This window comes from Paenibacillus sp. 7516, from assembly GCF_002272715.1.
Taxonomy (GTDB): domain Bacteria; phylum Bacillota; class Bacilli; order Paenibacillales; family Paenibacillaceae; genus Paenibacillus; species Paenibacillus illinoisensis_A.
Genome location: NZ_NPBI01000040.1, coordinates 1 through 57,671 on the forward strand (window position 1 = coordinate 1; position 57,671 = coordinate 57,671).

General features: G+C 47.7%; 50 protein-coding genes, 1 tRNA gene and 1 other RNA gene (1 of these 52 running past the window's edge). 45 read left to right on the top strand and 7 right to left on the bottom strand.

The genetic code is table 11. The features are described from left to right. The first annotated feature begins 156 nt into the window (after nt 1-156). From CHI14_RS26645 to CHI14_RS26765, 25 genes are all read left to right on the top strand, one after another. The gene (locus CHI14_RS26645) at nt 157-1,350 is read left to right on the top strand and encodes a PucR family transcriptional regulator (protein ID WP_249281255.1); all 1,194 of its coding nucleotides are present in this window, start codon (nt 157-159) and stop codon (nt 1,348-1,350) included. Nucleotides 1,351-1,453: 103 nt separating this feature from the next. Continuing rightward, nucleotides 1,454-2,578, top strand: coding sequence for an ABC transporter ATP-binding protein (locus CHI14_RS26650; RefSeq protein ID WP_095292957.1), 1,125 nt, complete (start codon nt 1,454-1,456; stop codon nt 2,576-2,578). 287 nt (nt 2,579-2,865) lie between these two features. Continuing rightward, the gene (gene hprK / locus CHI14_RS26655) at nt 2,866-3,804 is read left to right on the top strand and encodes an HPr(Ser) kinase/phosphatase (RefSeq protein ID WP_095292959.1); all 939 of its coding nucleotides are present in this window, start codon (nt 2,866-2,868) and stop codon (nt 3,802-3,804) included. Between the two features lie 152 nt (nt 3,805-3,956). Then, on the top strand, nt 3,957-4,994 hold the full coding sequence (gene lgt, locus CHI14_RS26660; protein ID WP_095292962.1) for a prolipoprotein diacylglyceryl transferase: 1,038 nt from the start codon (nt 3,957-3,959) through the stop codon (nt 4,992-4,994). A 6-nt stretch (nt 4,995-5,000) separates the two neighbouring features. Beyond that, nucleotides 5,001-5,657, top strand: a complete 657-nt coding sequence (gene ppaX, locus CHI14_RS26665; RefSeq protein WP_095292964.1) for a pyrophosphatase PpaX — start codon at nt 5,001-5,003, stop codon at nt 5,655-5,657. Continuing rightward, nucleotides 5,654-6,187, top strand: a complete 534-nt coding sequence (locus CHI14_RS26670; protein ID WP_095292966.1) for an acyltransferase — start codon at nt 5,654-5,656, stop codon at nt 6,185-6,187. Before ppaX ends, CHI14_RS26670 begins: the two co-directional genes overlap by 4 nt. Before the next feature lie 482 nt (nt 6,188-6,669). Further along, nucleotides 6,670-7,896, top strand: coding sequence for an ATP phosphoribosyltransferase regulatory subunit (locus CHI14_RS26675; RefSeq protein WP_095292968.1), 1,227 nt, complete (start codon nt 6,670-6,672; stop codon nt 7,894-7,896). Nucleotide 7,897: 1 nt separating this feature from the next. Further along, nucleotides 7,898-8,557, top strand: a complete 660-nt coding sequence (gene hisG, locus CHI14_RS26680) for an ATP phosphoribosyltransferase (RefSeq protein ID WP_095292970.1) — start codon at nt 7,898-7,900, stop codon at nt 8,555-8,557. Nucleotides 8,558-8,636: 79 nt separating this feature from the next. After that, nucleotides 8,637-9,941, top strand: a complete 1,305-nt coding sequence (hisD, locus tag CHI14_RS26685; protein ID WP_095292972.1) for a histidinol dehydrogenase — start codon at nt 8,637-8,639, stop codon at nt 9,939-9,941. Further along, nucleotides 9,934-10,563, top strand: a complete 630-nt coding sequence (gene hisB, locus CHI14_RS26690) for an imidazoleglycerol-phosphate dehydratase HisB (protein ID WP_095292974.1) — start codon at nt 9,934-9,936, stop codon at nt 10,561-10,563. The genes hisD and hisB overlap by 8 nt, the downstream gene beginning before the upstream one ends. 3 nt (nt 10,564-10,566) lie before the next feature. Then, nucleotides 10,567-11,193 carry an imidazole glycerol phosphate synthase subunit HisH gene (gene hisH / locus CHI14_RS26695; protein WP_095292976.1) on the top strand — a complete coding sequence of 209 codons (627 nt, stop codon included), beginning with the start codon at nt 10,567-10,569 and terminating at the stop codon, nt 11,191-11,193. Between the two features lie 130 nt (nt 11,194-11,323). Further along, nucleotides 11,324-12,058, top strand: a complete 735-nt coding sequence (hisA, locus tag CHI14_RS26700) for a 1-(5-phosphoribosyl)-5-[(5-phosphoribosylamino)methylideneamino]imidazole-4-carboxamide isomerase (RefSeq protein WP_095292978.1) — start codon at nt 11,324-11,326, stop codon at nt 12,056-12,058. A gap of 27 nt (nt 12,059-12,085) precedes the next feature. Further along, nucleotides 12,086-12,847 (top strand): imidazole glycerol phosphate synthase subunit HisF, encoded by a 762-nt coding sequence (gene hisF / locus CHI14_RS26705; RefSeq protein WP_095292980.1) that lies wholly within the window; start codon nt 12,086-12,088, stop codon nt 12,845-12,847. After that, on the top strand, nt 12,840-13,568 hold the full coding sequence (gene hisIE, locus CHI14_RS26710) for a bifunctional phosphoribosyl-AMP cyclohydrolase/phosphoribosyl-ATP diphosphatase HisIE (RefSeq protein ID WP_095292982.1): 729 nt from the start codon (nt 12,840-12,842) through the stop codon (nt 13,566-13,568). Before hisF ends, hisIE begins: the two co-directional genes overlap by 8 nt. An 11-nt stretch (nt 13,569-13,579) precedes the next feature. Next, nucleotides 13,580-14,404, top strand: coding sequence for a histidinol-phosphatase HisJ (hisJ, locus tag CHI14_RS26715; protein ID WP_095292984.1), 825 nt, complete (start codon nt 13,580-13,582; stop codon nt 14,402-14,404). An 82-nt stretch (nt 14,405-14,486) separates the two neighbouring features. Then, nucleotides 14,487-15,434 carry a ribose-phosphate diphosphokinase gene (locus CHI14_RS26720; RefSeq protein ID WP_095292986.1) on the top strand — a complete coding sequence of 316 codons (948 nt, stop codon included), beginning with the start codon at nt 14,487-14,489 and terminating at the stop codon, nt 15,432-15,434. 277 nt (nt 15,435-15,711) lie between these two features. Continuing rightward, the gene (locus CHI14_RS26725) at nt 15,712-17,985 is read left to right on the top strand and encodes a helix-turn-helix domain-containing protein (protein ID WP_095292987.1); all 2,274 of its coding nucleotides are present in this window, start codon (nt 15,712-15,714) and stop codon (nt 17,983-17,985) included. A 421-nt stretch (nt 17,986-18,406) separates the two neighbouring features. Next, nucleotides 18,407-20,011, top strand: coding sequence for an extracellular solute-binding protein (locus CHI14_RS26730; protein ID WP_095292989.1), 1,605 nt, complete (start codon nt 18,407-18,409; stop codon nt 20,009-20,011). A 119-nt stretch (nt 20,012-20,130) separates the two neighbouring features. After that, nucleotides 20,131-21,027, top strand: a complete 897-nt coding sequence (locus CHI14_RS26735) for an ABC transporter permease (RefSeq protein ID WP_095292991.1) — start codon at nt 20,131-20,133, stop codon at nt 21,025-21,027. A 61-nt stretch (nt 21,028-21,088) separates the two neighbouring features. Continuing rightward, on the top strand, nt 21,089-21,961 hold the full coding sequence (locus CHI14_RS26740) for a carbohydrate ABC transporter permease (protein WP_095292993.1): 873 nt from the start codon (nt 21,089-21,091) through the stop codon (nt 21,959-21,961). A 62-nt stretch (nt 21,962-22,023) separates the two neighbouring features. Further along, nucleotides 22,024-22,983: a sugar phosphate isomerase/epimerase family protein gene (locus tag CHI14_RS26745; RefSeq protein ID WP_095292995.1), complete on the top strand. Its 960-nt coding sequence runs from the start codon at nt 22,024-22,026 to the stop codon at nt 22,981-22,983. A 99-nt stretch (nt 22,984-23,082) separates the two neighbouring features. Then, nucleotides 23,083-24,834: a hypothetical protein gene (locus CHI14_RS26750; RefSeq protein WP_095292997.1), complete on the top strand. Its 1,752-nt coding sequence runs from the start codon at nt 23,083-23,085 to the stop codon at nt 24,832-24,834. A gap of 197 nt (nt 24,835-25,031) precedes the next feature. Beyond that, a complete protein-coding gene (locus tag CHI14_RS26755) occupies nt 25,032-26,765 on the top strand; it encodes a tetratricopeptide repeat protein (protein ID WP_095292998.1) in 1,734 nt (577 codons plus the stop codon). A 206-nt stretch (nt 26,766-26,971) separates the two neighbouring features. After that, nucleotides 26,972-27,931, top strand: coding sequence for a thioredoxin-disulfide reductase (gene trxB / locus CHI14_RS26760; RefSeq protein ID WP_095293000.1), 960 nt, complete (start codon nt 26,972-26,974; stop codon nt 27,929-27,931). 161 nt (nt 27,932-28,092) lie between these two features. Further along, a complete protein-coding gene (locus CHI14_RS26765; RefSeq protein WP_095293142.1) occupies nt 28,093-29,124 on the top strand; it encodes an AI-2E family transporter in 1,032 nt (343 codons plus the stop codon). Nucleotides 29,125-29,285: 161 nt separating this feature from the next. Here CHI14_RS26765 and CHI14_RS26770 read toward each other — a convergent pair whose 3' ends face one another. Genes CHI14_RS26770 through CHI14_RS26785 form a run of 4 tightly spaced genes read right to left on the bottom strand, consistent with a single transcriptional unit; the run spans nt 29,286 to nt 32,719 of the window. After that, nucleotides 29,286-29,888, bottom strand: a complete 603-nt coding sequence (locus CHI14_RS26770) for a response regulator transcription factor (protein ID WP_095293003.1) — start codon at nt 29,886-29,888, stop codon at nt 29,286-29,288. 2 nt (nt 29,889-29,890) lie between these two features. Further along, on the bottom strand, nt 29,891-31,018 hold the full coding sequence (locus tag CHI14_RS26775) for a sensor histidine kinase (protein ID WP_170948284.1): 1,128 nt from the start codon (nt 31,016-31,018) through the stop codon (nt 29,891-29,893). A gap of 8 nt (nt 31,019-31,026) precedes the next feature. Then, complete coding sequence (locus CHI14_RS26780) at nt 31,027-31,764, bottom strand: ABC transporter permease (protein ID WP_095293005.1); 738 nt, start codon at nt 31,762-31,764, stop codon at nt 31,027-31,029. Nucleotide 31,765: 1 nt separating this feature from the next. Further along, a complete protein-coding gene (locus tag CHI14_RS26785; RefSeq protein WP_095293007.1) occupies nt 31,766-32,719 on the bottom strand; it encodes an ABC transporter ATP-binding protein in 954 nt (317 codons plus the stop codon). A gap of 362 nt (nt 32,720-33,081) precedes the next feature. On the opposite strand from CHI14_RS26785, the gene CHI14_RS26790 reads away from it, so the two are divergent. The 7 genes from CHI14_RS26790 (at nt 33,082) to CHI14_RS26820 (ending at nt 39,643) form a co-directional block, all read left to right on the top strand. After that, the gene (locus CHI14_RS26790; RefSeq protein ID WP_095293009.1) at nt 33,082-34,032 is read left to right on the top strand and encodes an ROK family glucokinase; all 951 of its coding nucleotides are present in this window, start codon (nt 33,082-33,084) and stop codon (nt 34,030-34,032) included. A 51-nt stretch (nt 34,033-34,083) separates the two neighbouring features. Beyond that, on the top strand, nt 34,084-34,983 hold the full coding sequence (gene rapZ, locus CHI14_RS26795) for an RNase adapter RapZ (protein WP_095293011.1): 900 nt from the start codon (nt 34,084-34,086) through the stop codon (nt 34,981-34,983). A 13-nt stretch (nt 34,984-34,996) separates the two neighbouring features. Beyond that, nucleotides 34,997-35,983 (top strand): gluconeogenesis factor YvcK family protein, encoded by a 987-nt coding sequence (locus tag CHI14_RS26800; RefSeq protein WP_095293013.1) that lies wholly within the window; start codon nt 34,997-34,999, stop codon nt 35,981-35,983. A 6-nt stretch (nt 35,984-35,989) separates the two neighbouring features. Next, nucleotides 35,990-36,928: a DNA-binding protein WhiA gene (gene whiA, locus CHI14_RS26805; RefSeq protein WP_095293015.1), complete on the top strand. Its 939-nt coding sequence runs from the start codon at nt 35,990-35,992 to the stop codon at nt 36,926-36,928. A 135-nt stretch (nt 36,929-37,063) separates the two neighbouring features. Beyond that, nucleotides 37,064-37,333, top strand: coding sequence for an HPr family phosphocarrier protein (locus tag CHI14_RS26810; protein WP_017691248.1), 270 nt, complete (start codon nt 37,064-37,066; stop codon nt 37,331-37,333). A 150-nt stretch (nt 37,334-37,483) separates the two neighbouring features. Continuing rightward, on the top strand, nt 37,484-38,239 hold the full coding sequence (locus CHI14_RS26815) for an SIMPL domain-containing protein (RefSeq protein ID WP_095293017.1): 756 nt from the start codon (nt 37,484-37,486) through the stop codon (nt 38,237-38,239). Nucleotides 38,240-38,548: 309 nt separating this feature from the next. Continuing rightward, entirely contained in the window at nt 38,549-39,643 is a 1,095-nt protein-coding gene (locus CHI14_RS26820) for a PdaC/SigV domain-containing protein (protein WP_095293019.1), read from the top strand. Between the two features lie 123 nt (nt 39,644-39,766). Here the strand turns inward: CHI14_RS26820 and clpP are convergent, their stop codons facing one another. Next, entirely contained in the window at nt 39,767-40,363 is a 597-nt protein-coding gene (gene clpP, locus CHI14_RS26825) for an ATP-dependent Clp endopeptidase proteolytic subunit ClpP (protein WP_095293022.1), read from the bottom strand. A 176-nt stretch (nt 40,364-40,539) separates the two neighbouring features. Next, a tRNA-Arg gene (locus CHI14_RS26830) sits at nt 40,540-40,614 on the bottom strand. A gap of 441 nt (nt 40,615-41,055) precedes the next feature. Here CHI14_RS26830 and CHI14_RS26835 point away from each other — a divergent pair. The 12 genes from CHI14_RS26835 (at nt 41,056) to CHI14_RS26890 (ending at nt 55,884) form a co-directional block, all read left to right on the top strand. Then, entirely contained in the window at nt 41,056-42,081 is a 1,026-nt protein-coding gene (locus tag CHI14_RS26835; protein WP_095293024.1) for a sugar-binding transcriptional regulator, read from the top strand. A 106-nt stretch (nt 42,082-42,187) separates the two neighbouring features. Then, nucleotides 42,188-43,195, top strand: a complete 1,008-nt coding sequence (gene gap / locus CHI14_RS26840; protein WP_095293026.1) for a type I glyceraldehyde-3-phosphate dehydrogenase — start codon at nt 42,188-42,190, stop codon at nt 43,193-43,195. 149 nt (nt 43,196-43,344) lie between these two features. Next, nucleotides 43,345-44,526, top strand: a complete 1,182-nt coding sequence (locus CHI14_RS26845; RefSeq protein ID WP_095293143.1) for a phosphoglycerate kinase — start codon at nt 43,345-43,347, stop codon at nt 44,524-44,526. Between the two features lie 33 nt (nt 44,527-44,559). Further along, nucleotides 44,560-45,312 (top strand): triose-phosphate isomerase, encoded by a 753-nt coding sequence (gene tpiA, locus CHI14_RS26850; RefSeq protein ID WP_095293028.1) that lies wholly within the window; start codon nt 44,560-44,562, stop codon nt 45,310-45,312. Further along, nucleotides 45,312-46,856, top strand: a complete 1,545-nt coding sequence (gene gpmI / locus CHI14_RS26855) for a 2,3-bisphosphoglycerate-independent phosphoglycerate mutase (protein ID WP_095293030.1) — start codon at nt 45,312-45,314, stop codon at nt 46,854-46,856. The genes tpiA and gpmI overlap by 1 nt, the downstream gene beginning before the upstream one ends. Before the next feature lie 238 nt (nt 46,857-47,094). Continuing rightward, nucleotides 47,095-48,381, top strand: coding sequence for a phosphopyruvate hydratase (gene eno, locus CHI14_RS26860; protein ID WP_095293032.1), 1,287 nt, complete (start codon nt 47,095-47,097; stop codon nt 48,379-48,381). 171 nt (nt 48,382-48,552) lie between these two features. Further along, the gene (gene secG / locus CHI14_RS26865) at nt 48,553-48,786 is read left to right on the top strand and encodes a preprotein translocase subunit SecG (RefSeq protein WP_095293034.1); all 234 of its coding nucleotides are present in this window, start codon (nt 48,553-48,555) and stop codon (nt 48,784-48,786) included. Nucleotides 48,787-49,296: 510 nt separating this feature from the next. Then, entirely contained in the window at nt 49,297-52,029 is a 2,733-nt protein-coding gene (gene rnr, locus CHI14_RS26870; protein ID WP_095293036.1) for a ribonuclease R, read from the top strand. A gap of 178 nt (nt 52,030-52,207) precedes the next feature. Further along, the gene (smpB, locus tag CHI14_RS26875) at nt 52,208-52,690 is read left to right on the top strand and encodes an SsrA-binding protein SmpB (RefSeq protein WP_095293038.1); all 483 of its coding nucleotides are present in this window, start codon (nt 52,208-52,210) and stop codon (nt 52,688-52,690) included. Between the two features lie 576 nt (nt 52,691-53,266). Next, nucleotides 53,267-53,630, top strand: a transfer-messenger RNA (tmRNA) gene (gene ssrA, locus CHI14_RS26880). 204 nt (nt 53,631-53,834) lie between these two features. Then, nucleotides 53,835-54,983 carry a DNA cytosine methyltransferase gene (locus tag CHI14_RS26885; RefSeq protein WP_095293041.1) on the top strand — a complete coding sequence of 383 codons (1,149 nt, stop codon included), beginning with the start codon at nt 53,835-53,837 and terminating at the stop codon, nt 54,981-54,983. Further along, entirely contained in the window at nt 54,952-55,884 is a 933-nt protein-coding gene (locus CHI14_RS26890) for a DUF4928 family protein (protein ID WP_095293043.1), read from the top strand. Before CHI14_RS26885 ends, CHI14_RS26890 begins: the two co-directional genes overlap by 32 nt. A gap of 249 nt (nt 55,885-56,133) precedes the next feature. Here CHI14_RS26890 and CHI14_RS26895 read toward each other — a convergent pair whose 3' ends face one another. Next, nucleotides 56,134-56,562 carry a stress protein gene (locus tag CHI14_RS26895; protein WP_095293045.1) on the bottom strand — a complete coding sequence of 143 codons (429 nt, stop codon included), beginning with the start codon at nt 56,560-56,562 and terminating at the stop codon, nt 56,134-56,136. A 219-nt stretch (nt 56,563-56,781) separates the two neighbouring features. Here CHI14_RS26895 and CHI14_RS26900 point away from each other — a divergent pair, with 219 nt between their 5' ends. Continuing rightward, nucleotides 56,782-57,671: the 5' portion of a mechanosensitive ion channel family protein gene (locus CHI14_RS26900; RefSeq protein ID WP_095293048.1), read on the top strand. Its footprint extends 364 nt past the window's final position; 890 of the gene's 1,254 nt are visible here — the first part of the coding sequence; it begins with the start codon at nt 56,782-56,784; the stop codon falls past the right edge of the window.

Genomic DNA, 57,671 nt, shown 5'->3' on the forward strand with positions numbered 1-57,671 from the left:
TCTTGTTAGAAAGAGCGATTAATCATTAATTTGATTAATCGCTCTTTTTGTATATTTGAAAATTAAGCAGCTGATTGCAGATCCAATGCATCGAAGGCGATGTATTGTAAGATATGATAAAATAATAGAAAAAAGCAAAGTGGTGGCGTTCATTATATGAAGCTCATACTTGGTCTTAAACAACAAATTGAATCCATTATCGGTACTAGCTTGGACGAATACGAGATTACCGTAGAAGAATGGAATCAATCTGCAATGCAATTAATCGATTGGGAACAGAATCAAAGCGGTCTACTTGAGATGGAAGCTCCCGAGGAAGGACAACCTGATCAGGAGTTAGCTTCTGGCGCGATAGCGAGTGTGAAAAGTTTAAATACAGAGGAACGTATCTACTTTAAAGTTAAGTTAAAAGAGAATGAAGGTACTTTAGTATGTTGGGGTTGCTCTGCTGGTTCCATAACAATGGAAACAAGGCGCTTAATTGAATTGCTGATTACTAACAGTGCAGACAGATTAACTGAAGAACTGCCAGTGATATATGAGAATAATCGAGAACAGGAATTTGCTGAATTGGGGAAGTGGCTACGGCAGAAGATAGAGCATCCCGCGGAGCAGGAATCCATTCCGGAGCAATTTTCATTTCGGGATGAGATGTATTCTGAAAAGATCCCGTTTCTGCTGCAATGTGAGACACCAGACGCCCATCGTATTCGTTCAAAGGAATTGAACAAGTTGCTGGGGAGTTATTTTGGTGAGGACATTATGCTGATTCCTCTGGGAGAGCAGGACTGGCTTTTTCTGAGCGATGAGCAGATTGTAACAGGTGAGGCGGAAGAGGATACTCTCGAAGCAAAAAAGGATTTACTAAATGCTTTTTGTTTGGGGTTATATGAGTTGGTGGCAAGTGAATGGGCAGGTGTGTTTCATCTATCTGCGTCTATGCCGTGTATTCCGGTGCATGAGTTATCGACAATTACAGGTCTGCTTGAAGAGAGTATTCATTTGGGAAGAGCATTTCACGTGGCTCAGCATATTCACTTACCATGGGAACTGCATCTTGAGCGATTGGTGGCGAGTATTCCTGAACAGCAGCGTCTTCGTTTTATCAAGGAGACGGGTAAGGATACGGTGATCTTTGAGGATAGTGAGACACTTGCAACACTGGAGACCTATTTTAGTCTGGACTGTAATGTCAGTGAGACAGCAAAGCGCCTTTTCATCCATCGCAATACGCTTATATACCGTCTGGACAAGATCAAACAGGAGATTGGTTACGATGTAAGAAGCTTTGAAAGTGCTGTTCTGGTGCGGCTTTTGCTCCTTATGTACAAAGTGACGAAAAAGCTCTGATATTTTTGTGCAGTTTGCGAATAGTCAAACATCACATGGATGGGTTAATATAAAACTACAAAATGTATTCGATTACAAAATGATCTCTGAGGAGGCAACAATCATGGCTGGTGTACGTTTAGAGCATATTTTCAAAAAATACCCGGGTTCTGATAAAGCAACAGTAGTTGATATTAACCTGGACATCAAAGATAAAGAATTCTTGGTACTGGTTGGACCGTCCGGTTGTGGTAAATCAACAACACTGCGTATGATCGCAGGCCTTGAGGAAATTTCTGAAGGTAAACTCTATATCGGTGACCGTGTCGTTAATGATGTTGCTCCTAAAGACCGCGATATCGCGATGGTATTCCAATCCTATGCCTTGTATCCGCATATGAGCGTATATCAAAACATGGCGTTTGGTTTGAAACTGCGTAAAGTGAAAAAAGACGAGATCGACAAACGTGTTCGTGAAGCAGCTAAAATCCTGGATATCGAGCATTTGCTTGAGCGTAAACCTAAGGCATTGTCCGGTGGTCAACGTCAGCGTGTCGCTCTGGGACGTGCGATTGTCCGTGATCCACAAGTCTTCTTGATGGATGAGCCTCTTTCCAACTTGGATGCGAAACTTCGTGGTCAGATGCGTGCGGAAATCACAAAGCTTGCTAAACGTTTGGAAACAACAGTTATCTACGTAACGCATGACCAGATCGAAGCCATGACAATGGGTGATCGGATCGTCGTTATGAAAGATGGTATCATTCAACAAGCAGCTTCTCCTGAAGAGCTGTACAACCACCCGGCTAACCTGTTCGTAGCAGGTTTCATCGGTTCCCCGACAATGAACTTTATCTCGGGTAAACTGGCTGAGCAAGGTGCTAACCTGCACTTCGTAGCTCCAGGCGTGGACGTTGAAATCCCGCAAGGTAAAGCACAAGTGCTGAAATCAAGAGGATACATTGGCAAGGAAGTTATTCTGGGTGTTCGTCCAGAAGACATCCACGAAGAGCCAGTATTCTTGGAAGCATCCCCGAACTCTGTCTTCTCTACACATGTAGACGTTACAGAGAACCTGGGTCACGAAATGCTCCTCTACTTGAGCGGTGTGGGTAACGATACGACAATCGCACGTGTAGATGGACGTTCCAATACTCGTGATGGTTCCACAGTTAAAATGGCAATTGACATGAACAAGGTTCATATCTTTGACAAAGAGACTGAAGTGAACGTTCTCCTTCAAGACTAATCATACTGGGATTCCTCGGATCCGATGGAACATCAGTTAACGCAATCATACATTGTATTCAGAGCCCCTTCCGTAGTTGCTGGAAGGGGCTTTTTTGATTCATGGGTGGCCGCGGCCCGCGATTGCATTCAACACTGAATTCATTTAAGATTATTTGAAGGCTGGTTTTGTTTTGTAGAAGTCTGTAACCTGAAACAAACGAAATGAATGCGCTAATAATGGAATGGAATTGACGCAAAAATGCTGATGTACATAGAGAGGCAGCGAATGCTGAAAGGAAGAGACAAATGGCGAAAAAAGTGAAAGTATCTGAATTGGTACAGCAGTTCCAGCTTGAGGTCGTTTCCGGATCTCAAGGTTTGAAGAGAGTAATTACTGTAGATGACTTGAACCGTCCTGGCCTCGAAATGGCCGGTTATTTTGAATACCATCCACAAGAACGGGTACAGCTGCTTGGGAGAACAGAGCTGGCCTTTTTTGCAATGTTACCTGAAGCAGAACGTCGTGACCGGATGCAGCGCTTATGCACGGAGGAAACACCGTGTATCTTGGTGACTCGCGGACTGGAAGTACCACAGGAACTTATCGAGATCAGTGAGGAGCAGAATCTGGCCGTGCTTCGCAGCAACATGGCAACAACGATTCTGTCCAGCCGTATTACCGGATTCCTGGAGCGTAAGCTTGCGCCAACAGCAACAATTCATGGCGTACTGTGTGATGTGAACGGAGTTGGTATGCTGATTACTGGCAGCAGTGGTATTGGTAAGAGTGAAACGGCACTTGAATTGGTGAAGCGTGGACACCGCCTGATTGCCGATGATGCCGTTGAAATCCGTCAAACATCAGACTTCCAGCTGCACGGAACCGCACCAGAGCTTATCCGTCACCTGCTTGAGATTCGTGGAGTCGGGATCATCAACGTAATGACATTGTTTGGTGCAGGAGCTGTTCGTAACAATAAACGAATTACCCTGGTAGTGCGTCTTGAGGCTTGGCAGCAGGACAAACAATATGATCGCCTCGGTCTGGATGAGGAAACAACACGAATCATCGATACGGATGTACCGCTGGTAACCATTCCTGTTCGTCCGGGACGAAACTTGGCTGTCATTATTGAAGTAGCTGCGATGAACTATCGTCTCAAGCAAATGGGACTTAACGCTGCGCTGCAATTTACGAACAAGCTGACAGCAACGATCTCGGAAGACATGGAAGACATGGACTAGGATAGTAGAAATATTTATTAGAAATGTAGGAACATGAGCTATACGTATTTAAAATAAAGACCAAGACTGGCCTGCTCTACTTCTTACGGAATTTGGAGCAGGTCCCATTTGGTCATGCATACAGATGAGTGAATTTATAGGAGTGTGAATGAATGGATACATTATTACTGTTGAACCCCATTGCGTTCTCCATTGGAGCGTTAAAGGTTCACTGGTATGGGCTTATTCTCGGTACAGCAGCACTCGTAGGTCTGCTGCTGGTTATCCGGGAGGGCAAGCGGTACAACATACCGCAGGAAGTATTTATGGATATGGTCCTGCTGGGTGTACCTTCTGCCATTATCGGAGCACGTATATACTACGTAGCTTTTCGATGGGATGATTATAAGGATAATTTCTGGGATGTCTTCAAGATATGGAATGGTGGTATCGCCATATATGGTGCGCTGATTGGCGCAATCATTTGTGCTGTCATTTTCTTCCGGCGTAAAGGGTACAATTTTTGGCGCATGGCTGACATTTGTGCACCTGGACTCATTGTTGGTCAGATGATTGGACGCTGGGGGAACTTTGTAAACCAGGAAGCCTACGGTGGACCTGTGGAAGAGTCCTTTTTACGGGACAAGCTGCATTTGCCAGACTTTATCGTCAATCAGATGAATGTGGAAGGCATATTCCACCACCCTGCATTTTTGTATGAGTCGTTATGGAGCCTTGTTGGCTTGGTTCTGTTGTTAGTTCTTCGTCGGCAGAAGTTTCTGCGTGCTGGTGAGTTGTTCATGTCCTACTTTATCTGGTACTCCATCGGTCGTTTCTTCATTGAAGCTCTGCGTACAGACAGTCTGGGCTTCCAGGCGCCACAATGGCTTGCTTCGCTCGTCAACGGTCTATGGTCTCCAATGACTGCACTGGGCTTCGAACAGGGTTATCTGGATCCAGCCTACGGGAACGTAAGAATTTCGCAATTGCTCGCCATTGGCATCATTATTGCAGCTATCATATTTATCGTATTGAGAAGAGTAACAGGAAGAGCCGATGCACGTTATAGTGATCCAATTGTATCTTCCAAGGTCTCATCTGAACCAACGGATGATATGCCGCAAGCAGGCCCGGTTGCCAGCAAAGAGAGTAAGGCAAGCCCAAGCCCCGCTAAAGAGGAGACGAAGCAAGCTGAGGATAAAAAGGAGTAATGCAGCATGATTGAAACGGTACTATTTGATCTCGACGGAACGATTATTGATACAAATGAGCTGATTATCAGCTCATTCCTGCATGTCATGGAAGGATGGGAGCATTCTGCTCCGTGGACACGTGAACAGATTATCCCGCACATGGGAGGCACACTGGAGCAGCAGATGCGTACCTTCTCCGGACAGGAGGAGGTGGCCGAGTATGTCAAAGGATACCGTGCATATAACGATATCCATCATGAAGCGATGGTAAAACCTTTTCCGCATGTGAATGAGGTTGTTGAGGCTCTGCACCAAGCGGGTATTGTAATGGGAGTAGTGACGACCAAGATTCGCCCATCTACGCTTAAAGTGCTGGAACGTTTCGACCTAATGAAATATATGAAATCCATTGTAACGGTAACCGATGTAACTCATCCGAAACCTCATGCTGAACCTGTACTTAAAGCGATGGAGGAGCTGGGTGCAGATCCGGCCAAAACGCTGATGGTTGGGGATAGCCCCGTCGATATCCAATCCGCTCAAAATGCAGGTGCACTTGCGGCAGGCGTTGCATGGTCTCTTAAGGGAGAGGCAGTGCTGAGTGAATATGGCCCGGATTATATACTGCATGACATGAAGGACTTGCTTACGCTGACCCGTATTGAAACGGGACGTTCATGAGAAAAGTTACCCGCTATCCGGTAGAGGGCCACAATGCACTCTGGCATATCTACAAGACGGTAAGTCCGTGGAAGGGTGTTCGCAACTTTATATGGATTCAGTTGTCACGGTACTGCCCGATTCTTCCGGTGAAGAACTGGATCTATCGCCATATGCTCGGTATGAAGGTGGGTAAACATACAGCGTTTGGACTGATGGTTATGGTGGATGTGTTCTTCCCCGAGAAGATCACCGTCGGCGAAAATTCAGTCATCGGTTATAACACCACGATTCTCGCGCATGAGTATCTCATTAAAGAGTACAGATTGGGAGAAGTCATTATCGGTGAAAATGTGCTAATCGGTGCCAACACGACAATTCTCCCGGGGGTAACCATCGGGGATGGAGCAGTGGTCGCTGCAGGAGCGGTCGTTCATAAGGATGTAGCCCCAGGAGCTTTTGTCGGGGGCAATCCTCTTCGTGAACTATCGCGCAAGGTGGATTCCAGTGAAGTGGAGCTTCACGTGAAAATGGATGAGCGCATCCATTAGGATAGGGTATCAAAAGGTATAGCAGAGGAAACTCCATCTAAGTTATGAGGAGTCATCCAAAATTACATGATATACAGAGGCACACGGCAATTGTGCTTCTGATGAGATAAGCTGCTGATGGCAGCTTTTTTCGTATACAGATGTTGCTGAGAGGACTTGTTTGAACAGAAATAAATGATAAGGCAGAGCCGGTAAGCTAGAGGACTGTATTGTTGACGATGAGGAGTCATTCATGTTATCATATCCCATATCCTTTAGTTTGTTAGCACTTTACCATATGAAAGCATTATGGAGTAGTAAAAACGTATCATCAATCAAGAACAGATCAAGAGTGCATCAAGAAGGCTGCCCGGCAGCATCTGAACACAGTCCCTTATTTAAGGGTAATAGAAGATGGAATCGGGATTTACGATACATAAATCCTACTTAAGATAAAGCTAAAGCCCATAAACCAAACTACTGACTCGGGGTGAATGATACCAATGTCCAAACCAAAAGGCTTCGAAAAACCGACAGGTTTTCGTGACTATACACCGCTTGTGGTTAACAAGCTGAGAACCATTGAACGGAACGTACTGGAATGTATGGAACGCTGGGGTTACCGCCAGATTATAACGCCAACGATTGAATATTACGATACGGTGGGAGTGGCGAGTTCGACCTCGGATCGAAAACTGTTCAAACTGCTGAATAATCGGGGAACTACACTTGTACTGAGATCAGATCTGACGGCACCCATTGCGCGAGTAGTATCTTCTCTATTAAAAGATGAACCGCTCCCGCTGCGTCTGTCCTATCATGCGAATGTGTTTCGTTCCATTGAAGAAGAAGCCGGACGTGAGGCGGAATTCTTCCAGACAGGTGTAGAACTGGTTGGCGATGATTCACCAGAGGCAGATGCTGAAGTGGTTGCACTTGCGATTGCCTCGCTGCAGGCAGCAGGGGTGTCTTCTTTTAAAATAGCGATGGGACATATGGGTTTTCTAAACGGCCTACTGGAGGAAGTCATTCCAGGGCAGACGGCACAACAGGCCGCACTCAAAGAAGGATTGCTCGGACGCGACTATGTTGGATATCGCCAGTCGATCGAGGAGCTCAATCTGGAACCCAAACCGAAAGAACAATTGGAAGCCATTCTGCGGTTGCGTGGAGGCAAAGAAGTATGTGCACATGCAGCAGAACTTAGCTCCAGTGCTGAAGCAGCGCAATCGATCGCTCATCTGTGTGCTGTCTTTGAAGTGCTGGAAGCCTACGGTGTATCGGAACATGTACTGATTGACCTGACAATGATCGGAGACTTCTCCTATTATACAGGCATGACCTTCGAAGGGTATGCGGCAGAACTCGGATCACCGGTGTGCAGCGGGGGACGATATGACAATCTGCTGCAGCAGTTTGGTCGCTCGCTTCCGGCGACGGGATTTGCGCTGAAAACGAACCGGATCATCGATGGAGTGCACGGCATTACGATGGAAGAGAACAAGCCAGTGCTTATCCAGTATGACAAGGCACGCCGAGCTGAAGCACTAGCGGAAGCGGCCCGTTTACGGAGCGACGGACAAAACGTGGTGACTAGCCTTTTATCGGATCATGAAGTAACAGAACCAGCAGCGGAAGTGGTTGCATCATCCGGTGGTAGCTCAGTGCGTTCGGCAAGGGACGTCTACGATCAGGTTATCACCTATCAAGCTGAACAAGGAGGACGCTGAGATGTCGGATATTTTGAAGGTAGCCATGCCCAAGGGCCGGATCTATAAAAAAGCTTCGAAGCTCTTCCGTGAAGCGGGCCTCGATATTCCTGTTGATGTAGATGACACACGAAAATTGGTCATTGAAGTACCCGAAGCAGGAATGGAGTTCATCATGGCGAAGCCTGTAGATGTGCCAACGTATGTGGAATACGGTGTAGCGGATATCGGAATTGTCGGTAAGGACGTACTGCTTGAGGAAAATCGGGATGTCTACGAACTGCTGAATCTGGGGATTGCACAGTGCCGCATGTCGGTCATCGGTCTGCCGGATTGGACACCGGGTATCCAGCAGCGTGTGGCAACGAAATACCCAAGAATTGCCTCTCAATATTTTCGCGAACAGGGGCAGCAGGTGGAAGTTATCAAGTTGAACGGCTCCATCGAACTTGCACCTCTGATCGGGCTGGCTGACCGGATTGTGGATCTGGTGGAGACAGGACAGACACTGCGTGAGAACGGATTGGTTGAGATGACAGGTATTCTGGATATCACGAGCCGCCTTATCGCCAACCGGGTGAGTTATCGGATGAAAAATGGACGGATTCAGGCATTATGTGATGCATTGCAGCAGGTCATTCCAGCGCCTAATGAATTTTCGGCAGGAAGCCTTCAAGGATAAAAGATCGGGCAAGAAGGGTTAGAGGAATGGATGAACACTTATGGCTGACAGGAAATATAGGGCCAGGGAGGTAGAAGGCATGAAAATTGTACCTGCACGGGAATTTGATCTGAAGCGTGAAGTGGATTATGGTACACCTGAGCAAAATGAAACGGTCCGGCGCATTGTCAATGACATCCGCCGGGAAGGGGATGCGGCCCTGCTGCGCTATACGGAGGAGCTGGACCGCACGAAACTGACTGCTGCGGCCCTGCGCGTTCCACAGGAAGAGCTTCAGGCGGCCTACGCTGCTGTAGAGCCTTCCTTCGTGACGGCGATTCGGCAAGCCGCCGCCAATATTAGAGCGTTTCACGTGAAACAGAAACGTAACTCGTGGATGGATTGGCAGCCGGACGGCAGTCTGCTGGGCCAGGTCATCCGGCCGCTGAAGCGGGTCGGGGTGTATGTGCCTGGCGGCAAAGCAGCGTATCCTTCGTCGGTGCTGATGAATGTCATTCCGGCACAGGTTGCAGGTGTGCCGGAGATTGTTATGGTGACGCCGCCGGCAACCAACGGCGGAGAGGGTATTGACCCGTACATTCTCGTAGCTGCCGCGGAAGCAGGCGTGAACGAGATGTACCGGGTTGGCGGCGCGCAGGCCATCGCCGCCCTGGCTTACGGCACGGAGAGCATTGCACCGGTCGACAAGATCTGTGGACCGGGAAATATCTACGTGGCGCTCGCGAAGCGAGAGGTTTACGGCGCGGTCGATATCGACAGCATTGCCGGGCCGAGTGAGATTGTGGTGCTCGCCGATGAAACGGCGAACCCGGTGTATGTCGCCGCGGATTTATTGTCGCAGGCGGAACATGACGAGATGGCATCGGCCATTCTCGTCACGACCTCGGCCGTGCTGGCGGAAGCCGTGCAGGCCGAAGTGCAGCGCCAGCTTGAGGCGCTGCCGCGGAAGGCGATCGCCGCTGCTTCGGTGGAGCAGTATGGCGCGATTATTGTGGTCGATTCCATGAATGAAGGCATCGATGTGGTGAACCGGCTTGCACCAGAGCATCTGGAAATTCTGGTGCAGGAGCCGATGGCTTATGCCGGCCGGATCGAAAATGCCGGCGCGATCTTCCTCGGCCCGTACAGCTCGGAGCCGGTAGGAGATTATTTTGCGGGACCGAATCATATCATTCCGACCAATGGAACTGCACGATTCAGTTCTCCGGTAGATGTGGATGACTTTATTAAGAAATCAAGTTTGATCTACTATAGCAAGGAAGCGCTGCTTCAAAACGGAGCGGCTATCATAGAACTGGCCCGCCATGAAGGGCTTGAAGGGCATGCCCGTGCAATCGCTGTACGGTTAGAACAGGAAGGGAAGGCGGAATCGGACAATGGATAAGCAAAATAACGGAGTAGAGCTTGAAACTACAGGTGCTGTGCGCCAGGCAGAGGTTGACCGCAAGACGAATGAAACCAATATTCAATTGGCATTTGCCGTAGATGGTACAGGGCAATCAACGATTGAGACAGACGTTCCTTTCCTGAACCATATGCTCGATCTGTTCACGAAGCACGGACAATTCGATCTGAATGTGCAGGCGCGTGGCGACATTGATATTGATGACCATCACACGGTTGAGGATATCGGAATCTGTCTGGGGCAGACCCTTCGCGAGGCACTCGGAGACAAACGGGGCATCAAGCGTTATGCGAGTGTATTTGTACCGATGGATGAGGCGCTTGCTCAGGTTGTCATTGATGTCAGCAACAGACCTCACTTCGAGTATCGTGCGGAGTATCCATCCCAGCAAGTGGGCAGCTTCTCGACAGAACTGGTGCATGAATTTCTGTGGAAACTGGCGCTGGAGGCGCGGATTACGCTGCACGTCATTGTTCACTACGGCCAGAACACACATCACATGATTGAGGCAATATTTAAGGCATTGGGACGCGCACTGGATGAAGCTACGATGATCGATCCACGTGTAACGGGCGTGCCTTCCACGAAGGGAGTGCTGTAGACGATGGCGATTGCAATTGTCGATTACGGTATGGGGAACCTGCACAGCGTCGGCAAAGCGGTCGAACGTCTTGGCTATGAAGCGCTGGTGACAGGTGACAGGGAAACGATTTTACAGGCAGACGGGGTCATCCTGCCCGGCGTAGGTGCATTTGGTGATGCCATGGAGCACCTGCGGGAGAGTGGATTGGACGCTGTTGTGAAAGAAGCGGCAGCTGGAACAAAACCGCTGCTTGGGATCTGTCTGGGCATGCAGCTGCTATTCAGCTCCAGTGAGGAACATGGGGAGCACACCGGATTGGATATCCTGCCAGGGAAAGTGGTGCGTTTTGCAGCAGGAGAACTGAAGGTACCTCATATGGGCTGGAATCGTCTGGAGTTCCTTCATCCGGAAAATCCTCTCTTTGATGGGCTTGAAGCCGGACATGTTTATTTCGTTCATTCCTATCACGCACGTACCGAAGTGGAAAGTGATCTGCTGGCAGTAACGGATTACGGACACCCGGTGACAGCCATTGTGGGAAGAGGAAGCAACTTCGGCATGCAGTTCCACCCGGAGAAGAGCGGTGAACTGGGCATGAAGCTGCTCGGAAACTTCCTGGCGTTGACAGGCAAGTCTAATCAGGGGTAAATCGGATTTCCCGGCAGGAGAACCGTTAGGTTGAAGCTATGCAGGATAGGCAGCCCCTATCCTACTTTTAATAAGCAGTCATACTCATATAGATGGATAAACCAATAAAGAACAAATCAGGAGGCCTTGTATGTCATCTTTTATCATATATCCGGCAATTGATATCCGGGACGGCAAATGTGTAAGACTGGTGCAGGGGGATTACAATCAGGAGACGGTATATAATGATGACCCTGTACAGGTTGCCCTTTCCTGGGAGAAGCAAGGTGGTACATACGTTCATCTAGTCGATCTGGATGGTGCAAAGGCGGGTCACCCCGTAAATGACGAACTCATTGGTCGCATTGCATCCGCAGTGAACGTGCCTGTTCAGGTAGGCGGGGGACTCCGCACCGTAGCTGATGTAGAACGCTTGCTGGGTCTTGGTGTAAGCCGGCTCATTATCGGAACAGCAGCAATTGAAGATCGGGCATTTACCGAAGAAGTGTTGGGACGTTATGGAGATAAAGTGGCAATAGGTATCGATGCCCGAAACGGTTATGTGGCTACTCGTGGCTGGCTGGAAACATCTGAGGTGCAAGCTGAAGTACTGGCGAAAGAACTCGCGGCATTCGGTGCCGAGACGTTTATCTTCACCGACATTTCTCGTGATGGAATGATGCAGGGGCCAAATGTAGAAGCCATTGTATCTCTCGCCAAAGCGAGCGGACGTAATGTTATCGCTTCCGGAGGTGTCAGTGTGATGGATGATCTGCTTCGCCTGAGCCGTCATGCGGATGATGGAATCGGAGGAGCAATTGTTGGTAAGGCGCTGTATACCGGCAGTATCGATCTGTCCGAAGCAGTGCGCGCAGTCAACAAGTAAAGGAACTGGGTAGAGAGGAAGAGGAGTATGCTGGCAAAAAGAATTATCCCCTGTCTGGACGTTAAGGATGGCCGGGTTGTCAAAGGCGTTAACTTCGTGAATCTCCGCGATGCGGGTGATCCGGTCGAGCTGGCGGCATTGTATGACCGTGAAGGTGCAGACGAACTGGTATTTCTCGATATTTCAGCTTCTGTAGAAGGTCGCGAAACGATGGAAGAAGTGGTACGGCAGACCGCTGGAGAAATCGCCATCCCCTTTACTGTTGGTGGTGGCATCTCCAAAGTTGAAGACATGAAGCGAATACTGCGTGCGGGTGCAGACAAAATCGCAGTCAACACGGCTGCTGTGCTGAATCCCCAGCTGATTGCCGACGGTGCTCGCCGCTTCGGTTCCCAGTGTATTGTAGTGGCCGTAGACGCCAAGTACAATGAAGCTTGGGGAGAGTGGGAGGTCTACACTCATGGAGGACGGAAACCTTCAGGAATCAAGGCGCTGGAATGGGTGAAACAGGCTGAGGAACTGGGAGCCGGCGAAATTCTGCTAACCAGCATGGATGCGGATGGAACCAAAGATGGATTCGACCTGAAGCTGACTGCTGCTGTATCCGAATCCGTACGAGTTCCTGTCATTGCTTCAGGCGGTGCGGGTAAGGAATCTCATTTCTATGACGTGTTTACTGCTGGCAAAGCAGATGCAGGACTTGCTGCAACGATATTTCATTATAAAGAGATCGCTGTACCGGCGTTAAAACAACATTTGAGAGAACAAGGGGTGGAGATCCGTGAGTAATGTAAGTAATGAAATCAGGGAGCGCTTATCCCTGGAGCAGGTTGTAGAGCATATCCGCTGGAGTGATGGTCTGGTACCTGCGATCGTGCAGGATGCCGAGACACGCCAAGTGTTAATGATGGCATATATGAACCGGGAATCATTGAAGTTGTCGCTGGAATCGGGAGAAACCTGGTTCTGGTCGCGTTCACGCCAAGAGCTGTGGCACAAAGGTGCTACGTCCGGGAACGTACAGACGATTACCTCACTGAAGTACGATTGTGATGGGGATACGCTGCTGGTAGAGGTTAAACCAAACGGTCCTGCTTGCCATACCGGTGAAGTGACCTGTTTCCATAATGAAATCGTGGGGCTGCCTCGGAAATCTACAGAACAATCCGGAAATAAGACAAACGCAGACTCTTCGGGATCAAGAGCAGAAGGCCGCTTTGACGTACTTGCTGAACTTGAATCCGTCATTGCTGAACGTGAAGTGGAACGTCCGGAAGGTGCATATACCACGTATCTATTCGATAAGGGCGTTGATAAAATATTGAAAAAAATCGGTGAAGAAGCGTCCGAAACGATCATCGCCGCCAAAAATAAAGATAATGATGAGCTTCGACTTGAGGTCAGTGATCTGATGTATCATCTGCTCGTTCTATTGCAAGAGCGCAAACTGCCGCTGGACGACATTATGGCTGAGCTGAGCCGCCGTCATGAACGGCCACGCCGCGATTAGGGGGTGCTCTAATGCGTATTGATTATCACACTCACCATGAGCGCTGCGGTCATGCTGTCGGCAAGCTTGAGGCTTATGTACAGCGAGGCGTGGAGATTGGACTGTCCCAGATTGGACTATCTGATCACATGCCTTTGCTGCATGTAGATCCAGCGAATTATTATCCCGAAATGGCCATGCCCATGGATGAGCTGCCTCGCTATGTGGAAGAATGCTTCTCGCTGAAAGAGCGGTACCGCGGTCAGATCGAGGTGCGTGTTGGCCTTGAAGGGGATTACATCGAAGGATGGGAGTCCGAAATCCGGTCAATCATTGAACGTTATCCTTGGGATTACATCATCGGTTCAGTTCATTTCCTTGGGGAATGGGATATCACCGACTTCCGTCAGACCCATCACTGGGAAGGCAAAGATATTTTAGAGGTATACCGTCAGTATTATGATGCTGTAAGTAAAGCTGCTGCTACAGGCATGTACGATATTATGGGGCACACTGACGTTATTAAGCGTTTTGGCTTCAATCCCTCACCGGAGCAGACGGAAGAGCGTATTGCACTGGAGAATGCTGCTCTGCAAGCTATTGCGAAGAGTGGCTGTGCTATGGAGCTTAATGCATCAGGCTTGTCGAAGCCTTGTGCTGAGATGTTCCCTAGTCGCCGGATGTTAACAGAAGCCATTAAGCTGGGTATCCCGCTGACCCTTGGTTCTGATGCCCACGCCCCACTTAAACTGGGTGAACATTTGCCTGAAGCCGAGCAACTTCTGCAGGAGCTGGGTTGTACGGAGGTGGCTGTTTTTGAAAGCCGCCGCCGCTCTTTCGTTCCTTTAAATGTATAAGGCAGTGGGGTATAATGAGGTTAGGAAATAACCTTGTTCAATAAGGGATTATATAGGGAATCTAACCCTCGGGAGGGGCATTATGCAACATTCGTTACGTATTTTTTCCGGTTCATCGAACCCCAAGCTGGCAGAACAGGTATGTGACAAGCTGGGTGTACAGTTGGGCAAAATTAAGCTGTCCCGGTTCAAGAGCGGAGAAATATACGTTCATTACGAAGAAACCATCCGTAACTGTGATGTGTTTCTGATCCAGTCACTGTCTCATCCGATTAACGAGCTGTTTGTCGAACTGCTCGTGATGATTGATGCAGCCAAACGGGCTTCTGCCCGCACAGTGAACATTATCGTTCCCTATTACGGATATGCCCGTCAGGAGCGCAAGTCTGCACCACGTGAGCCGATCTCGGCTAAAATGGTGGCAGATGTCCTGACGACAGCCGGTGCAAACCGGGTAGTGACAATTGATTTGCATGCAGCAGCGATCCAGGGCTTCTTCAATATTCCTGTCGATCATATGACATCGCTTGATCTGATAAGCGAGTACCTGCTCAGCAAAGGCATTGAAAATCCGGTGGTCGTATCCCCGGATGCAGGACGGGCATCCATGGCGGAGAAGCTGGCCAATCGGTTGGACTCACCTTTTGCCATTATGATCAAAAAGCGGCCGAGCCACAATGAATCCATCATTACACATGTGATTGGAGATGTGGAAGGACGCACGCCGATTATCATTGAGGATCTGATTGATACAGGGACGACGATTTTGAATGTTGTGGAAGGGTTGAAGGAGCGCGGATCCGAAAATGTGTATGTGTGTGCGACACACGGTCTATTCTCGGGTAATGCGCTAACCAAGCTTAATCATCCATCCATAGCCGAAGTGGTTGTCACAGATTCGATTGCGCTGCCTGATGACCATCCGGAGTGCTTCAAAGTCCTGCCTGTTGCGCCAATGCTGGCACGAGCCGTTCGCATTATTGTGGATGGCGGCTCCATGGCGACATTGTTTAGAGATTCCGGAATCTAAAGTGTTCATGAGATTTGCTGTTCCGTGTTTGAGTAGTTAGCTGCTCGGCACGGTTTTTTGTTTTTTTATCTGAATATGATATGAACGGCTTGATGCTATAATTCCCTGCTTGGCTGCTCTGAAGCTTGTGCTATAATAACATCAAATTGCATCTATCGGCTTATTTGGAGTTACCCGAAAAAAACGCCACAACTAGAGCAAGAACGAATGAAAATGTGATAAATAGGAGAACCACAGCTGATGTACATTAGCTCAGTGGAGTGAGGAGTGGGGTCTATTGTCCCGTACTTGGTATTATCGGTTACTCTTTTCGTATTTCCCTATTTTTTTTCTTACCGTGACCATACTCATTTTTATTGCTTTTGTGTTCATTAACGATATCTCCAGAGAAGAAACGAGAAAAGCGGACCGTATATCCGCCAGTTATCTGGTAGATAACCTCGATCGTACTATTCGTGATATTGAACTGTCGGTGACGGAGGCCGTACAGAGTGAGCAGGCGTATAAGCTCTACTTCAATAATCCAGGTCAGGCAAGTAAGGAAACGGTCTATACGATTGCGCAGAGTTTGCGTGAACTGACGAATTCCTCTTCATGGATTCAATCGATTTATTTATATGACAAGAAAAATGATAGCGCTTTAACTTCAAGCGGAGCCCGGGAAATAGAAGGCTTTGCAGATCAGAACTGGATTGATCAAATCATGTCGGGTTCCCTTGCTCCCGGGTGGCAGCCCCTTCGAGTATATGATGTGGAGTCGGTTCAGCGTACCCCAATCCGGGTGCTCACGGTTAATAAGGACATGCCTCTGCCCTTTGGTACCGATGGTGTATTGGTTATTAACATCAAGATGAGCAGTATTGAGCAGAGCATCGACAGCATGGTGAATGGACAACTTTCCTTCATGACTGTTACCGATCAGAAGGGTCAGGTTGTATATAATGCCCACTCAGACAGTGAAGGCGCTCATGGGGGACAACCATTAAATACACTTCATCTCGAGAGGCTTGGTTGGACGCTCCATAGTGGTATTAAGGCAGGCAATCTCTTTGGCTGGGTATCGGTCATTTCTTATGTATGGGTGTTTATTGCTGCCCTGACCGTTGTCTGTGCCATCATTTATATTGTTTATATTACTCGCCGCAATTATAAGCCTATTCAGATTATCATGAATCGAATTGAGGCCCATCAAATCAGAGCATCGGAGCAATCAGGGTCAAGTGTGGACGAAATGAAGCTGATTGACGGCGTGCTGGAAAATCTGATTAATCACATGATGGATTATGATGAGAAAAGCCGGGAAAATGCGCTGCTGCAGCGGAGCAAGCTATTCAACGATCTATTGCATGGCGAGAATCTGGATCGTGCCACTGAACGATTAAAGGAGCTATCACCGTTAACGGATACGGATCAGTCATCACACTTCACGGTTGTACTGGGAGAAATCAATCGATATGAGAAGGGGTTCCAGGAACGATACACGCGAGGTGAGCAGAACACGCTAAAATTTGCTCTGATGAACGTCTTGCAGGAGCTCACTCGTAACACGGCAATGCAATGCTGGATGGAGTGGGTGAGTGCGGACCGAATTGCGATCCTGTTCCAGTCTCTGGAACCAAGTGAAGATATGACTGACCGAATCTGTGCAGTTGCAGAAGAGTTCAGGTCTTGGGTGGAACAGAATCTCCGTATCTCACTTAGCTTCGGAATCGGGCCGATTGCCAGGGGCGTAGAAGCGATCCGTGACTCATATACAGCAGCAGAAGCCGTAATGCAGCGCAAGCTCCTGATGAATGGAGATGTGGTTCTGGCCGGGGCTGGTGAAACCTCTCAACAGTTGCTGGAAACCTACACCTACTTGCAGATGATGGCCGATTTTGTGAAGCGATTCCGAATGTCGAGCGGCCAGTGGCGTGACCTGCTTGAGGAGATTTTTACTGCCTTTGAGCACAACATGCTGCCTGATGATGATATTCTCTCTCTTCTAGAGGCCATGCTGCAGATGCTTCGCCGCGAAGTGGCCATGATGTCAGAGGAGCTACAGGAGAAATTATCCGAAGAGAACTTGAATAAGTGGTTAAAATCGATGCAGGAAGCGAAGACGCTTGAGGATGTTAAATCCATGCTGTTTGATGATCTGACCGAACTGTTCCGAACCTATGTATCGGTGACCGAAACCAAGAGTTACAGAGCACTGGTCAATGAGATGAAAACATACATTGAAGAACAGTTTGCGAATCCGGATCTTTCGCTGAAGCATCTGAGTGATCGATTCCAGGTTTCGGGCAAGCATGCAAGTTATTTATTCAAAACAGAGTTTAACATGAAATTTGTGGATTTCCTGACCGAGCTGCGGATGAAGGAAGTTGAACGACTTCTGGTCCATACCGATCTTTCGTTGCAGGACATTGCTCTGAAAGTCGGGTATGCCAACGGAATTACCCTTGGACGTGTGTTCAAACGGGTAACAGGGATCACACCAGGTGATTATCGCCGTTTGAAGCGTGAGCATCCCGCGGACAATCATGAAGGGAAAGAGTTCAGCGGCTGACTACATCAGACATGTACAGGGCGGAATTCGTGCAGGCGCTCTCCGTCAGGAGGGCATCATGCACGAATTCGCCCTATTGCTGTTGGAGCATAACGATCCCACTGACAGAGGGGCAGGTTATTGTGTGATAAACACACATGATTCCGGTTTATTGCCCTCTTGCGAATATAGGCAGTGTATGAAAATGGTTTATTGAGTTTTGAAAAGCAGGTCGGTTGGGCGGTAACAACAATGTGCAGCATAGATGGAATACAGGGGCGAGGATCGATGAAAATGGTCAGTGTACGAAAATCGTCGCTCGCATAAACCATTATCCTTATGTAAGCGTTTACGAAACGAGTTTGTTGCCAATGTCAGGAGTGATGTGGAATACTCTGGGCAGGATTTAACCATTCACACAAGGGCAAAGGAGATGACACAAATGACAGGAAAAGCAACCAAAGGGAGTCTAAAGAAATGGGTAGGACTTGCGCTTACGATGGTAATGGGAGTTTCCTTGCTGGCCGGCTGTTCATCCGCATCGGAACAAGGCGGAGCAGAGGGCAATGCGTCAGGTAATGGCGAGCGTGTCACCTTGAAAGTGGAAGTGTTTGATCGTGGTAACAGTCCTTCACCTTACACCATTACGAACAACTACTTATCGAAACTGGTGCAGGAAAAATTCGGTGACCCGAATAACATTGATGTTCAATTCGTACCAATTCAGCGCTCGGAAGAAGTGACGAAGCTGAATGTTCTCATGGCCAGCAATACCGATGTTCCCGATATTGTTTTTGTATACGACTCAAGTGTGTTCTACCGCTACGCCCAGCAGGGCGGGCTGACCGATGTTGGTGAACTGCTGGATCAGTATGGACCGAACCTGAAGAAGTTCCTGGGCGAGGATACATTAAAGTTTGGACAGCTGGAAGGCCAGCAGTTCGCTATACCGGGTAAACGTGCGATTACAGGAAGATACAGCTCGTACATTCGTCAGGACTGGCTGGATAAACTGGGATTACCATTGCCTACAACGACCGATGAGCTGTACACCACGTTGAAGGCGTTTAAAGAGAAGGACCCTGGTCAGCTTGGCAGCAAAAACATTCCGATGGGAATGGCACTGGCTCCGGCTCAATTTGAAACATTGATCTACTCCTTTATCAAGCCGGTTAGTGGTGATCTGACATACGCTCAGCGTTTTGAGCTGCCTCTGCATGAGGGTTTCAAGGATGCCATGAAGTTCATGAACAAGCTGTACAACGAGGGCTTAATCAGCAAGGACTTCAGTCTGGATGAAGATAAAACCCAACTGGCCAAGGACGTGCAGAACGGCAACATCGGCTACTGGTCTGAAGATGTGGATGCCATCTTCTACGCGGATGGAACGCTGGACAATCTGCGCAAAAACGTAGAGGGAAGCAACCTGGTTCCAGTCGATGCTTATACCAATGCGAATGTAGACAACAAACATATTAAATCCCGATATGGCTCCAACGGCATGTACATTATGATTCCTAAAAGCAGCAAACGCGCTGTCGAAGCCATTAAATATTTGGACTGGATGGCTTCAGACAATAACCTGTCGGATATCCTCAATGGGGTTGAAAGTGAGAACTATGAACTGGTTGATGGACTTCCCGTTGTGAAAGAGGATGCTACGCAGGAAGCCAAGGATCGTCTTTTCAATGCAGGGGATATGGCCATCATTTCGAACGGCAAAAATGTGGGTGACCAGGCCATGAATGAAAAAGCTTGGGTCTTGGGATTCCCGCAGAACAATCAGGAGATGTTGAAGCAGTCCATTGATATTGCCAATACGGATACCGTAGGGCCTATTATCTTCGATAAGCCAATTGAAGCAGAAATGAAATATGGTACAGCACTCAAAGATAAGCTCAATGTCATTATCGTGAAAACAGCAATGGCGAAACCGGAAGAATTCGAAGCGGTATACGAACGGGAAATGAATGATTACATGTCACTCGGCGGTGAAGCACTGAAGAAAGAACTTGAACAGGCCGTTCAGGAGCTTGCTGCCAAATAAGAAAAACGATCCTCGCAAGTGGTATAGAGCTTACTGGAGAGAGCAGATAAACTTTGAAGAGACCTGTGCCGTCACCTGAAGGCGGCACAGTTTATCTTTACGGATTGGAGGAGACAGACATGACCCCCTACTTGAAGAGGTATTGGCAATTGTACGCGTTGATTTCCCTGCCCCTTATTTACTTCGTGATTTTTCGTTACGGACCGATGTATGGCGTACAGATCGCATTTAAGGATTTTAACCTGTTTCAGGGTATTGGTGGCAGCGAGTGGATTGGCTTTGATGCTTTCCGCGAGGTATTTGGGATGCGGGACTTCTACACCACTCTGCGAAATACCTTTATGCTCAACTTTCTGGATCTGATTGTATCTTTCCCTGCTCCAATTATCCTGGCAATCATGCTCTATGAAATTCGGTTTAAATGGTTTAAAAAGCTGTCGCAGACCATCCTGTATATCCCTCACTTCATTTCATGGGTGATTATCGGGGGGATCGTATACCAGCTGTTTGGCAACCAATCAGGTATGGTAAACGGTGTGCTGGAGAGTATGGGGCTGAACCCCATCCCATTTCTGACGGAGAAGAATCCGTGGCTTGTAACCTACCTGTTTACCGGTGTCTGGCAAAGTGCCGGGTGGGGAACCATCCTGTATCTGGCTGCACTGACGGGTGTGAACAAGGAATTGTTTGAAGCGGCTGAGATCGACGGAGCAACGCGTCTCAAAAAGATCTGGCATATTACTTTGCCGAGCATCAAGCCGACCATTGTAACCCTGCTTATTCTGAATCTGGGGCACATGGTCACGATTGGATTCGATCGTCCTTACATTATCGGGAACACAGCGGTGCGCGAATATTCAGATGTTCTAAGCACCTTCGTATACCGGATGGGTTTGGAATCCGGGCAGTATACACTGGCAACGGTAGTCGGACTGTTCCAGGCCGTCGTGGGTCTTATTTTCGTGCTGGGCTCCAACTACATTTCGAAAAAGGTAACTGGTGAAGGGATTTTGTAGAGGAAAAGAACGTACGCGAGCCTGTTATGCTGTAGACCATCAGTAAAGGAGTTGTGCGCATATGAGTGACCGCACCTCAAATCGGATTTTTGATATCATTAATATCTCCTTTGTAACCCTGTTTGTCGTGTTCTGTCTGGCTCCTTTTCTGCACACGATTGCCATATCGTTTAGTTCCAACCGGGCGATAACATCGGGAGAAGTGACGCTGTTTCCGAAGGAGTTTAATTGGGATGCATACGTCAAGGTGTTTTCTGACCATTCCATGCTCTACTCACTTGGTTACACTGCGCTTTTGACGATTGCGACTACGGTATTATGCATGCTGTTTACTGTTGCTGCAGCGTACCCGTTGACCAAGAAGAAACTAAAGGGCCGCAAGCTCTTCATGTATGTCATCATCATTACGATGTTCTTCAGTGGCGGAATCATTCCGGAATACTTGCTGATTCGTGATCTGCATTTGCTGAATTCGGTCTGGGCATTGATATTGCCTGGCTTGGTCAGCCCGTTTAACCTGATTCTCCTGATCTCCTTCTTCAATGGCATCCCGGAAAGTCTGGAAGAGTCAGCTGAGATCGATGGAAGCTCACATGTTCATACCTTGTTGAAAATCATTCTTCCACTCTCGCTGCCAGTAATGGCCACCTTGTCTCTCTTCTATGCGGTGGGACGCTGGAACGGATTCCAGGATTCTCTGATGTACATTAATGATCCACAGCTGTATCCGCTGCAGCTCAAGCTGTTCCAAATGGTACAGAACAATATGGTGAGTGAACTGACACAGATGGAGGGTGCAAACCGGGCACCGCTCACGCCAGAAAGTCTGAAGGCTGCCACTGTTATATTTGCTACCGTTCCCATCCTGCTTGTCTATCCTTGGCTGCAGAAATATTTCGTTAGTGGTGCCATGCTTGGGGCCGTAAAAGGTTGATTTGAAGCCATATCCATTATATGTGGGAAAGGTTGCAACAGAGAAAGGAAGAGTGAGCTTGTATGCAGCAAAATGACAAGGGTGAGTATTCGTTCTCCACATGCTGGAACATTAAGCGTCACCAGGTGGGGGAGGCCATGATCCAAGAAATTCGCGAGCTTGGCTTCCGCCGTGTTGAACTTAACTACAACGTGACGAAGGAAATGCTGACGTCCATTGAGCCTATGATTGAGCGCGGAGAGATTGGTGTTTCCAGTGTGCATAACACATTTCCCCATGTGCCGGACCCGGATTATGGTACAGATTCGGTACTGCTCGGATTCCAGGACGAAACGAAACGTCAAAAGGCCATCCAGCTGCTTGTCGGTTCTGCAGAATATGCCCATCGTTACGGGGCTGAGGCTGTTGTTGTACACCCGGGAGAGGTACCTATCCCGGAGAGTGTCAGCAAGGAGCTTGCACAGCTGTATCACGACGAGGGGAAAGATTCAACTAAGTATCGCAGCAAATGGGAGGAATTTGTGGAACGGCGGCAGGCACTGAGCACCGGCTATGTCCAACAGATTATCCGCAGCCTGGATGAAGTCTGCAATCAGGCAGCAGCCAAAGGTCTCCATGTCCGGTTCGGCATTGAAACCCGCTCCAGACCACAGCAGATCCCTACGCTGGCAGAAGCCAAGACAATTATTGAGGCTCTACAAGGGGCTCCAGTTGGCATCTGGTATGATACCGGGCATGCCATCATGATGGATCGCCTTGGGCTCTACGACAGCGTGGGTGAGATGCAAGGGCTGATGGATGATATCGTAGGCGTTCATATTCATGAGACGCTTGGCCTTTCGGATCACTGGTGTCCGTATGTGCACAGTCAAGATATGCATTTCTATGATGCATACCTCCCCATGATCGGCCGGGCAAAGGTCAAGGTCTATGAACTGAAATCAGCTTGTACACCGGATGAAATTCACGAGAGTCATGCACTGCTTATGAAGAAGATGGATAAGGCAAGGGAGGGACGATGATGTTGGAAACAGACCGCGCGCTGTATGAGTGCGCTGCGGCTGTTTCTTTGGCAATCCAGCCCAGCCACGCGCAACTACTCAGTTTGGAGGGAATAGTACATGTACAAGCAACTGGTGGATAGCAATGACAAGGCGGTGGAGAGAGGGTTATCCCGGCAGGTGCTTGATCCGAATAGCCGATACTACGGTGGAACAATCGATCCCTACACAGGTATCGCTTGGGTCAATCATACAACCGGAACCCCTACGGATATGTGTTACTGGGGGGCAGCGCTTGTCAATCCAGACTCACTCTACTATCGAAATGAAGAGCTGTTAAAGCGTCTTCTGCTGGCAACGGAGTTTGTGCTCCGTAACCAGCATGAGGACGGCTCTATATCTCCGGGGTGGACCAACTATCACTCACCGCCAGACACGGCATTTGTCGTGGTGGGGTATGCTCAGTTGTACCAGCTGCTTCAACAGCAGGATTGGGAGAAGCTGCAGCCTGTGCTGGACAACATGCGGTTATTTTTGGAACGAACTGTACCCGTCATGCTTACAGGAGGTTGCCATACGCCGAACCATCGCTGGGTGTTATGCGCGGCTCTTGGTTTCCTGCATCAGCTGTTTGACCTGGAAGAGGCAGTGAAGCGTGCAGAGCAGTGGCTGGCGGAAGGAATGGATATAACTCCAGATGGGGAGTGGACAGAACGCAGCAACGGAATCTATAACGCGGTTAGCGACATTATGCTGATCCATGCGGCTCGCTTGTTGAATCGTCCTGAACTGCTTGAGCCCGTTAGACTTAATCTGCGCATGATGGTGTATCTGGTACATCCGACAGGTGAGATTGTCACGGATTACTCAGGTCGTCAGGATCTGGGCAGTATGCATGACTTGTCCCCTTATTACCTGCCATATGCCATTCTTGCCCGGATGGACCATGATCCGCTCTTGGCCAACATGGCGAAATGGGCAGGCGATTCACTAACAGACCCTGGCGTCTGTTCGGTCAATTCGCTCATTCGGTTATTGCTGGAGCCGGAGCTGCAGAAAATATATGAGGTGGAAGACGAACTCCCTAAGCAGTATGAGATCATGTTGAATGAACACTTTGCGCGTGAGGGTTATTTACAACAAATGACGTCAGCAGGACATTATGGACGTATCTCTCATAGCCGGATGCATACGGACTTTGGCGCGCCTGTTGCCCGTATAAGGGATCATGCGACAAGCATAACCATAATGACGGAAGTGCCGTCCTTTTTTGCTCTTCGTCATGGTTCCGTACGTCTGCTGGCCGTGCAGCTGGCCTCCTACTTCAATCCCGGCTATGTGCCGATGCAGCAGATGGACCGATTGCCCGCAGGATATCGTCTGAGGGGTGAGCAGAAGAAAGGCTATTATGCTCCTATTCCTGCAAATCAGCTGCCCGAGACTGTGAAAACTTCCACCAGCCCATGGTATGTGCTACCTCATCAGATTCGAGAACTTACCCATGAACAGACGTTCCGCACACGGGCGGAGGTTGTACCAACGGAGAGTGGTTGGAAGCTGGAACTGTCAGGTGACGAGCCAGAGGAGATTATGATGCAGTTGTCCTTCGTATTTGGAGATGAAGGGGAGCTGTCATCTGGCGAGCTGCTCGAGACGAATGGCGGGCATTATCTGTGGAAGGGTGGAACACTCCGCTATTCTTGTGGAGAAGACTGGATCGAGCTGACTGGAGGCGAGATGGGTCATCTGGCAGCAACTGTACGCGAGGCGAAGTTACCGGACCAATGCAAGGTTGTGCTGGTAAACTTCATGACACCTTTCAAAAAGACGATAGATATTACACTGTCACCGACGATGGCAGCGAGGTTGTAAATGGAGAGGATCTCCATTTTCAAAAGAAAATCCCTATGATATCCAGATGGCATTTCACCCTTCAAGGAGGATGGAATGGCATCTTTTTTATGTGCAATTTTTGCATAAAGCTCTTGAAACTACATGTTGAGAAGACCGCCGCCAGATGTGGTATACTGGAGAGTATGAATGAAAGCAAAGAGGAGGTGCCTTGGAAGATGAAGGGCAAGCTAGTGCGGGCAGAAGGACCCCTTGCCAATATTATACCGATTCACTTGGATGCTTCTTTCTTTTTCGAGAGAGCTGTCCGCTCGCTGGACCGTAATCATGTTGACAAGGCATTAAAATATTTTCGTAAAGCTGTTGAATATGAACCGGAAAATCCGGTGAACCATTGCAATATGGCGGGTATATTATCTGAGAAGGGAGATTACGAAGCTTCCAATGCCGTTCTGGCGCATGTGCTGGAGGTGGTTGATCCGTCCATGACGGAATGCTACTTCTATATGGCCAACAATTATGCGAATATGGACCGGTTTGAGGAAGCGGAGCAGGCACTTGTTACGTATTTGGAGGAGGACCCGCAGGGGCAGTTCATGACGGAAGCCGAAGAGATGATGGAGCTTCTGTATTATGAGCTGGATCGCCCGGCCAAGCTGAACCGGATCAAATCCCGTAAAGGTGTGGTTGAGCACGATCAGGCAAGAGAGCTACTGGAAGAGGGGAAATTTGCTCAGGCAGCTGAACTTCTGGAGGGCATGTCACCCGACTACCCTGACTATTTGGCGGCTCGGAACAATCTCGCGCTGGCCTATTACTATATGGGATTGTTCCCCAAGGCGAAAGAGACGATCGCCGAAGTGCTGGAGCAGGAGCCGGGAAATCTGCATGCCTTGTGTAATCTGGCGATCTTCCACCAGAACGAGAATCGGGCAGACCAAGTGCTATTATTAATCAAAAAACTGCGTGTCATCATGCCTTTCCAAAAGGAGCAGGTGTATAAATTGGCTACCACGATGGGGATTCTTGGGCAGCATGACTCCGCCTATACCCATTTCCGCCGACTCTTGAAGGATGAAGAGACCGCAGCCGATCCGGCGCTTGCTCATTACGCGGCTGTGGCAGCGTACAATACGGAACGTTACGACGTTGCAGAGCGCCTGTGGCGCCATGTGTCCAAGCTTGATCCAGGCTCGGAGGTTTCCAAGTTCTATCTGTCTGGCCTTGATGCAGTTCGGCAGGGGGAGCTTGAGCCGGAGAAGCTCAGCTATCACTACCATCTTCCGTTTGACGAGCAATTCAGACAATGGGAGAACTATGGTAACGGTATACCGGAAGAGATGAAGAATGATCCGCTCATCCGTTCATCGTTCTTCTGGGCGCTGCGCCATGGAGATCGTGCAACCAAGCTTCAGGTCATTCATGCCTTGGCCATGATCGGTGATTATGAGGTGCAGCAAGCCCTGCAATCCTTCGTACAAGAGCCTGATGAAGATCAGGATCTGGTTGCTGTGGCTGAATCTGTGCTGAGCGGACTCCAAATGAAAGAGCAGAATCATGGCAATAACCATGATCAACAACCGGTATCCGGGATAACAGACCATCTTCTTCCTAAAATGCAATCAAGCACAGTGCAAGCCAAGTCGGAAACGACTTCGCACTGGCAAGCCGTTGTGGAGCGTGCTCTGCAGATGACAGAAGCGAAAGCGGAGCTGCAGCAGGAGATGGAACGGATCTGGACCGATTATGTATCCAGAGTGCATCCGGATGGCCCGGGGCTCAAGCAAATTGAAGGCTGGGCTGCAGGGCTGGAATATCTCGCGGCCAAAATCCACAGTCGTCCCGTTACCTATCAGAGTATAGCGGAACGGTACGGCATATCGGCTTCCACCGTTAGCAAATACGCACGGCAAATTGTTCGGGTGTGCGGAAGCATCCCGCCGACTGTGTAGTATACTCCGGGTTACATGTACATTTTCTTGTTGGCCGTATAGATGAGCAACATTATGCGCTTGGAGACAGTTTGAGAAAGATCGGAATTTCATGAAGGATACAATTGCCTGCAAAACGGGTAAACTTAACGAATAGGCTTCGTCATATCACTCTAGAAGTTTTCCAGTCAACACACTCTCAACCTTATCAAGGAGGCTGTATCTATATGTCTAAATACAGAACGATTGTGATCGGAACCGGACCTGCAGGTTTGACGGCAGCGATATATCTGGCTCGTGCCAACCTGAACCCTTTGGTCATAGAAGGTCTGCAACCTGGAGGCCAGCTGACAACCACGACAGAGGTTGAAAACTTTCCAGGATTCCCGCAGGGCATTATGGGGCCGGAATTAATGGATAACATGCGGAAGCAAGCAGAGCGTTTTGGAGCGGAATTCAAGAATGGCTGGGTAGAGGAAGTTGACTTCAGCAAGCCGCCATTCAAGGTGAAAGTCGGAGGCATTGGTGAGCTTGAGGCGGAGTCGATTATTATCTCTACCGGTGCTTCTGCCCGCTATCTCGGCATTCCGGGCGAGCAGGAGAATGTGGGGCGCGGCGTAAGTACGTGCGCGACATGCGATGGGTTCTTTTTCCGTGGCAAGAAAATCATTGTTGTGGGTGGCGGCGATTCCGCGATGGAGGAAGCCAGCTTCCTGACCCGTTTCGCAACAGACGTGACACTCGTTCACCGCCGGGACGAATTGCGGGCATCGAAGATCATGCAGGACCGGGCGCGCAGCAATGAGAAGGTGAAATGGGCCCTGAATCGGACACCGCTTGAAGTTGTGCCAGAGGCACTTGGTGTCAAAGGACTAAAGGTGCGCAATAACGAGACAGGTCAAGAGGAGCTGCTCGAAGCAGATGGCGTATTTGTAGCGATTGGTCACACGCCTAACACGGGCTTCCTGGGTAACCAGATTGCTCTGGATGACCACGGGTATGTTGTGGTGAAGCCAGGAACCACCGAAACGAACATTCCGGGTGTATTCGCCTGCGGTGACGTTCAGGATACGAAATATCGTCAAGCCATCACGGCTGCAGGCTCAGGCTGTATGGCGGCCATGGACTGTGAGAAGTACCTTGAAGGCAGTATTATCCACGATTGGAGCGAAACGCTGGATAAGTAAGCATGACCAGGGTAGTACGCTGCATAAACTATAAATAAGAGACAACGGGAAGTCTCATCACGTGAGAGAAGCCGGGAGGCTTCTCTTTTTTTGAAACCAAATGGACATGAGATCGTATACATAATGGGCATATTAGCTGCGAGGTGAAGATTTTGGGGGAAATGATTAAAGAGTGGTTAAAAAATGCAACAGTCAGACGCTTTTTGATTCTGCTGTTGTTTTGTTTGGTCCTGTTCAGCATGGGGAGTATGCTGCACATGATCTTGCTGCTATTTCTAGTGACGTATGTCATGAATCGGTTGCAGCAGTTTATTACGGGGAAATTAAATCGGCTATTTCCGATTAATTATAAAGTCGTCGTCATACTGCTCTATCTGATCGTAATTGCAGCTATTGTGCTGGGTATATCCAGATATTCACCGAGAATTGTCAATCAGGTTATTCAGTTAACCAATGAGATTATGACATTCTTCGATACCGCCGAAGGGGATAATCTGGCAGCCAAAGTGGCCAGCTTCCTTCAATCATACGACATCAAGAACTATGCGAACGATGCATTGAAGTATATTTTCGCTCTGAGCAAATGGCTCGAGTTTATTCTGCTGGTCATCATACTCAGTCTGTTCTTCCTGCTGCAGAAGCAGGAGATCGTCAAGTTCACATCCAAGTTCAAAACGAGCAAGATCGGTTGGTTCTACAATGAAGTGGCTTATCTTGGGGACAAATTTGTATCGTCTTTTGGTAAAGTGATTGAAGCGCAGCTGCTGATCGCCGTATTCAATACGGCTCTGACCATCCTGGGTCTATGGATACTCGGATTCCCGTATCTATTTGCTCTGACAATTCTCGTTTTCCTGCTGAGCCTTGTACCGGTAGCGGGCGTTATTATATCATTGGTGCCTCTGTGTTTGATCGGCTACCAAATGGGCGGGATACAGCTGAGCATTATCGTTATCGTCATGATTGTCATCATTCATGCATTGGAAACGTATTTCCTTAATCCAAAACTGATGGCACATAAGACAAAGCTGCCGATGTTTTACACGTTTATCGTACTGATTCTGTCACAGCACTTCCTGGGAATCTGGGGCCTCATTATCGGTATTCCAATCTTTGTCTTCCTGCTCGATATCCTGGATGTCAACAAAATGGAGAAGACCGAAGAACCAGTACGTGTGGAAACCAAGCTATAACGATCGGGTCGATGACTTGTACTAGTGAGGATTATACGGTTGAAAAAAGTTAAAACGCCTCCCGTAAGGGGAGGCGTTTTTGTTTTACGCATGGGCCAGAGGCCACATCTTTATATATGTACTTCACCCGTGGTCGCGTCACTGGATGGCGCATATCCGATTTACAACCAGCCTTTCTCCTCAGCCATACTGACCGCTTCCATCCGATTTTTCGCCCCAAGCTTGTTAAAGGCTTCGGACAGGTAATTACGCACGGTACCGTACGAAAGATGGAGTGAGGTGGCAATATGATTGGCGTTCATGCCGGTTGCCGCCAGTTTAAGCACTTCTTTCTCCCGTTCCGTTAAGGGATTAGCTTCCTTGGCTGCACCAAAGACCAGTTCGGGGGACACTTCCCGTCCACCATTCATGACACGGCGAATGGCTTCCGCCAAACGGTCACTTGGCTCGTCTTTCAGCAGATAACCTTGCACACCGGCCTGAATGGCTCGTTCCAGAAAGCCCGGCCGGGCAAAGGTCGTAAGGATGATAATGCGGCAGGTCAGGCCAAGCTGTTGTATACGTTCTGCGACCTCAAGACCCGTCATGACAGGCATTTCAATATCCATTAAGCATAGGTCAGGTTGAAGAGAAGAGATCTGCTGAATTGCTTCTTCTCCGTTACCTGCTTCACCGATGACTTCAAAGTCTTCCTCGAGATCAAGCAGTGACGCAAGTGCACCGCGCAGCATGCGCTGATCTTCGGCTATCATGATTCGAATCATTATTACACTCCTCCTTGGGGTTCACTGGCAATCAGCGGAAAGGAAAAGACAAGACTGGTTCCTCCTGCATCGGATGTAATCCGTAGAGAACCATCAATCAGTCCCAGGCGTTCGGACATGCCCTTCAGTCCGTTGCCTGGACGTTCGGTAGAAGTCATGCCATGACCATTATCCCTTACCGTGATCTGAACGCCATCGTGTGTTCGTTCCAGATGGATCAGACTCTGAGAGGCGCCACTATGTTTCACAACATTGGTTACGGCTTCAAGCATGCAGAGACTGGCCATGTTCTGGGTCAGGTCCGGCACATCGCCATACGGCCCCAGATCACCTGTTATTTGAAGCACAATGTCAGCACTCTTCAGCATCTCTTGGGCGTCGGCTAGCGCTTCAGCTATGCTGATCGCCCGCATGTCAGAGACAAGCTGCCTTACTTCGCGCAGTGCTGCTCGAGAGGTACGTTCGATCTCACGCGCTTCCTGTATGGCACGTTCGGGGTTTTTGGTGATCAATTTGGTGACGAGCTCGCTCTTGAGCGTGATCAAAGAGAGTGTATGTCCCATCGTATCATGCAGATCGCGGGCGATACGCATACGCTCTTCGCGTTTGATTAACTCCTTGATATGCTGGTTGGCCTCATCCAGCTTGGCTTCCAGCTGCTGACGATCCAGCATCGTTCTGATTCCATAAGGAGATACCAGCATAATCAGGTAAAACGGAGTAAAGAACAGGAGTTGCTCCGCAGTAAATTCCTTAATGTTAATAGCAATGGGGATGGTCTGGACGATGGCAAAAAGCAATAGAAAACGCCGGAACATCCGTCGATCCGTATACCATCCGATAAAGTTGGCCGAGAAAAAGCCCAGAAAGAACATGTTCGGACCAATCACAAGACTCAGTACCAGTACGGCAGCCATCTGCAGACCAAGACAGTAGGAGAATGCGGAGGTTCCAGACGTCATATACAGCTGTCGGTAGGTCAGGATAAATACAATGAATACCGTGACACCGATGTACAAACTCAGTCCATGAGCATTCCATAAATTATAAATCGGCATGGCAAGATAGATCATCCAGATGTATGGATATATCCCGTACCGCTTAGGGAAAAGCTCAAAACGCTGAAGCATGTAGAAGATTAAGCCTCCTTTTGTTTGCTGCGGATATAGGTGGATATTAACATAAATACCACCAAGTATGCTGCCAATAGCAGGATATCCCGCAGCTCAGGTACACCACCGGTTACAATAATCCAGGCTCCATTGCCGAAACTGTAGGAAGGCAGCCATTGACCGATTTGTGCCAGCCAGCTCGGCATGACGTCCAGCGGCATCCACATCCCCCCAAGCAAAGCGAGCGAAAGATACAGGGCGTTGCTGAGCCCGGTTGCGGTATCGACGCGGCGGAAGGTGCCAATACACGTACCCAGGGCGAGAAAGGGCAGGGAACCAGCCAAAATCCACAGAGCGGAGCCAATCCACTCGGAGGCCGATAGGGACACACCATTAATCAGATAGCCTGCTGCAAAGATGATGACAATGGAACACAGATGCATGGCTGTCTGACCGATCATTTTGCCGCCAAAATAAATGGAGTCCGGGAGAGGAGTGACGCGCAGATAGGTGACCCAGCCGTGTACTCTCTCCTGAACGAGTCGGATCCCTAGGGTCATAATGGATGAACCCATAATGCTAAAGCAGGTCATGGACATGAGGTAGTGTGCATTCCACTCCTTCGCATCTACTGTACCTGTGGTAAATATGCGGGTGTAGAGAACATAGAAGATCACAGGCATCAGCAGTGACCAAAATACAAAGTAGACATTGCGGGACATGCGGAGCATTTCTACGCGAGATTGGGCAAACAGCATGGACATATCAGTGTTCCTCCTTCATGGTTTCGAGCAGGGTTGCATAAGCATCGTCCAGTTGTCCGGTTTCAATACGGATTTCCCTAACAGGCAGCTGGCGCGTAATGATGACACGAATCAGAGCGTCTGTATCCTGTGTATGAAGAATACAGCGGTCTTTGCGATACTCGATCCGTTCAACTCCAGGCAGATCTTCAATCTGTGTATGGATGTCCGGTAGTGCTGCATCGGGAGTTACAAGTCCGTTATCCAGCTGGCCACCTGGCAGCGAGAAGGAAAGCGTCCGTTTGGCGATTCCGCTTTTGATACGATCAGGCGTACCGTCCGCAATGATTGAGCCTCCGGCGAACAGGATAATCCGGTCGGCTGCTTCATCCGCTTCCTGCAGGTAATGTGTCGTGAAGAGTATCGTTTTGCCGTGCTGGGCAAGCTGGCGAATCTGCTTCCAGAAGTATCTTCGGGTCTCGGAGTCCAGGCCAACCGTAGGCTCATCGAAGAAGAGCACGTCCGGGTCACCTGCCATGGCAAGAGCGAAGTTCAGACTGCGCTTCTGACCACCTGACAGCTTCTCGGCCCTTCTGTTCAGATCCTCAGGCTTTAGACCTGTCAAAGCTTCGATTTTGTCCGCATCCAGCGGGGTAGGGTAGTAGCTGCGCACCATACGAATGATTTCCCGAACCGTAAGGCCGTCCATGACACTCACGTCCTGTAGCATGACACCGATGCGCTCACGGACTTGTCTATGGCCTGGCGGCATTCCCAGGACGGTCACCTCTCCTGAGGAGGGGGTGGACAGGCCAAGCATCATGTTCAAGGTGGTTGTTTTGCCTGCGCCGTTTGGGCCAAGGATGGCAACGATTGAGCCGCGGTTAATCTTCAGGGAAATAGGGTTGACGGCCAGCTTGCTGCCGAATCGTTTGCTGACTTGTTCAAGCTGTATGATGGTTGAATTGGTATTCATCTGTATTCACGTCCCTTGTCTGTTCTCTAAGATATTTCCATCTTACCGAACGAACTGTGACGGGATTAGTAAGAGTTGTCATGACTTTCAGGTGACAACTGTCATCTTTTACGCATGGAACGAGTGATCATGAAATATCATGAGTTGAGGCTTCCCTTTCTAGTAGGGAAGCGTGAAAGCTTGCGTTTTGGTAGAAGAGAGGAGAGGTTGTATACGTATACATGATATGGATGTGATGGGGTTCACAATCGCGGCGAAGCGTTCTGTATCAATGGTCTTATCGTCTTGACCCAGGCGTATCCTTCAATTATAGTTGGTACGTAGGATTAAACTATTTTAGATAGATAAAGGTGGCTTGCGGCATGTCTGAGAAAATCTACGTTGGGGTCGATCTCGGCGGAACAGCAATCAAGGTCGGTATATGCAATGAACAAGGTCAGCTTATGCATACGTATGAAGGGCCGACAGAAGTGGATAAGGGCGTAGATACGGTCATCGCCAACATCGAGAAGTATGTCCGTCATATCGTGGCAGAATCGCCATATAGCTGGGAACAGCTTGAAGGTGTAGGGGCTGGGGTAGCCGGGTTCACGAATGTACGCGAGGGTATTATCGTTCTCGCTCCTAACATTGGATTTCGGAATGTAGCCATTCGTTCGATTCTGGAAGAGCGTCTGGGCAAGCCAGTTAAAATAGATAACGATGCTAACGTTGCTGCACTGGGTGAGGCTTGGGCAGGTGCCGGCAAGGGCGTGGATAATTGCGTATGTTACACGCTGGGCACAGGTGTTGGCGGAGGCTTGATACTTAACGGTAAAATCTATCAGGGATTTTCCGGCATGGCGGGAGAACTGGGTCATGTCAGTGTTGTGCCTGATCTGGAAGCCATTCAGTGTGGTTGTGGTAAAATGGGATGTGTGGAAACTGTATCGTCCGCAACGGGCATTATTCGTATGGCTAAGGATGCGGTAGAACGCGGCGATCATACGTCACTTGCGCTTGTGGACAAAATTGCAGCCAAGGAAGTATTCGATGCAGCCAAAGCTGGAGATGAAGTAGCTCTGCGCATCGTAAATCGTGCTGCATTCTATCTGGGTAAATCCATGGCGGCTGTTGCTGCAGTCATGAATCCGGAAATGTTCATTATCGGGGGCGGTGTATCCAAAGCCGGTAATATCCTGTTTGACGAAGTACGTGCTGTATTTGCGAAACTGACACCTGAACCGCTGCAGGAGGGTGTTCAAATCCTGGAAGCAACTCTGGGCAACGATGCGGGAATTGTTGGCGCGGCAGGACTTCTCTTGCGTTCTTAGTAACCTCGGAACCATATGATTAGGCAGCAATATGATAAGGAGGGGACATTTATGCTTGAAGGTGAAGTTTCACCGGGCACAGGCGCCACGCTCATTATCATTACGGGCATGTCCGGAGCAGGCAAAACGATTGCGGTACAGAGCCTGGAAGATCTCGGCTTTTTCTGCGTGGATAATCTGCCACCGGTGTTGATTCCGAAATTTGCGGAACTGATTGAACAATCGAACGGCAAGATCGGTAAGGTAGCCCTCGTGATTGACCTGCGGGGACGGGAATTCTTTACGGCTTTGTCCGAGTCTTTGAACTATATAAAAGATCATTTTACCATTCATTGCGAAATTTTATTCCTGGATGCTACTGATTCCGTCCTTGTACAGCGCTACAAGGAGAGCAGACGCAGACATCCGCTGGCTCCTGAGGGCATGCCGCTTGACGGCATCCGTCTGGAGCGCAAGATGCTGGAGGAGCTCAAGAATTCGGCTACCCAGGTGCTGAACACAAGTACGATGAAGCCGGCGCAGCTAAAAGAACGGATTATTTCACGCTTTTCTCATTTGGAAAGTCATATGCTGTCGGTGAATATCACGTCGTTTGGATTTAAATATGGCATTCCAATCGATGCGGATCTGGTGTTTGATGTTCGTTTCCTGCCAAATCCGCATTATATTGATCATTTGCGTCCGAATACGGGGCAGAATAGTGATGTGTATGAATATGTCATGAAATGGCCTGAAACACAGTCGTTTTTGACCAAACTGCTCGATATGCTGCACTTCCTGATTCCGCAGTACCGGAAGGAAGGCAAAAGTCAGGTGATTATCGGGATTGGATGTACTGGCGGCAAGCATCGTTCGGTAGCCATATCCGAATATTTGGGCAAAATGTTGGGAAGCAGCGAAACTGAAGCTGTTACCGTGAGCCATCGCGACGCTGACCGTGATCGTCATTGAAGAGGGTGAAGGGATGAAAGAAGCCGGACCACGAAGAGAACGTCCGAGAATTGTTGTAATGGGCGGCGGAACCGGGTTATCCGTGATGCTGCGCGGTTTGAAAGAGAAGCCGCTGGACATCACGGCCATCGTCACGGTTGCAGATGACGGTGGAAGTTCAGGCATCCTGCGCAACGAACTGCAAATGCCGCCTCCGGGCGACATTCGTAACGTGCTTACGGCGCTGGCTGATGTTGAGCCATTGCTATCGGATATGCTAAAATATCGTTTTAATACAGGCGCGGGGCTTGCAGGCCACAGCCTGGGTAATTTGATTTTGGCTGCAATGACGGATATTTCAGGCGACTTCGTAACCGCAGTGCGGGAACTTAGCCGCGTGTTTGCCGTTCGCGGTGAGGTTTTGCCGGCAGCCGGGCAGGCGGTTGTGCTGCATGCGGAGATGGAGGATGGCTCAATTGTTACAGGCGAGTCCAAAATCCCTGAAGCAGGCGGACGCATCAAACGCGTTTTCCTTGAACCGGATCACGTGGAGCCGTTGCCAGAGGCTGTGGAAGCTATTCGACAAGCAGATGCCATCCTGATTGGGCCAGGCAGCTTGTATACGAGCATTCTGCCTAACTTATTAGTTCCCAAACTGGCAGAGGCTGTTGTCGAGGCAGAGGCCGTGAAGATGTTTATATGCAATGTGATGACACAGCCTGGAGAGACGGATAACTATACGGTGAGTGACCACCTCAAGGCGGTTCATGAGCACGTGGGGCATCAGCTCTTTGACTATGTTATTGTTAATAATGGTGAAATTCCGCTGCAGGTACAGAATAGGTATGCGGAAAAAGGAGCCAAACCGGTTGTTTTGGATATGGATGTACTAAAAAGTTCAGGCTATCAGGTGGTTGCGGATACACTCGTTCTGTTTAGAACTTATCTGCGTCATGATGCCGATAAGCTTAGTCACCACATCTATCAGCTGGTCCAAAATTGGATGTTACGGAAGAGGTGAAGTCCCATGTCGTTTGCAGCACAGACCAAAAAAGAATTAACCATGATTGAGAGTGAACCGTGCTGCGAAAAGGCGGAACTTTCAGCCCTCATCCGTATGCTAGGTGCGGTGCAGTTATCGAATAAAAAAGTTATCTTGGATATTTCGACGGAGAATGCCGCGATCGCAAGACGGGCATACTCTCTGCTTAAAAAGCATTTTCAAGTGCATACGGAATTGCTTGTCCGCAAAAAAATGCGGCTGAAAAAGAACAATGTATATATTGTTCGTATTCCGTCCATGGTACAGGAGATATTAAAGGATCTGTACATTGTATCGGAAGGCTTTTTGTTTACTCCAGGAATTAATCAGGAGCTGTTACGGAAAAACTGTTGTAAACGGGCTTATCTACGCGGCGCGTTTATGGCGGGTGGCTCGGTCAACAACCCTGAAGGATCCTCATATCACCTGGAGATCGCATCCATGTATGAAGAGCACTGTCAGGCCCTCGTGGACCTGGCCAATGAATTTCATCTCAACGCCCGGTGTATAGAACGCAAAAAAGGATTCATCCTATACATTAAGGAAGGCGAGAAAATTATTGAGCTGCTCAGCATCATTGGTGCGCATCAAGCCTTGTTCAAGTTTGAGGATGTACGGATTATGCGGGATATGCGTAATTCCGTTAACCGGATCGTCAACTGTGAGACAGCTAATCTGAACAAGACGATCGGAGCTGCAGTGAGACAGATCGACAATATCAAGCTGCTGCAAAAGGAAGTCGGTTTGGAGTCTTTGCCTGAGAAGCTGCGTGAGGTTGCAGAGGTCAGACTGGCGCATCCTGACATTAACCTGAAGGAAGTTGGCGAGCTGTTAAAAGGTACCGTCAGCAAATCGGGTGTCAACCATCGGCTTCGCAAGATTGACGAGTTGGCTGAGAAAGTGCGGAATGAACGTCACGGTTAACGGATGTGGACCTGGTTAAATAATCAGAAATGTGCTGGTTTTTTTTCTTCTAGTGTCCTGCGCGGGTTAATGGTATAATGTTATAAATATAATTGTGTATTTAATGTCTAGATTTCTAATAGGGGGTAAGTTTCCATGACAAAGCACCCGGTAGTTGTCCGTTTGAAAACGGGTCTCCATGCCAGACCTGCGGCACTGTTCGTTCAAGAAGCGAATAAGTACTCATCTGAAGTGTTCGTCGAGAAGGACGACAAAAAAGTTAATGCAAAAAGTATCATGGGGATCATGAGCCTTGCAATCAGTACTGGTACAGAAATCCAAATTAGTGCTGAAGGCGCGGACGCCGAACAGGCTGTAAACGCTTTAGTGAGTTTGGTGAGCAAGGAAGAACTTGAAAACCAATAAGATATGATTAACATGACATGAAGAAGTCCCGCAAGGGGCTTTTTTGCGTTATAGGGATAATCAAGTGCAACATTTTGGAAAACACCTCCGTCTGTTAGGGTATCAAACGGCTTTGAGATTGAGATCTTAAATATAAGGAGGCTATGCGTAATGGGTAAACAATGGATGAAACCGCTAGGTGCGGTATTGGTGGCAGGAACATTGCTCGTTGGTGGTACAGCGTGGGTGGCACCGGGGAATTATGCCTATGCTGCAGAAGTACAAGGGGTACAGCAAAATGTGATTAATGTAGTGGGCAAAGGCGAGATTCAGGTAAAGCCGGACATCGCTTATCTATCGATCGGTGTGAATAGCACGGCTGAGACAGCAGCCTCCGCCCAGAAGGCAAATGCCGCAAAAATTCAAAAGGTATCCAACCTGCTGAAGAATACGTGGAAAATCAGTGCAGACGACATTCAGACCAGTCAGTTCTATGTACAGCCAAACTATACGTATACTGATAAAGAAGGTCAGCAAATTAAAGGCTATACCGCTCATCATACGCTGACGATTACGTACCGGGAGATGGACAAGATTGGTGAACTGTTGGATGCTGCTTCGCAGGCAGGTGCCAATAATATCGAGAATGTACGCTTTACGGTAGAAAATCCGGAAAACTTTGAAGCACAAGTGATCGAGAAGGCAGTAGCTAATGCAGAGGTGAAAGCAGGAGCGATTGCCAAGGCGGTTAAACGTCAATTGGGTGCTGTGTTGTCTGTAACTCAAGGTGATGCCAATGTACCTGTGTTCTATGCAACAGAAAGTTCGATGGTCAAGGATATGGCACAGTCTGCTGCGGGTACAGAAATTGAAACAGGTCAGGTAAAAGTGAGCACGACGCTCAACATTACGTATGAAATGAAATAAACATAGAAGAAGATATGAAGAGACTGTGTCCATCGGGCAGGGTCTCTTTTGTTATTAAGAGGAGCTTTAATGAAGTTAGGCATCAACCACCTTGCTTCAACGAGAATAATGATGATGATTTGATGTCTTTTTTGTATATTTGTTCGTAACAAAACCTTTACCAAATGGATTTGGATTGAACAACATTGTAACTGGTGCTGTAAACCTTTCCTCAATTGGGTTAATTATAATAAAGAGGTGAGCGTATGAGATATGCGATCAGGATACATACGCAATGAACCCTAGGCAAATTCGAGAGGAGTTATATATATGACATCATGGAAAAAGTGGACAAGTGCATTACTCGCGGCAGGAATCATTGTAGGTAGTGGGGCGGTATGGCAGGATAACTCCGTGCAAGCAGCTTCGGTTACTTCTAAAGTTACGGCATCCACAGATGTTACATTGAAGACTGCAGGCAAAACGTTGACACAAAAGGGACTTTTACAAGGTGGATCCACGTGGGTATCCCTCACTGCAGTTAAGGATGTGGCTGGTGGTACATTAACCTATAACGCAAAAACAAAAGAGTACACACTGACTGCAGCGAATAACACGATGAAAATCAGCCTGGCCGATGGTGAACCATCGCTAAGAGTAAATAATTATTATCCCAACGTTGAGGCGAAACTGATCAAGGGACGCCTGTACATTCCTTTTTCGGCGATGAGAGATTATTTGGGTGTTCAAGGCAGCTGGGATGGTAAAACCAAAACACTGGCGCTGAGCAAAGTGAAGCAAAATAGCGTGAAAGTGAAATCGGCAACCGTGAAAGTGGACATCAAAAATGCTGAGGTAGATATTCAATATCCACAGGTGAGTGGACTTGCTAGCGATGAAGCCGAAGCGGCAATCAACAAAGTGCTGAAAGACGAAGTGGATACATTTGTAGCTGCTTTCAAGAAGCAAACGGCAGAATACGGAACGGCAGCAGCCAACCGTCCATATGCATTCGAGAGCACCTATGTGGTGACGTACAACGAAAACGGCGTGCTGGGATTGGTTACTCAGCGTTATGAGGATTATGCCGGGGCCCACGGGATGACCACACGAACAGGTCACACCTTTGCGCTTGATACAGGTAAAGAGCTGAGTCTTGATGATGTGCTGCAAAACAACAAGACGATGCGCGATACACTTGGCAAAAAAGTTGGTGAACAGCTTAAAGCTCGCGGTGGTTACCTGGACGGCTATAAAGGGCTGAACAAGGATCAGGACTTCTATGTAACGCCTACAGGCGTAGTTGTGTTCTTCCAACTGTATGAGTACACTGCTTATGCAGAAGGTTTCCCGGAATTCCCGTTTACGTACAAAGAGTTACTCCCTAAAGGTACACAGCCATTCAGTGGAATTGCAGCAGAGTAATTATTCGATATCATTCTTAAAAAAGAGCGCCCCTCGTCATGTTCATGACAAGGGGCGCTTCTTCGTAGTATGAACAGGTCAATCAGATTGGCCTGTTCATATCCAATATACAGTTACCTCGGCTTATACGCCTTGGGAGCCAACGTTTGCGATGACTTTATCAATGATACCGTAATCGGCAGCTTCAGCAGCACTCATGAAGTAGTCACGGTCTGTATCTTTCTCGATGCGCTCCAGTGGTTGACCTGTGCGCTCAGCGATGATGCGGTTCAAGGTATCACGCATTTTCAGAATGCGGCGGGCACGGATTTCGATATCCGAAGCCTGACCTTGTGCGCCGCCCAGCGGCTGGTGAATCATGATCTCACTGTTAGGCAGTGCAAAACGTTTACCTTTTGCACCTGCATTGAGCAAGAATGCACCCATGGAAGCAGCCATACCTACACAGATAGTAGATACATCAGGTTTGATAAATTGCATTGTATCGTAAATGGCCATACCGGCTGTAATGGATCCGCCTGGGCTGTTGATGTATAGATGAATGTCTTTCTCCGGATCTTCCGCAGCGAGGAACAACATCTGTGCCATGATGGCATTCGCAACAACGTCATTTACATCGCTGCCTAGAAAGATAATACGATCCTTCAGCAATCTGGAATAGATGTCATAGGCGCGCTCACCGCGGTTGCTCTGTTCAACGACCATAGGAATATAACTCACGTGAAAAACCTCCTCGGAAATGTACATGGAATAGTGTATCTATTTAAACTGTTACCGTATTACCCACATCATAAACAATTTCAAACAAAAAGTCAAAGAAAGTCAAACTAACTTTGAAAAAAAAGAAACCTTTACGGTTCCATTGGTTAAAAGGGTTATGAGTTGCTAATCAAGAATGGCGCGCCCGCCAAGAATCGAACTTGGATCTCAGGCTTCGGAGGCCTACGTCATATCCATTGGACCACGGGCGCACGTTGATGTGACAGCAATAATGATTATAGCTCATGGAATCCTGAATTGCAAGAGATATGATCAAGCTTATGGTTTGGAATGACCTGAAATTGATCATGATGATGAAGAATGGATAAAGAGAGCATTTAAGTAAATGCTAAGAGAAGTTTTGGACAGGTTGCATGAAGCACGATCCTGGAGTCAATAGAAGCGATATATAGATGAGAAATTAGGTTTTCTTCTATATATGGTATGAATGCGGCTGCACTTTCCTGTGGAAGTCGGAGATTGTGAAAATATGCGCGTACAATGGCCCGAAACGTTGTGAAATAAGGCTTTTGAAACACTTGCATGTCGCGTCAGTTTTAGGTAGAATAGACGTGGGACTTAAAAAGTTAACCCGGGACATTTTAGGGCCATGAAAGAGAGCTTGGAACGAGAAGCTTGCGGGAGTGGAAAGCATGCGAACGATTTTAGAAGTGCAAAAGCAGCTTCTGCCTGATCTCATGGATGTCTTGAAGAAGAGGTATACGATTCTGCACCAGATCATGTTATCGGATGTGATCGGGAGAAGGACGTTAGCCAATTCCATGCAGATGACCGAGCGGGTTCTGAGGGCTGAGACCGATTTGTTAAAGGCTCAGGGACTTATTGAAATTGACAGTGCAGGGATGAAGATCAGTGAGGCAGGGCATGATCTGCTGCAGCAGTTAGAGCCAGTAGCCAAAGAGCTGTTCGGATTATCCGAGCTGGAAGAACGCATCAAGCAAGCCTACGGTCTGCAAAAGGTAGTTGTCGTTCCCGGCGATTCGGACATTTCTCCATTTGCCAAACGGGAACTGGGTAAGGCTGGAGCAAAGGCTCTTAGTCAGGTAATGAATGATAACGACGTTGTTGCCGTTACAGGCGGATCAACAACGGCAGAAGTAGCAGAGCAGCTGACTCCGCCAACATCGCTTAAAGGTGTCTGGTTCGTACCGGCACGCGGCGGATTGGGAGAAAGCCTCGAAATTCAGGCCAATACGATTGCATCGACAATGGCAAAACGGGTAGGAGCACAATACAAACTCCTGCATGTACCGGATTTGCTTAGTGATCATGCCTATGAATCATTAATTCAGGACCCTAGCGTTCAGGAGATTCTTCAGCTGATCCGACAATCACGCATCGTAATTCACGGAATCGGTGATGCCGTGGAGATGGCGCGAAGACGCAAACTTGCAGCGGAGATCATTGAAGAGCTTCAGGAGCAAGGAGCCGTATCTGAATCCTTCGGTTATTATTTTAACGATCAGGGTGAAGTGGTACACACCATGCTAACTCTGGGCATGCGACTTCAGGATATTGAACGGACCGATGTCGTGATTGGAATTGCGGGCGGCAAAAGTAAAGCGGCTGCCATTCATTCCGTACTGCGATTCGGGCAGGAAGATATTCTGATTATTGATGAGGCAGCTGCCGAAGTCATCGTTGCCGAAATGGAATAAAGATTTTCTTTTACCACAACTCTTGTTGTCTTGACGGACTTCACCGTCTGTCTTGAATATATAGCTTCATAAAAAAATTAAATCAAAACTTGGGAGGAACTTACTCATGATTAAAGTAGGTATTAACGGTTTTGGACGTATTGGTCGCTTGGCATTCCGCCGTATTCAAAATGTAGAGGGCATTGAAGTAGTAGCAATCAACGACTTGACTGACGCTAAAATGCTGGCTCATTTGCTTAAATATGATACAACTCAAGGTCGCTTCGATGGCGATGTTGAAGTACACGACGGCTTCTTCAAAGTGAACGGCAAAGAAGTTAAAGTACTGGCTAACCGTAACCCAGAAGAACTTCCTTGGGGCGACCTGGGCGTAGACATCGTTCTGGAATGTACTGGATTCTTCACAACGAAAGAAGCAGCTGAGAAGCACCTTAAAGGCGGCGCTAAAAAAGTTGTTATCTCCGCACCAGCTACTGGCGACATGAAAACCATCGTTTACAACGTAAACCATGAAATCCTCGACGGTACTGAAACTGTAATCTCCGGCGCATCTTGCACAACAAACTGCCTGGCTCCTATGGCAAAAACACTGCAAGACAAATTCGGAATCGTTCAAGGCTTGATGACTACAATTCACGCTTACACTGGCGACCAAAACACATTGGATGCTCCACACCCTAAAGGTGACTTCCGTCGTGCTCGCGCAGCAGCTGAAAACATCATCCCTAACACAACTGGTGCTGCTAAAGCAATCGGTTTGGTTATCCCTGAACTGCAAGGTAAACTCGACGGTGCAGCTCAACGTGTACCAGTAGCTACTGGTTCCCTGACTGAGCTCGTAACTGTTCTTGGACAAAAAGTAACTGCTGATGAAGTTAACGCAGCAATGAAAGAAGCTTCCGATCCACAAACTTTCGGATACACTGAAGACGAAATCGTATCTTCCGATATCCAAGGTATCACTTTCGGTTCCCTGTTTGATGCAACTCAAACTAAAGTTCTGACTGTGGGCGACCAACAACTGGTTAAAACTGTAGCTTGGTATGACAACGAAATGTCCTACACAGCTCAATTGGTTCGCACTTTGGAGCACTTTGCAAAAATGATTAAGTAATATCTGCAATAACATAGAGCGGAAACAGATGCTATTGTTTCCGCTCTTTATCTATCAACATTTTGCAAATTTCTCAAAAACACCAGGGTTGACAGGGGGTTTGGGCTCCTGATCGGTCCACCAAATACATGGGTGCGGAGGAAATACAGATGAACAAAAAAAGTGTACGCGATATCGAATTGACAGGAAAACGGGCTTTTGTCCGTGTAGATTTCAATGTGCCGCTCGAAGATGGTAAAATTACAGATGACAAACGTATTCGTGCAACACTGCCAACGATCAACTTCTTGATCGAAAAAGGTGCGAAAGTCATTCTTGCGAGCCACATGGGTCGTCCAAATGGCGAAGTTGTGGAATCCTTGCGTTTGACTCCAGCAGCTGAGCGTCTGTCCGAACTGCTTGGTAAAAAAGTGGTTAAAGCTGACGATTCCATCGGTGAAACTGTTAAAGCGCAAGTTGCTGAACTGAACAACGGTGACGTCTTGTTGCTTGAAAACGTTCGTTTCCATGCAGGCGAAGAGAAAAACGATCCAGAACTGGCAAAACAATTTGCTGAACTGGCTGACGTTTTCGTTAACGATGCTTTCGGAGCGGCTCACAGAGCACATGCTTCAACAGAAGGTATCGCTCACTTGCTGCCAGCAGTATCCGGTCTTTTGATGGAGAAAGAACTTGAAGTGCTCGGCAAAGCCATTTCCAACCCTGAGCGTCCGTTCACTGCAATCATTGGCGGATCCAAAGTTAAGGACAAAATCGATGTAATCGACAACCTGCTTAACATTGCAGACAACGTAATCATCGGTGGAGGATTGTCCTACACATTCATGAAGGCTCAAGGCCACGAAGTAGGCCAATCCCTGTTGGATGAGTCCAAACTGGATGTAGCTCTGGGCTTCATCGAAAAAGCAAAAAAACTGGGTAAAAACTTCTATCTGCCAGTAGATATCGTCATTTCTGATGATTTCAGCGCTAACGCAAACACAAAAGTGGTTGAAGTTGGCGACATTCCTGCAGATTGGGAAGGTATCGACATCGGTCCTAAAACACGTGAGATCTATGCTGACGTTGTTAAAAACTCCAAACTTGTAGTATGGAACGGACCAATGGGCGTATTCGAAATCGAGCCTTTCTCCCACGGTACTCGTGCAGTGGCGGAAGCTTGTGCAACAACGGATGCTTACACAGTAATTGGTGGTGGCGACTCCGCAGCAGCAGCTGAGAAGTTCAAACTGGCTGATAAAATGGACCACATCTCCACAGGTGGCGGTGCATCGCTGGAATTCATGGAAGGCAAGGTGCTTCCAGGCGTAGTTGCATTGAACGACAAGTAAGTTTTAAGCTATAGCATGAAGGAGTTGAAAACCATGAGAACACCGATTATCGCAGGTAACTGGAAAATGTTCAAAACGGTTTCCGAATCCAATGACTTCATTCAGGAAGTTAAAGGAAAAGCGGAAGTTGAAGGCGTGGAGACTGTAATCTGTGCACCGTTTACGAATCTGCCTACATTGGTAGAGGCTGTGAAAGGCACAAACATCAAAATTGGTGCTCAAAATCTTCACTTTGAAGACAACGGTGCATTCACTGGTGAAATCAGCGGCGTAATGCTGAAAGATCTGGGCGTGGATTATGTAATCATTGGTCACTCGGAGCGCCGTCAATATTTTGCGGAAACCGATGAGACTGTTAATAAAAAGCTGCATGCAGCATTCCGTCACGGATTGACTCCAATCTTCTGTCTTGGTGAGACACTTGAAGAGCGCGAAGCGAACCAAACAAAAGACGTATGCAAAGTGCAAACGGAAGCTGCTTTTGCAGGTTTGTCTGCAGATCAAGCGGCACAAGTGGTTATCGCTTATGAACCAATCTGGGCGATTGGTACAGGTAAATCCTCCACATCCCAAGATGCGAATGAAGTTATTGCTTACATCCGTAGCCTGGTGAAGGATCTGTACGACGAGAAGGTTGCAAGTGCAGTTCGTATTCAATACGGCGGCAGTGTTAAACCAGAGAACGTAACAGAATACCTCGGACAAAGCGACATCGACGGCGCGCTTGTTGGCGGTGCCAGCTTGCAGCCGGCTTCGTTCATCGCGCTTGTTGAGGGGGCGAAGTAATGACAGCTCCAAAACCTGTAGCACTGATCATCATGGATGGCTTTGGTCTTCGTAACACGGTGGAAGGCAACGCAGTAGCGCAAGCCAAAAAGCCGAACTACGATCGCTTTATGAGCCAATTCCCACACACCACTCTCACTGCTTGCGGTGAAGCTGTAGGTTTGCCAGAAGGGCAAATGGGGAACTCCGAGGTAGGTCACCTGAACATTGGTGCCGGCCGGATCGTATACCAGGATTTGACCCGTATCTCCAAATCGATTCGTGACGGAGAGTTCTTCGACAACGAAACACTTGTCAAAGCTGTGCGCGAAGCGAAACAAAACGGTAAAAAGCTTCACCTTTACGGATTGTTGTCTGATGGCGGCGTACATAGTCACATCGACCACCTGTTTGCCATGCTGGATCTGGCCAAAAAAGAAGAAATGAATGACGTTTATATTCATGCCTTCCTGGATGGTCGTGACGTTATGCCGGATAGCGGTAAAGACTTCATGAAGAAACTGATCGCCAAAATTGAGGAAGTCGGTGTAGGACAAATCGCAACGGTTCAAGGTCGCTACTACGCGATGGACCGTGACAAACGTTGGGAACGTGTTGAGAAATCATATCGTGCCATCGTTTATGGTGATGGACCAAAATACAACGATCCACTCAGAGCGGTTGAAGAATCGTATGAGAAGTCCGTATTTGACGAATTCGTTGAGCCAACGGTTATTGTTAAAGCGGATGGTGAGCCGGTAGGCTTGGTAGAAAGCGGCGATTCCGTAATCTTCCTGAACTTCCGTCCTGACCGTGCGATTCAGCTGTCGCAAGTATTCACGAACAAGGATTTCCGTGGTTTCGACCGCGGTCCGAAATTCCCAGAAGGCTTGCACTTTGTCTGCCTGACATTGTTCAGTGAAACCGTTGAAGGTTATGTGGCATACTCGCCTAAAAACCTCGACAATACACTGGGTGAAGTTCTGGTTCAGAACAACAAGAAACAGCTGCGTATTGCTGAAACTGAGAAATACCCGCACGTTACCTTCTTCTTCAGCGGTGGTCGTGACGTTGAGCTTCCGGGCGAAACTCGCGTGCTGATCAACTCGCCAAAAGTTGCAACGTACGATCTGCAACCGGAGATGAGCGCTTATGAAGTAGCTGACGCATGTGTACGTGAGATCGAAGCGGACAAACATGATGCGATCATCCTGAACTTCGCCAACCCGGATATGGTTGGACACTCCGGCATGCTGGAGCCTACCATTAAGGCGGTTGAAGTGACAGATGAGTGCATGGGACGTGTTGTTGATGCAGTGCTTGCCAAAGGCGGCGTTGTACTCATCACTGCTGACCATGGTAACGCGGATATGGTATTCGATGAGCAAGGACGTCCGTTCACTGCTCATACAACGAACCCGGTTCCATTTATCGTTACAGACCCTAACGTAACCTTGCGTGAAGGTGGAATCCTGGCCGATATCGCGCCAACGATTCTGGACCTGATGCAATTGCCTAAACCGGAAGAAATGACAGGTACTTCTGTCATCGCTACCCGTAAATAATTCGTTTAAATAGGTTGTTGAATAAGACAAAGTGGAACCTGGAACGAAGCAAGCAGAACCAATCTGAAGAAGCAACGCGTTCGCCTTTATCACATGATTCTAACTTATGAAGATAAGTTCAAAGGAATCAGGGGATAACAGCGATCGGAAGATGGTACTGCATGCGGAGTGGTCTGGTGAAACTCAATTATTCTGAACGTATTAAAAATAAATTCAAATTAAAAGGAGATTATCACTCATGACTATTATTTCTGACGTGTACGCTCGCGAAGTCCTCGACTCCCGCGGTAACCCTACAGTTGAAGTTGAAGTATACCTGGAGTCCGGCGCAATCGGACGCGCAATCGTTCCATCTGGTGCATCCACTGGTGCCCACGAAGCTGTTGAGCTTCGCGATGGTGACAAATCCCGCTACCTGGGTAAAGGCGTTCTGCAAGCTGTTAAGAACGTAAACGAAACAATCGCTCCAGAAGTAATCGGTATGGACGCTTTGGATCAACTGGGTATCGACAAAATGATGATCGCTTTGGATGGTACGCCAAACAAAGGTAAACTGGGTGCTAACGCAATCCTGGCTGTATCCATGGCTGTAGCTCGCGCAGCTGCTGACGCTCTGGACCTGCCACTGTATGTTTACCTGGGCGGATTCAACGCTAAAGCACTGCCAGTACCAATGATGAACATCATCAACGGTGGTGAGCATGCTGACAACAACATCGACGTTCAAGAGTTCATGGTTCTTCCTGTTGGAGCACCAACATTCAAAGAAGCTCTTCGCGTAGGCGCAGAAATCTTCCACAACCTGAAATCCGTACTGAGCTCCAAAGGCCTGAACACAGCTGTAGGTGACGAAGGTGGTTTCGCACCGAACCTTGGTTCGAACGAAGAAGCAATCACTACAATCATCGAAGCGATTGAAAAAGCAGGATACAAACCAGGTGTTGACGTATTCCTGGGTATGGACGTAGCTTCCACTGAGTTCTACAAAGATGGTAAATACACACTTGCTGGCGAAGGTAAATCTTACACTTCCGCTGAGTATGTTGACCTTCTGGCTTCATGGGTTGAGAAATACCCAATCATCACAATCGAAGACGGTATGTCCGAAGACGACTGGGATGGCTGGAAATTGCTCACTGAAAAACTGGGAGACAAAGTACAACTCGTTGGTGACGACTTGTTCGTAACGAACACTGAGCGTCTGGAAAAAGGTATCAACGAAGGTATTGGTAACTCCATCCTGATCAAAGTTAACCAAATCGGTACGCTGACTGAAACATTCGATGCAATCGAAATGGCTAAACGCGCAGGATACACAGCTGTAATCTCCCACCGTTCCGGTGAGTCCGAAGACAGCACAATCGCTGACATCGCGGTTGCAACAAATGCAGGACAAATCAAAACAGGTGCACCTTCCCGTACAGACCGTATCGCGAAGTACAACCAATTGCTCCGCATCGAGGATCAACTGGGCGAACTGGCTCAATACAATGGTCTTAAAGGATTCTACAACCTTAAAAAATAAGCTGTGTTCACAGCTTCTAGGGCAAGCCGGGTAACCGGCTTGTCTTTTTCATTTCTTCATAATATAGACAGTATCATGGATAAGGTTGTAGATTGGGAATAGCTGTGGTACAATTAAAGTAACTGTTTTTATGGTGAGATGTTATGCCCACATGGGTAGGAGGTGGAAAGAATGGATATTGCTTTGAAATTGCTGCTCGTTGTTTTCTCGATCGGTCTAATCACTGTAGTATTGCTGCAGCACGGGAAAAGCGCTGGTTTGGCGGGTGCCATCTCCGGTGGTGCGGAACATCTTTTCGGTAAAACGAAAGCGCGCGGATTGGATCTTTTCCTGCAACGTGCAACCGTTGTACTGGGTGCAGGATTTATGATCTTGGCTATCATTGTTACAGTCATTTCTAAATAAGGAATCTGCTGTAATGATTGGTAGATCAAGCATATATGAATGAACGACCTAAGATGATGAACCTTCGTTTCGAGAAGAAACGGAGGTTTTTTAATACATTGGCGCATGTCCAAAGTTTCCCAACAGCATTTTTTTAACCCATGTAATCTTCGGTTCCCCACTTCCATTTCGTTTTTCTTCCCGTTACTTAGCCCAGTTGCTTACTTAGTGGTTCAATACGAACGACTTTGCTCCAGACATTTCATCTTTATTTCATCTTTGAACGTAGTTCTTTAAGGAATTTGTTATCCTAAAATCCAATGAAAACGTGTACCCATGACGTGAAGTGCTGCATTCAGCTGAGGTTTGGATTATTTTGCGGGGTACGGATGCGGTGGATTGAATTCGTGTATACTAGGGTATGAGATAGTGAGGGCATGTGTTACGTGGCATGAAAATTGCAAAAATTCAGATACATAAAGACAGGATACAAACCAGATTACACTTTTACGTTTCCCGAGGTGAATATTAATGATAACAGAACAACAATTGCTCGACTTCATGCGGGAAACCGCTTATAAACCGATGACCTATCAGGAGCTGGAACAGCACTTCGAGATTGAAGATGCAGCTGATTTCAAAGCCTTTTTGATCATGCTGAATACACTGGAGGAATCCGGTAAAATTCTGCTTACCCGTAACAACAGGTACGGCATGCCTGAACGCATGAACCTGGTTCGCGGAAGGCTGCAGGCACATGCGAAGGGATTTGCTTTTCTCATCCCTGAGGATAAAGAGCATCCGGATGTCTACATCCATGCCAATGATATGAAGAGTGCGATGAACGGGGACACGGTGCTTGTTAAAGTGACGTCTCAGGGTCCATCCAACGGACGTTTGGAAGGCGAGATCGTACGCATTGTTACCCGTGCAGTTACCCAAGTGGTCGGTGTGTTCCAAAACCATGAGGTATACGGCTTCGTCATTCCGGACGATAAGCGGATTAACCGTGATATTTTCATTCCGCGTACGAATTCTGCCGGGGCTGTAGATGGACAAAAAGTCGTCGCCAAAATCGTGAGCTACCCGGAAGGTCGCGCTGCCGCAGAAGGCGAGATTATAGAGATTCTTGGACATAAGGATGATCCAGGCATTGATATATTGTCCGTCATTCGCAAGCATCAGCTGCCGGAAGCATTCCCGGATGAAGTGGTGGAAGAAGCAGAACAAGCTCCCGAATCCATTACGGATGAAGAGATCGTGCAGCAGGGCCGCCGTGATTTGCGTGGATTAAACATCGTAACCATCGATGGAGAAGACGCCAAGGATCTGGACGATGCTGTCAATGTGGAGAAGCTGCCGAACGGGAACTACCGTCTGGGTGTCCATATTGCGGATGTCGGTTATTATGTACGCGAGAACTCCAAACTGGATCAGGAAGCATACAATCGTGGTTGCAGCGTGTACTTGGTAGACCGTGTTATTCCGATGCTGCCGCATCGTCTCTCGAACGGGATCTGTAGCTTGAATCCGCAGGTGGATCGCCTTACGCTGTCTTGTGAAATGGAATTCAACGACCAGATGAAGGTTGTGAACCACGACATCTTCACGAGTGTGATCAAAACCAAAGAGCGTATGACGTATGCGAACGTTCGTAAAATTCTTGAAGGCGAAGAGCCGGAATTGCTGGAGCGCTACAAGGATCTGGTGGATGACTTCCATCTGATGAAAGAAATTGCCCTTAAGCTTCGCGCGATGCGTATGCGCCGGGGTGCGGTTGACTTTGATTTTGAAGAATCCAAAATCATTGTGAACGAAGAAGGCAAACCAGTCGATATCGTGAAACGCGAGCGTTCCATTGCAGAGCAAATCATTGAAGAATTCATGCTGGCGGCCAATGAGACCGTGGCAGAACACTTCCACTGGTTGAAGGTTCCGTTTATCTACCGTGTGCATGAAGATCCCGATCAGGAAAAATTGCAAAACTTCCTCGCTTTTGCAGCGAACTTCGGACACCATGTAAAAGGACGCGGTAACGCGATCCACCCACGTGCACTTCAATCCCTGCTCGAGGATATCAATGGAACGAAGGAACAGACGGTGATCAGTACGATGATGCTGCGTTCCATGAAGCAGGCGAAGTATGATGCGGAAATGTCGGGGCACTTTGGCCTCGCGGCTGAGTTCTACAGTCACTTCACATCACCGATTCGTCGTTATCCCGATCTGGTTATTCACCGTGTCATTCGGGAAGTGATTGAGAACAAGGGTGCGCTGCCGGAGAATCGTCAGGAATACCTGGCGTCACGCATGTCCGATATTGCGCAGCAATCATCTGAGCGTGAACGTGTGGCGGTTGAAGCCGAGCGGGATACAGAGAAAATGAAGAAAGCTGAGTACATGCTCGATAAGGTCGGCGAAGAATTCGAAGGCATGATTAGCAGTGTAACCAGCTTCGGCATGTTCATTGAACTCGAGAATACGGTAGAAGGCTTGATCCGACTGAGTGCACTGACGGACGACTATTACCACTTTGACGATCAGCATATGGCTCTCATTGGTGAACGGACCTCGAAAGTGTTCCGTATCGGAGATGAGGTGAAGATTCGTGTTGCTCGCGTGAGCATGGAAGAATACACGATTGACTTTGAAATGGTGGATATGAAGCCACGCAGTGAACGGCCAGGTGGTTTTGGTGGCGGCAACCGAGGCGGCAGAGGCGGACGTCCTGCTGGCGGTGGTGGCCGGAGTGGCGCCAAAGGCGGTTCTGGTGGATTCAGTGGCTCACGTGGAGGCAAAGGTGGCGGCAGCCGCGGTGGAAGAGCACCGGAAGAGAGCAGCAAGGGTGGACGTGGCAGCTTCAGTGGAAAAGGTGGTGGCAAACCGAAAGGTGAACGCCGCACGGGAGATGCAAGTGCACCAGCTGCTGCTCGCGGTAAAGGCACAGGAGCAGTTAGCTTTGGTTTTGGATCGGGTAAAGGTGGATACAGCTCTGCGCCGTCCAGTCAGGACAGCGGCACTGGCGGCCAAGGGACTGATCTGAACAGCGGTAAAGGCCGTGGCGAAGGCAGCTTCAAATCCGGCAAGGGCGGCGGTAAAGGTGGCGGTGGACGCAAAAAGACGTCACCTAGCGGTATCTTTATCGGCGAAGCAGCTACACCTGGAGGTACACAAGAAGGCGGAGCTCCGCGCCGTAAACGGAAAAAGAACAAAGGTGCTTCCGCGAATGGAACAGCCGCTTTTGTACGGAAGAAGAAAAAGTAATATCGTTTCGCACAGCATGAAATGTGTGTAATGAGAAGGGGCAGCATATGCTGCCTCTTTCTTGATTTTAACAGCGGTCCTTGCTACAATTAAGGTCTGGCATAGGGTACCTGGGCATCATCGGGTGCGCGGCTATAGAGCATGGTACCGGCTTATTTTACGGAGAAGGAGTGAGGACATGGGCAAGAATGATGGACAGAGTAAAGTGCTTGCACAGAATAAAAAGGCTTCCCATGACTACTTCATTGAAGATACGTATGAAGCGGGCATGGTGCTTACCGGAACGGAGATCAAATCTCTTCGTAACGGCCGTGCGAATATTGGCGATGCGTTTGCCACGATTCGTAACGGTGAAATTCACATTCATAATATGCATATTAGTCCTTTTGAACAAGGGAACCGACATAATCCGCTTGATCCAACACGTACACGCAAGCTGCTGCTGCACAAGTCTCAGATTAACAAGCTGCTTGGGTTGTCGAAGCAGGAAGGATACAGTATTGTGCCGCTGAAGATTTATGTGCGTAATGGATATGCGAAATTGCTGCTTGGCCTGGGTAAAGGTAAGAAGCAGTATGATAAACGTGAGTCTGCTGCGAAGCGGGATGCACAGCGTGATATTCAACGGGCACTGCGTGAGAAGCAGAAGATCGCCCGCTGATTGGAATTGCTTCAGCTTCGCAGGATGCGTCATAAGTTAATTTTAGATGCGAGGTAAATGAGGATCTCAAGTTTGGCCCAGAACTGGGCGGAGCTTGGGATTTTTATTTTACGTGGTGCTGCTGTTAGAACGTTTGGGGAGCATAAAGGATTTAATCTGTAAGTACAGTATGGCTAAGTTAAAGATACATTGGTTTAGGTGGCTGCGATATGACGCAGATGTGGTATCTAAAGTAGCTGCTCTCTGCGTAGCCAGTACAAATTGTGGGTAAAATAAAGGAGGTACAGTTGTTCGCAATCTCATGCTGGCAAACTTTACTTCGACCGAGGGACGCGGTATAATATGTAGACGATTGAGCCTCAGATGGTGCATTGGTTAATCTTGCACAGATGTTCAGCCTGCTGGTATGACTTCCAGTAATCTGTACTATATCTGCATTCGGTCCTGTGATATGATTATTCATGTAGCAGACAGGAATGCCGAGTTTGAAAGAGCATCTTTTTACCTTGGAGGAAAAAGATGTGCAGCACCTTTGCTCCGTATTCACGGATTAATCCTGGAGCCCTTCTTATATGAGGGGGCGTTTATGGATTCGACGGGGATAGTTCGAGCATGGGTAGCGGGTAGTGGGGACGCGTCCGCTTCATCAACGCTAAAGCCTATTAAACGGCAAACAACAAAACAACTACGCTTTCGCAGCTTAATAACCTGTGAGCGTGCTCTCGCTCTGTATCGCCCATGTACCGGGATGAGGGCTCAACTTTAGTGGGATACGCTGTCACATCTCCGCCTGGGGTGTGCTGAAGAAGACAATCAGGCTGACCCAACGTATAGCCGGTTACGGGGCGATACTCGGGTGACATCAAAACTGTGACTACACCCGTAGAAGCTTATGTGTCGTTATCTTCGGACAGGGGTTCGACTCCCCTCGCCTCCATTAGAGCAAGAAAAACAAAGGCCATCAACCAGTTTCATAGGTTGATGGCCTTTGTTTTTCTTAGATATAAAGATATATCTATTTAGTGATAATATATAAAATGATTGGAGAATAGACTTATATAGAACATTTGCTCTTATTTCATAGATTATATCGAAATACAGTGGTAAAATAAAAGTGAAATTTAATTATGGAGGTGAGCCAGACTTGCTTACTAGTGCACTTAAAACAAATAAATCCACGTTCACTTTTCTTGAATTTTTTGCGGGAAGTGGATTAGTCACATATGCCTTGAAAAATCATTTTAAAGCAGTCTGGGCTAATGATATAGATGAAAAAAAAGCGACTATATATACTGCAAACCATGGTAATAAATACTTTCAATTAGGTGATATAAGTAATATTCAAGGTAACGACTTACCAGAAGTAGACTTAGCTTGGGCAAGTTTTCCTTGCCAAGATCTATCACTTGCAGGTCTTTCAGCAGGTATAAATGGTCAGCGAAGCGGAATGGTTTGGGAGTGGTTAAGAGTACTAGATGAAATGTCCGATAAGCCTTCTTTATTAGTGGCTGAGAACGTTGAAGGGCTTATTTCATCTAACAAAGGTGATCATTATCGTGTTTTACATGAAGCTTTGCGTATTCGCGGCTATAAAGTGGGAGCTATAATGCTCGATGCGGCTCGATGGGTACCTCAATCAAGACCAAGAATTTTTGTTATAGCTTTAAAAAGAGAGATTATGATCCCTGATGAATTGGTAAGTGAAGAACCAACTTGGTTGCATACTAAAGCAATAGCTAAAGTGGGAGTAACTCTTGAAGATTGGGTATGGTGGAACATGCCTGTACCCCCATCAAGAAAGAGTTCATTATCAGATATTATTGAGTGGGAAGCCCCTTGTGACCATAATCAAATTTCTGAGCGTAATATTTCTTTGATTAATGATCGCCATTTGGATAAGTTCCTTACTGGAGAAGTAGTAGTTGCTCCAGGGTATAAAAGAACTCGAAATGGTAAGCAAGTGCTGGAGTTGAGGTTTGACGGAATTGCTGGATGCCTTAGAACACCAGGAGGCGGAAGCAGTAGACAATATCTGGTTATAAACCATAATGGCAAAGTTCAAACAAGATTACTTACTGTCAGAGAAACTGCTCGATTAATGGGGGCTCCTGAGACCTATAAACTTCCTGGTACTTATAATGATGGTTATAAAGCAATGGGGGATGCAGTCTCGGCTCCTGTAGCAAAATATTTAGCCAAACATTTACTTGTTAAACTTGCAATAGTTGCTTCAAATTACGCGTTAGAAGGAGCATATAATAATGTCAGAGGAACTCTCAAACCGATTATTTGATTTTAGAGAGACCAACAAACTAACAACCAAGGGGAAATTAGCTGCAATTTTAATTACTACCCGAAATGCTAAAGAAAATGGATTACCTCTTGATTTCTCTACCATGAGGACGGAAAACAAGGGGCAAATTAAAGGTTTAAGTAAATCTAATGTTCAGAAAATACTGAAGGACTATGGAATCAATAGAGTGTTGGCAGAAGAGGCAGGTAGGACTAGCCGTGGGAGCATAGGCTATATCGAGAGCTATGTAGATTTTCTGAATTCTACTTATCAAGAAGGTATATTAGATATCAAATATACAGAAAATTGGTGGGTAGAACGTATTAAAGATTTTTTTTCAGGCCAACCTTTTGTTTTGAAATATGACACAAGTAAGTCTCTTAGAACTATGGTGAGAGACTTACTTGATCAGGCTGTAAAAAGACAAAAGGACAATCCTGGAACAATGTATGAAGGGGCTGTTCTTCAACATCTAATAGGAGCTAAACTTTCATTAGTTCTGTCAGATGAGGTGGTTACGAGACACGGATTCTCTGTAGCAGATGCTGGAAGTGGGAGGAGCGGAGACTTTGCTATTGATGAAGTTATTTTTCATGTTACCACAGCTCCCAGTGAAGCATTGCTGAGAAAATGTCTTCGCAATCTTGAGGCTGGGAATAGACCGATCATTGTAACAACTCATGAAAGCATAGCTGGAGCTGAGAGTCTTTCCAAAATTCAAGGTATGGAAGGGCGCATAGATATTCTTGAAGCAGAGCAGTTTATTGCTACGAATTTATACGAATTGAGTAAATTTTTGACATCTGAAAGAAAGCTTACAATTGAGCGGCTTGTTGAAAAATATAACGAAATAATTGATGAAGCTGAGACCGACCCGAGTCTCAAAATATTAATTGGTTGAAAGTAAAGACAGGCAAGCATTAAATTTGTCATTTGGAATTTTTGGAAATAAATTGAGTGACATCAAAACTGTGACTACACCCGTAGAAGCTTATGTGTCGTTATCTTCGGACAGGGGTTCGACTCTCCCTCGCCTCCATTAAAGCGAAACAACAAGAAAGCCATCAGCCAGACATTCTGGTTGGTGGCTTTTCGGTTTATATGAGGCGCAACCTGTTAAAGAATCACTAATGATGAGCTATCTACTTCCTCATAAATCCTTGATAACCTCTACATATCGATCAAACTCCGTTTGACTCATTTGATCACTCATCTGTAAAAGGACATTATCTTGGGCATAGGCATGCGAATTAGGCATTAGCGTTGATTTTACAGGTTCCTCGTAAAAATCCTTCAGTTTTTCAAGATCGGTTTTATTCTCAAACAAGAATAGATAACCACCCTCTCCTTCACCCAAGGCCGGAACTAGAAAGGGTTGCTCGTCTATAAGCCCTAAGTTAGCCAATACATGATCTTCACTAATAGACTCCGTTGGAGCTTCGACCTCAAGTCCAGCCTCTTGGAACTCGGTGACAATATCATCAAGAGTAATCGCTGACTCACTCTCACTCGAAGAGCACGCAGCCGTTATACTTAGAATTAGGACCAATAAGAAAACCAAACCAATATTTTTCCTCAAGTCAATCACCTCCTGTAATAATATATATGATAAGTATAGTTTACCATAATTGTATTTTTTTATTTAGAAAAAGCACTCTATATGTCTATAGTTACTCTTGATTCTTAACTCCAACAAACTAGCATACCTTTTACATAGTGCCTCTTATCTTGAATTTTGCTTCGTACCAGAGAGTCATTTATAATGAAAAGCTAAACTAGACTGCGTTAGGAGGAAACAATGGATTTTATCAAAAAACAACTAGACGGAACGGGCATGAGTGAACAAACCATTGGCATTCTTTCAAACATCATCATGGTTATTTTTATTGCGGTGGTCTCCATCCTGGCGAATTATATAGCCAAAAGAATCGTGCTGAAGACGATTCATCATATCGTCAATAATAATCGGTACAAATGGGGCCATATCATTGTGGAGAAAAAGCTGTTCCACAAGCTGTCGCATCTCGTGCCGGCCATTATTATCTACTATTCTGCTTATGTCTTTCCATCCTATCAGGCCTTGATCGAAAAGGCTGCATTGACCTACATGATTGTCATCATGATTACGGTCTTCAATGCCTTACTTAATGTGTTTGATGACATATATCGTTCCTATGAAGTATCCAAGATCAGGCCAATCAAAGGTTATATCCAGGTCGCCAAGATTATTCTTTTCATCATTGGGGGCATTATCGTCATTTCGAGCCTTATTGGTCAGAATCCATTGATCATTCTTAGTGGTCTTGGTGCGTTATCGGCGGTGCTGATGCTGGTCTTCAAGGATTCCATTCTGGGCCTCGTGGCAGGCGTTCAATTATCGTCGAATGACATGGTGCGTGTAGGCGACTGGATTGAAATGCCGAAATATAATGCAGACGGTGACGTCATCGACATCACACTAAATACGGTAAAGGTTATGAATTTTGATAAAACGATCACGATGATTCCGAGTTATGCCTTGATATCGGACTCGTTCAGGAACTGGAGAGGCATGCAGGTATCCGGCGGCAGAAGGATTAAGCGAAGTGTCTATATCGATACAAGCAGCATTACCTTTTGTACCGAAGAAATGATTAAGGAGTTCCAGAAGATCCACTACCTTACGGACTATGTTGATACAAAACTAAG

Excerpts from the sequence above, each read along its gene's own strand:
- CHI14_RS26645 (WP_249281255.1), top strand. The coding sequence starts at position 157 with ATGAAGCTCATACTTGGTCTTAAACAACAAATTGAATCCATTATCGGT.
- CHI14_RS26650 (WP_095292957.1), top strand. The coding sequence starts at position 1,454 with ATGGCTGGTGTACGTTTAGAGCATATTTTCAAAAAATACCCGGGTTCT.
- hprK (WP_095292959.1), top strand. The coding sequence starts at position 2,866 with ATGGCGAAAAAAGTGAAAGTATCTGAATTGGTACAGCAGTTCCAGCTT.
- lgt (WP_095292962.1), top strand. The coding sequence starts at position 3,957 with ATGGATACATTATTACTGTTGAACCCCATTGCGTTCTCCATTGGAGCG.
- ppaX (WP_095292964.1), top strand. The coding sequence starts at position 5,001 with ATGATTGAAACGGTACTATTTGATCTCGACGGAACGATTATTGATACA.
- CHI14_RS26670 (WP_095292966.1), top strand. The coding sequence starts at position 5,654 with ATGAGAAAAGTTACCCGCTATCCGGTAGAGGGCCACAATGCACTCTGG.
- CHI14_RS26675 (WP_095292968.1), top strand. The coding sequence starts at position 6,670 with ATGTCCAAACCAAAAGGCTTCGAAAAACCGACAGGTTTTCGTGACTAT.
- hisG (WP_095292970.1), top strand. The coding sequence starts at position 7,898 with ATGTCGGATATTTTGAAGGTAGCCATGCCCAAGGGCCGGATCTATAAA.
- hisD (WP_095292972.1), top strand. The coding sequence starts at position 8,637 with ATGAAAATTGTACCTGCACGGGAATTTGATCTGAAGCGTGAAGTGGAT.
- hisB (WP_095292974.1), top strand. The coding sequence starts at position 9,934 with ATGGATAAGCAAAATAACGGAGTAGAGCTTGAAACTACAGGTGCTGTG.
- hisH (WP_095292976.1), top strand. The coding sequence starts at position 10,567 with ATGGCGATTGCAATTGTCGATTACGGTATGGGGAACCTGCACAGCGTC.
- hisA (WP_095292978.1), top strand. The coding sequence starts at position 11,324 with ATGTCATCTTTTATCATATATCCGGCAATTGATATCCGGGACGGCAAA.
- hisF (WP_095292980.1), top strand. The coding sequence starts at position 12,086 with ATGCTGGCAAAAAGAATTATCCCCTGTCTGGACGTTAAGGATGGCCGG.
- hisJ (WP_095292984.1), top strand. The coding sequence starts at position 13,580 with ATGCGTATTGATTATCACACTCACCATGAGCGCTGCGGTCATGCTGTC.
- CHI14_RS26720 (WP_095292986.1), top strand. The coding sequence starts at position 14,487 with ATGCAACATTCGTTACGTATTTTTTCCGGTTCATCGAACCCCAAGCTG.
- CHI14_RS26730 (WP_095292989.1), top strand. The coding sequence starts at position 18,407 with ATGACAGGAAAAGCAACCAAAGGGAGTCTAAAGAAATGGGTAGGACTT.
- CHI14_RS26735 (WP_095292991.1), top strand. The coding sequence starts at position 20,131 with ATGACCCCCTACTTGAAGAGGTATTGGCAATTGTACGCGTTGATTTCC.
- CHI14_RS26740 (WP_095292993.1), top strand. The coding sequence starts at position 21,089 with ATGAGTGACCGCACCTCAAATCGGATTTTTGATATCATTAATATCTCC.
- CHI14_RS26745 (WP_095292995.1), top strand. The coding sequence starts at position 22,024 with ATGCAGCAAAATGACAAGGGTGAGTATTCGTTCTCCACATGCTGGAAC.
- CHI14_RS26750 (WP_095292997.1), top strand. The coding sequence starts at position 23,083 with ATGTACAAGCAACTGGTGGATAGCAATGACAAGGCGGTGGAGAGAGGG.
- CHI14_RS26755 (WP_095292998.1), top strand. The coding sequence starts at position 25,032 with ATGAAGGGCAAGCTAGTGCGGGCAGAAGGACCCCTTGCCAATATTATA.
- trxB (WP_095293000.1), top strand. The coding sequence starts at position 26,972 with ATGTCTAAATACAGAACGATTGTGATCGGAACCGGACCTGCAGGTTTG.
- CHI14_RS26765 (WP_095293142.1), top strand. The coding sequence starts at position 28,093 with ATGATTAAAGAGTGGTTAAAAAATGCAACAGTCAGACGCTTTTTGATT.
- CHI14_RS26770 (WP_095293003.1), bottom strand. The coding sequence starts at position 29,888 with ATGATTCGAATCATGATAGCCGAAGATCAGCGCATGCTGCGCGGTGCA.
- CHI14_RS26775 (WP_170948284.1), bottom strand. The coding sequence starts at position 31,018 with ATGCTTCAGCGTTTTGAGCTTTTCCCTAAGCGGTACGGGATATATCCA.
- CHI14_RS26780 (WP_095293005.1), bottom strand. The coding sequence starts at position 31,764 with ATGTCCATGCTGTTTGCCCAATCTCGCGTAGAAATGCTCCGCATGTCC.
- CHI14_RS26785 (WP_095293007.1), bottom strand. The coding sequence starts at position 32,719 with ATGAATACCAATTCAACCATCATACAGCTTGAACAAGTCAGCAAACGA.
- CHI14_RS26790 (WP_095293009.1), top strand. The coding sequence starts at position 33,082 with ATGTCTGAGAAAATCTACGTTGGGGTCGATCTCGGCGGAACAGCAATC.
- rapZ (WP_095293011.1), top strand. The coding sequence starts at position 34,084 with ATGCTTGAAGGTGAAGTTTCACCGGGCACAGGCGCCACGCTCATTATC.
- CHI14_RS26800 (WP_095293013.1), top strand. The coding sequence starts at position 34,997 with ATGAAAGAAGCCGGACCACGAAGAGAACGTCCGAGAATTGTTGTAATG.
- whiA (WP_095293015.1), top strand. The coding sequence starts at position 35,990 with ATGTCGTTTGCAGCACAGACCAAAAAAGAATTAACCATGATTGAGAGT.
- CHI14_RS26810 (WP_017691248.1), top strand. The coding sequence starts at position 37,064 with ATGACAAAGCACCCGGTAGTTGTCCGTTTGAAAACGGGTCTCCATGCC.
- CHI14_RS26815 (WP_095293017.1), top strand. The coding sequence starts at position 37,484 with ATGGGTAAACAATGGATGAAACCGCTAGGTGCGGTATTGGTGGCAGGA.
- CHI14_RS26820 (WP_095293019.1), top strand. The coding sequence starts at position 38,549 with ATGACATCATGGAAAAAGTGGACAAGTGCATTACTCGCGGCAGGAATC.
- CHI14_RS26835 (WP_095293024.1), top strand. The coding sequence starts at position 41,056 with ATGCGAACGATTTTAGAAGTGCAAAAGCAGCTTCTGCCTGATCTCATG.
- gap (WP_095293026.1), top strand. The coding sequence starts at position 42,188 with ATGATTAAAGTAGGTATTAACGGTTTTGGACGTATTGGTCGCTTGGCA.
- CHI14_RS26845 (WP_095293143.1), top strand. The coding sequence starts at position 43,345 with ATGAACAAAAAAAGTGTACGCGATATCGAATTGACAGGAAAACGGGCT.
- tpiA (WP_095293028.1), top strand. The coding sequence starts at position 44,560 with ATGAGAACACCGATTATCGCAGGTAACTGGAAAATGTTCAAAACGGTT.
- gpmI (WP_095293030.1), top strand. The coding sequence starts at position 45,312 with ATGACAGCTCCAAAACCTGTAGCACTGATCATCATGGATGGCTTTGGT.
- eno (WP_095293032.1), top strand. The coding sequence starts at position 47,095 with ATGACTATTATTTCTGACGTGTACGCTCGCGAAGTCCTCGACTCCCGC.
- secG (WP_095293034.1), top strand. The coding sequence starts at position 48,553 with ATGGATATTGCTTTGAAATTGCTGCTCGTTGTTTTCTCGATCGGTCTA.
- rnr (WP_095293036.1), top strand. The coding sequence starts at position 49,297 with ATGATAACAGAACAACAATTGCTCGACTTCATGCGGGAAACCGCTTAT.
- smpB (WP_095293038.1), top strand. The coding sequence starts at position 52,208 with ATGGGCAAGAATGATGGACAGAGTAAAGTGCTTGCACAGAATAAAAAG.
- CHI14_RS26890 (WP_095293043.1), top strand. The coding sequence starts at position 54,952 with ATGTCAGAGGAACTCTCAAACCGATTATTTGATTTTAGAGAGACCAAC.